Source organism: Shewanella sp. SG41-3, assembly GCF_014164545.1.
In the GTDB taxonomy this organism is placed as follows: domain Bacteria; phylum Pseudomonadota; class Gammaproteobacteria; order Enterobacterales; family Shewanellaceae; genus Shewanella; species Shewanella vesiculosa.
This window is the reverse complement of sequence record NZ_JACJFJ010000002.1, coordinates 576,714-622,897: the sequence shown is the minus strand read 5'-3', so window position 1 is coordinate 622,897 and position 46,184 is coordinate 576,714. Positions and strand designations below refer to the sequence as shown.

Here is a 46,184-nt window from a genome sequence, read left to right as displayed (position 1 = left end):
GTGGGTCTTGTTTCAATATTTTAATGATTTACATATTGTACTTCAGTCGTTAGTTCTATTTTTAAACAGTTTAACTCAAGGTGTTTTGTTCCTTTTCCTGTATGGTAAGTGGTCAACTAGAAAAGCAACATAACAAGAAATTCAACAGGACTAAAAACAGCGGGCTGTTCGCTACGCTACCATTTTAGCCCGCTATTTTTAGCCCGTTAATTAGGCGTTAACTTACTTAATCATGGAGGATTTATGAACATCAAAAAGTGGATGTGGGAGATAGCGACAATATCGGTTGTCTGTATATTGCTACTTAACCCAGAGTTAGTGTCTTTAGCTTTGTTTGTTGACGCTGTTGGGCTTGATATATTCTTATTACTTATTGAAGTACAGATAGTGGCTGTAAGTGGGTATTACTTTCATACTTGGTTTAAGCCCATATTGATGCCTTTCTATAAATGTTTACTTAAAGTTGACCCCTATTTTTTCATCCCAACGAAGGATTCTGTTGGCAAGTATCCGATGATTTTGTGCCATGCAGTCCCTTTTCTGATGTTACTAATTATCGGTGTCACTGTCGCTAAACCAGTTATTGATATGGCGTGACGTAAGTTAACAAGCCTCTGAATTAAGATTTTCCAATGCTTTCATGCCATTTGCAGAGCAAATCGCCCGCCAGCACTCGGTTCACTTATTAGAGGGGCGTTATGTTTTTTATCGAAAGGATTCGTGCATGAATAAATGGTTGTCTAATAAAAGAATCTTTATGCTAGGTTTCTTTCCTGTTCTAGGATTAATTATTACATTCCTTTTAAATTTTATCGCTAGGCCAGGTTATACAACCTCAGTAAATCAAGGTGCTCTTGCTATTTATTTTATGGGGTCTGTCATGTGGTCAGTGTTTGTTTTTTTTACAGGTATATTTATGTACTCCAAATGTAGATCAATGAATTACATAAAATTTATTCTTGGAGTTTTATCTGTCACTTTTGGTGCCGCCATGCCTTGGATGATCGGTATATCATAGTAATCAAAAACATAACAAAAACATCATGGTAGGAATTTCACTCGCTGAAAAAGCGCTCCTAAAATCCCCATATGTAAAGCGTTATACGTTTAGGAGGAAAAATGTCCAAATATTTAGTTTCAAACATTGCAGATAGACGTCATTCTAAGATATTTGGTGCGGGTTCTTTCTTTGACTTAGAGAGTTCTCAACATGGCTGGGATGAATTTAGTCAAGTTCAGGTTGGTGATAGTGTTTATGTGATAAATAAAAACAGAAACGTAGCCGTCGAATACAAAGTCACAGAAATCAAAGACAACTTGTTGCTAGATGGGGGGCATAAAGTTGTCGCAACGGAAGGTGGTAATACACGTGTACTGTATGGGAAGCCTTTAAATCGAGTCGACCAAGAATATTCCGCATTTGTTAAAATGAACCAAGTTATTAGCAGCAAAATTAACCAAGATACAGGCATGATGCTACAAGGCTTCAACTGCGCAGCCTTTGAGTAAACGTATAACAAACAATTCAAGCAGACTCTCAACGCTCAGCACTTTTGGTTTGCGTCGGGTTTGGTGTTGCAGAGCAATGCGGAAAGTGAACCAGTGCGTTTCGGGCTGCTTAATTGGGCATTATCAGTAAATGAATGTATGGAGTAAAAATGAAGTTTGATGCTATAAATTTTAAAGATAAGTTCTCGAAATTTACTGAACACTGGTCTCCTCGTGTTGTTGCAGAAATGAATGATTACCAATTCAAATTAGTGAAAGTTGAAGGCGAATTTATTTGGCATGATCACCCTGATACTGATGAAGTATTCATCGTTTTGGAAGGTATCCTTAATATAGAGTTCCGTGATGGTCTAGTAACTCTAAACTCCGGAGAAATGTTTGTAATCCCTAAAGGTGTAGAACATAAACCTGTTGCTAACAGTGAATGTAAAATAATGATTGTTGAACCTAAAGGTGTTGTTAACACTGGTGATTCAGGTAGTGAACTAACAGCCGAAAATGATGTATGGGTGTAAAGTTACAGCTAACAAGAATTTAAAGCATGACTCGTAACGTTTTGCTCGATACCGCTTTGCTGTACATTTTAGCAAACAATTATTAGTCCTTTAAATAGGCATTATCATTACAAGGATTTGATGAAAAGTTATGATTATAAAAACAAGAATACTATCTTTAGCTTTTATACTGTCTATGATTTGCTCTTGCTCAACGACTCCACCAATTGTCGTTCATAACGAATACGGTGAGATGTCAGCTGACAACGAACTGTTTCGAAAAGAAGCTAGTGAATGCGCGTTAGAAGCTAGGCAAGGCATTAGGAGTACAACATTAACTGAAAACTCAGAAGAGCCTGAAATAGCTTTTGCGAGTGTTCAACTTTTATCTTTTTTTAGCGCAAACGCTTCATGTATAAAATCAAAAGGTTGGCGTATTAAAGAGTAATGCTAACACATATGAGCCTGGCGTCAGCCAATCGGCGAGCCTAGCTTATTTGACTGCTTTTGCAGTCAAATTAAAACCAATCAACAAATTCATCTACTTCGTCTGTCAGTTAGCTGTCAAATCGTCGTGCTCTTAGAAATCAAAACATGCAATATGGTCACTTTGCTAAAAATAGGCGATACATCCTTGATAGGCATTGGCTATAGTAAAGTCGTTGATCCAGCCTTGTATGTATTGTCGCACTTTAAACAATAGCTGATCTCACACTCACGCCCCAATTTCGGTCCGTGAACGTTTTATCATTTGTTTGAAAATGTGCAGCGTTTAGCATGCCACAGTGAAAGCCCGACTTTGGACTTGGTGGCGCAAAAATAAAGCAGATATCGACGTTACTTACAAAAATGCTATGTTAACTGCGCTTATCGCTGGGGACTTTCGTTCAACTTATTCCACATATTTGGCGTTGTACCAAAGCTTTTCTTGAATTGGCGAGTAAAGTGGCTTTGATCTGAAAAAAAACACTCTTGCGCAACTTGCGCAATGGGTATTCCTTGCGACATAAGTGACTTGGCTTTTTCAAGACGTCTTAAGGTTAAGTATCGATAAGGGCTGGTGCCAAACAATGATCTGAAATCTCGAGTGATTTGCCATTTACTGTAGCCTGTAATCGTGGCTAACTGATCCAATGTTATGTCATTATCTAGCGAGTCATCGATATATTCCCTGGCCATCTGAATAGCCTGATAATTGGCTGTCGTATGCTTGTGATGTATTGTGGTTTCTTTTTGTAAGGCCATGGCAAAATCATAGATAAGGTCTTGGTATTCTAACGGCTCTAGTGGCCGTTGGAACTCAGTCAAGAATCTCTGTGCAATATCGACTAAACAGGGTTTGCCTGTCACGCCATTAGGTAAAAATGGCAAATGATGCCCTTGCAAAATATTTTGTACGTCGACAGGATCAATGTTAATGGCTCGATAACCGAAAGGAGCATCTGTTCCCGCTAACCCGTCATGTAATTCATCAGGATGTAAAACAACGACTTCACCGGGTAAAGAATAGCGCAGGCTTCCTCGGTAATTAAAGCACTGTACGCCAGTGGTTGTTAATGCCAGAGTATAAGTATCATGTCGATGCGGAGCAAATGTAAAGCCAACCAAATTCACCTCAATACGAGGTTTGTCGCCTACAGCAGTGTTGAACCATGTGCTCAATTTTGGGGTCGTCATAGTGTTAACGTACTTTAGTTCCGATGATTGAATATATCATGATGAGGGGGTGGCGATATTATTTTCTAGCAAATATTCAAAAGCGTCTTGAGTTATATCGCTTTCAGTCTCACCAGTATGCTTAAATGACTTTGATTCAATCAACAGCACTTGGGCCAATTCATTTGTAGTCACTTTGTGCTCTATCCCTTTCGCTACCATGTACAATTCTCCAGAGCAGAGATGCACTGACTCGGTTCGAGTGTGCACGACGATATTTCCTTTCATTACCCAAAGTAACTCGTCTTCGTTAGCGTGGCAGTGCCAAGGTATCTTATCGCCTATAATTTTGACCAGCATAATCCTAGAATCGTTAATATCTAAAAGTACTTTTGGGGTATAGGTATCTGAAAACATATCGAAGCAATCTGAGACATTTAATTTTCGATTCATAACGACTTCAATTTGTATTGGTTTAGTGTAGGCCAAGCATAGTCGATAAACCTGGAACTTATAGAACGATATTGCGATTTTACCGGCGTATTTATAGCCTCAATCGCCGCAATATCGTTCTATAAAATGCCCATGGCTTCTCGTAATATTTGATATCACAGTTGATATGTATTTATTAGAGAGTCGTCAAAATGAAATTTAAAGGTTCAAAGCGCATTGCAAAGCTATCCTTCTTACACTTGGTAATCATTTTACTCGCCGGTTGCGGTGTCACTGGGCTGATTAACTTGCAAAGCGGTAATCAATTTGCCAAGCAAGACTGGCATGGGGCAGATAGCAGTTTCACCGTACCATTTGAATGGCATGACGGTCACGTTATCATAAATATAGCCTTAAACGGCCAGCAGGATTTGCGCTTTGCGCTCGACTCAGGGGCCGCAGCGACGGTGTTGTTTGAAACTGAAAAAACCAAAGATCAGCCACTGTCATTTGAGATGCAAATAGATCTGCAAGGTCGGAAAGTTAATGTAGTTAACGATGCGGAGATTACTATCGGTCAGATAACGTTATCGGAAATGACAATTATTCAGGTCCCCATCGATCAATCTCCTTTATTTGGCTCTTATGATGAAGCTTACTTTGATGGTGCCATTGGGTTTGATATTCTCAATCGATACATGACTCGTATCAATTATGCAGACAAAACGGTTACCTTTATTAAAGATAGTTCGACCGCTTTAACATCAACTGAGTGGGTAAAGTTACCCATGGCTATTCATGGCCGAATCCCTTACATTTCTGGTGCAATACCCAACCAGCAAGGGCAGCCAGCCCATTATGATTTAGTTGTAGATACTGGCGCTCCCGATTATCTATACATTAATTCGTTACTTGCGACCGACTTTAATTTTCCATCTTCCTACTTTGAAAGTAATACCAAGAATTTTAATGGCGAACATACGGTAAAAACTAGCCGGATTAATTATTTTCAAATAGCAGGCACAAATTTTGAAAATATCGCAGTGCATGATCTACCTGACTTCGAAGACGACAATGGTATTGGCTTAATTGGTAGTGGTCTGCTGCGAAATTTTGATGTGGTTTTCAATTATGAAAATGGCTACTTAGCTCTGAAAAAGAATATACAGTTTACCCCTCAAACCTTTATTGACCGAAGTGGTTTGCAACTAGAGCCGCATAGAAATGGCGGATTAGTAAAGGGTTTAGGGGAGACCGCTGGCCTAAAGGCACTCAAGATTGCCCTAGGCGATGTGGTTACCAACATAAACGGTAATAAAATCAATGAAATTAACTTTGATGAAATTAGGGGCTTACTCAGCAGCGAAGCAGAGCATGTCGAAATCTGTTGGACGTCTAGCGGTGTTGATATGTGCGGCACCTTGGTTTTGCAGGATCGCTTTTAGGACGAAAAATTGCCACAATTAATCAGACCGGAGCTCATTATCAGGAGTACCGGTCCGGTCGCTGTATCGAAGAGTAACCATTTTCATTAGTCTGGCGATAATCATGCAGGTGGTTATATTTGAAGCCCAGACGGTTTATTCATACGGCTTTTTAGTCGATGAGGTCGTCATTTTTGTGAGCATACATTAGCTCACAATAATTGACGGCTTTACTCAGCGTGTTAAGTCGCAAATTACAGCGACGTTATATCGCGACGTTAGTTGTGCAAATCGGCTATGCACTTTATGGTTGAGCGAATAGAAAATTCTCACTTTGAAAAGGTTTTATTTAAGGAACTATTAATTAATGAACTTTAACCCCATAGCGATGAAGGCTTTGATAACACTGTTATTTACTTTTCTTGCAAATAATGTGCACGCTAGCTCTGATGAGCAAAGTAGTAATGACTTTTTCTCACTTGCTGAGATTAAAAATGCCCCTAAAAAATCATTACAGCCTATTAATTATGTACAGGCAAGTGATGATGTTTCCTTGGCCTATCGTGCTTATCTGCCAAAACAGCCCCAAGCAATGTTAATCTTTTATCATGGCGCAGGTGCTCATAGCGGGCTTAGCTACAATCACATCGGTACGGGTTTACGTGATAATTTTAATATCGCTGTATATATGCCAGACATACGAGGTCATGGAGGATCTGGCGGAAATCGGGGTGATACTCCACAGGTTGAACAAGTGTGGTTAGACATTAATACAATGGTTAACGTTGCTCGTGATAAATATCCAAATCTTCCTCTATTTGTTGGTGGTCACTCAAGTGGTGCTGGTTTAGCGCTAAATTATTCTAGTTGGGATCAAAGAGCTGAGATTGATGGCTATGTATTTCTAGCGCCATATTTTGGTTATCGTTCAGAAACTAATTACGATACTGGTGAGAATAAACGCTTCGAGTTTTCTACAGTAACAACCTCTGACTTTGTCATCAATACGATGAGCGGTGGTTTATTTTTCGGTCATTCAAAAGCAGTAAAATTCAATTTTCCAGATTCTGTGTTAAGAGATAACCCTGAAATTGTCCCGTTTAACACTGTTAATATGTCGAACGCTGTGACCCCTCATTCACCTGACTCTCAATTATCTGATATACACCAATTTGGCTTATGGATAGGAAGGCAAGATGAGGCGTTTGATCCATTAAAAGTCACTATGTTCGCAGAGAAATACAGTGGTAAAGACGCTAGCAAGAAAATTGAAATAGTGGATAAAGAAAATCATTTTTCAATTATGTTGAATGCTGCCAACTTTATTGGTCCATGGTTAAGAAATGCGATTAAGTAGTGGCAATTTTTGCATCATCTGACTCTTAGTACCGAAGAATTGGTTTGTTGGATGAAAAGTCAGCAAACCAACCCAAGACAAACTCTTATTTCAATCAAGCTTTGAGCTCATATAAAGATAAAAAATTGAAATAACACAATTGAAAGATGTTGTATTACAGTGAGATGCTAAGGTCAGCTAACCATCGTCATCAAAAACTCGCCCGTTTTCTGCGGGCGTTAAATCCAAGTTTACAAATTGGCTTATTAATATGAAGATTTTCATTAACTTGCTGAAATATACAATCCTATCGCTGTTATGTGTACTCGCGCTGATATTACTCGCCATCCCAATATCAATTTATGAAATGCCTAACGATTTGCACACCGTTGATAATACGGAAGATATTGTGATCGACAATGCAAATTACATTGATGTATTAACGGGTAAAATAATAAGAAATCAACGAATTTACCTTTCCAAAGGCCGGATCGTTTCTATTGGAGAAAGAGCATCTAGCCAAAGTCGAGATGCTCGGGTGATCGATTTGCACGGCGAATACGTCGTCCCCGGTCTGTTTGATATGCACGTTCATCTGCATGACAGAAAATACCTAGCCTTGTACCTCGCATATGGCGTTACCTCGGTGAGGAATATGAGAGGGTTACCCATGCACCTTAGATGGAAAAGTGAGTTAAACAGAGGTGATTGGCTTGGCAGCAATTTGTATACGTCATCCCCCGTTTTAGATGGTGAAAGATATGCACATGCTCTTCAGCAGGTAGTGATATCACCAGCAAAAGCACGTGAACTGGTTAGAAAATATAAAGATGATGGATATGATTTTATCAAAGCCTATGGCTACTTAGATAAGGAGGTTTTTGAAGCCATTACTGATGAAGCCAGCCGGTTGGATTTCCCCATAGCCAAGCATGGTCCTAACCCGATAGATGGGCTTGGATTGCAATCTAACAGTGGCTTGCAATCTCTGGAGCATGTAGAAGATATTTTTCAAGGCCCGCTTAATTTTTCATTTGATCAAAACAGCATGGCTATTTGGGTGAGCCAATTAAAGGCGATTAATCCGACTGTTACTCCGACGTTGGCGACATTCCATCACTTGACCAAATTAAGCCAAGACAAAGCCGCGTTCGTCGATAGCCTGCCGTTGAACACCTTAAATCCTCTTTATCGCATAATTAATACTGAGTTTGGCGTTAAAAGATGGCTAGGAGCATCACAGGAACAAGCGGACTGGAATAGCAAAGAGGAGCAGTTTCTTTTTGACATCGTTAGGGAGCTGGATAAACAAGAGGTGACATTATTGTTAGGCTCTGATGGCGGAACCTTATATATGCCATCAGGGTTATCAACCCACCTTGAAATTGAATTGATGGTGAAAGCGGGAATATCGCCAATAAAGGTCTTACGGGCTGCGACTATCAATGCGGCAACCGCATTGGGAGTTGACGATAAATACGGCTCAATAGAGATTGGCAAGGTAGCTGATTTGGTTGTGCTAAAAGAGAACCCTTTAGATGATTTGCAAGCACTCGCTGAACCCATTGGGGTTATTAAGGCCGGGCAATGGATCAACAGCAGTGAATTATCGGCATTAAGAATCTCCGCAGAGAAACCATCAAATCTATACATAAGTATGGGGAGGTTGCTTGAAGACATTATCTCACGAGCAATGCCCTAGCAATATTGGCAGTGATTATTTTAATTTAACAGGTGCGTCAATTAGGACGCTCGTAAACTCGCACCAATTACGTTGGCGTTATATGCTCAAGGATGATTATGCGAATCGTTGACAGCGATCGAAACGAGCACATATTAAGTCATTGCAAAGGACTAAAAATAGCTGACTATTGCTCGTGCTTCGCTTATTTTAGTCATCAATTTTGTGCTCATTATTAGGGCGTTAAATACAAGGATAGTTTTGTGGAAATAAAACAAGTCAGTTCGATATCGGGTTTAGTTGAGCAATTACATTCGTTACTTGCTGATTGTATCGTGAGTGGTGCATCTGTCGGTTTCTTAACACCAATCAATGACCAAGAAGTGAAATCATATTGGGAGTCTGTTGAAACAGAACTTGAGTCGGGTACTCGAAAGCTGTTTTTAGCCTATGACAATGATAATGTCATTGGCGCCGTTCAATTATCTCTTTGTGCTAAAGCTAATGGTGCACATAGAGGAGAAGTTGAAAAACTCATGGTTGATACGAGGGCTAGAGGTAAAGGCGTGAGTAAAAAGCTGATGTCGCTAATGGAAAGTGCTGCATCTGAAATGGGCTTGACACTACTTGTGTTAGATACTCGTTTAGGCGACGTAGCTTCTTCGTTATATCGTTCAATTGGTTACACCGAGGCAGGTCAAATCCCTCAATTTGCTCGTAGCTCTACAGGGGAGTTGGAAGCAACGGTCTACTTCTTCAAGTTATTGTAATTTAAAAAGCGTTCAAGACTGATTCCCCATGCTTGGTGGTTTCAGCTCAAGTTAAGTTTGGTGTTTAAGGTGCAATGTTTTAGTTTAGGTCGTCGCGTTGCTCACCACTTAACGCGGCGTTACGTGTGTTGCAATTGGAGGCCCAGTGAAAGCAGAAATACAGGCAAAATTTGCGACTTACCCCGCTGAAGCGCAAAGACTGCTTAACGCCATTCGTCATCTGATTCTTGCCGTTGCGGAAGAAAATGACTTGGGTGCTGTTGAAGAAACGCTTAAGTGGGGCGAGGCCAGCTATCTTGTAAAAGGCGGCACGACGATTCGAATGGACTGGAAGCCAAAAGATCCTGATTCTATAAAGGTATATTTCCATTGCCAGACTCGATTGATTGAAACCTTCAGGGAGATATATCGAGATGAATTCGCATATGAGGGTAAACGTGCGATTGTGGTTCCTCTGGATGCTGCTATCAAAGAAGGGCCTCTAGGCCATTGTCTCCAAATGGCATTGAAGTACCATAGTTTGAAACATCGACCTTTGCTTGGCGCTTGAGGGACATTGGAAAGGTGACGATTGCACTGAAGGTGCAATTATCCAAGATGCTGAGGTGTTATTTTGTAAAGAAGAAACGCCAGAGGCTGGAACCTTTATGGTTTATTCCATCAAATACAAAGGTAAAATAACGAACTCTAGAGGCTATTATAGTGCTGACACTGTAGATGTTCATTTGTATGCGCCAAAGGCAAAAACATTCATTAAGCTAACTCAGCAGCAAAAAGATTACTTCTATGTTGAAGAGTTACTGAATATTCTGATAAATACACGCTAATAGGCAATTCAAGTGGGGCTGTTGCAGTTTGCTTGGTTCACTTCGTACAGCATGTTAACAAACGATTAGCTGCCCATTATTGGGCGTTATATTACACTCGGAGCCATTGAATGCCTTCCAAAGAAATATCTACGTACTTCAAAGCAACAGAAAATCGGCAAACTAGAGATGATCTTAAGCGAGCGATAGAATTAGTTGGTGACCGTAAGATAGCGATTGATTGTGGCTGTGGTTCAGGAAGCGATATTGCGTTCCTTCGATCTAAGCAGTTTCAAGTGCATGCTTTTGATATAGAATCAGAAGCTATTGAACGTTGTAAAAGGCGGTTTGGTAGTGACAAAAACGTTTGGTTATCACAAAGTACGTTTGATGCTTTCACATACCCTTCAGCTTCACTCATAGTGGCTGACTCAAGTCTGTGTTTTTGTCCTGAAAATAAGTTCGATGAAGTATGGCACAAGATTACTCGCTCATTACTGCCTGGTGGGATATTCGTTGGTTCGTTTGTCGGGTGCGAAGATACAATGGCTGGCCCTAATTATAACAAGGAGGCCTATTGGCCGGATGTGCTCGTAGTATCAGAAAGTGAAATTATCAATTTGTTTCGAGGCTATAGAATAGAGTCTTATACTGAACACAAAAGTTTGGGTGTTGGTCCTGATGGAGAGCATCAGTCTTGGCATAGGTATGCCGTTATCGCACAAAAAATCTAACAAATTGCAAAAGTATTGTTCTTCTTAAGGCGTTGGCAGGCTTTATAGTGTGTGCTTTTAAACCCTATAACTTATCAGTGTTTGATTTAACATATTTTAAAAATCAAAGAGTCACTATTTTTCATTGAGTTTAATGCTAACTGCTATCGGTACAGTTTTCACTACACTTAAAATCGATTTTTATCTAGATATTATAGTGTTAAGTTAAGTTATCGGTGTAATGGGTTGTAGCAAAGGTAAAAAGTAAGTGCACTGCTAATAAGAATATTACATAACCTGAACTCGGTATCGCAAACGTCTCTTAAATAGTCTTTTGCCTTGTTAACTGCGTTGAATTAGCTTGCAATAGCCCGGTTATGGATGCAGTTATAACTAGTTCAGGTTACATATTCTAATTGTTTCAAATCCTGACATGTTTTCCAAAATAAGTTAACCGTTAATCAGGAACATCATTAAAGCCCACTCGAATAAACATTTAATCAAGTGCTTGCACATATCCTGAGGAGGCGATTGCTAAACATAAAAGTAAACTTTTAAGATCATCTTCAAACATCCCCGTTGTGAAATTTACCAGCAAGAAAAACGTGCTTATACCTTCCTCAAGTATGGTTTCACTGTTTCCAATATTCTTGAATATTCTATGGCGAACTGACATGTTCACAGCAAGCAACTGTGTTGCCTCATGCTTGAAGTAGTTGATCAAAATAACTTTAAGTTTGATATTCCCAATAGGCTGGTGTGCCATAAACATCAATAAAGTAATCAATCAGCACCCTAACGTTTAACGGTGGGCGACGCGCATTAGGATAAATAGCGGTAATATTCTGTGGTCCAGTTTTAATTGTCGGTTGATAGTCGTTGAGCAGTGACACCAGTGTGCCATTGTTTAAATGGTTGCCTATTAACCAATTAGGGAATAATACCAGCCCGCTATCATTTAACGCTGAGATAAGTAATGACTCGGCATTGTTCGATACCAGTGTCGGCGTTACGGCTTGGTGAAGCCAAGTGGTTGCGTTGCTTTTGAATAACCAGCGATTTTGCCCAGAATAACCGCTATACACTAGGCAGTGATGGCGAGTGAGATCGCTAGGTTTTTCGGGGGTGCCGTGCTTGATTAAATATGCCGGAGAGGCGACCAAATGGTAGCGCTGTACTCCAAGTACTCGGGCATGAAGTGTTGAGTCAGCAAGTGAGCCGATTCGAAAGATGACATCTGCGGCGTCAATATGCGGATTGATGAAATCGTCGGTTTGAATGAGCTCAACTTGCACCTTTGGATATTGAGTTAAAAAGCCTGCCAACCAAGGGGCTATGTGTTTCTGGCCGAAGAAAACGGGTGCATTAATTCTTATTAAACCTTTTGGCTCAGTCGCCCTATCTTGCAGCTCATTGCGAACTTCATTTAATTGCTCAGTCATCGAGCGGGCGTAATCGTTAAAAATCCTGCCTGCTTCAGTTGGGATAATTGCGCGGGTATTGCGGTAAAACAGCTGCTGTCCTAGTGACTCTTCAAGCTGCTGAATCACTCTTGATATCATAGACGGCGAGACACCTTCACGGCGTGCAACAATAGAGAAACTCTTACTTTCATAAACTTCGATAAAAAACTTTAACGCTCGGATATTGATTGAGCTTGCATCGTTCATCTGTGCAATTCCTGCAAAGGTGTTTGTTGGATTATCCCATTTTTCGCGTTAAAGCACTAGGTTATGATGCGCCCTTTATGATTAGGGGTTCAGTTATGCAGTTGATGTTGATTTTACTTGTGGTGCTCGGCGGGATGGGATTATCCGTTGAAGCAGGGTTATTAGGTCCGTTAGGTGCTGAAGTGGGTGAGCTATGGGCAACCTTTAGCATATTTGGGGTAGGTGCGGCGTTAACCTTTATTTTGATGCTTTTTTTCAGCCCAAGAAATAGTCCGTCATTTTTTTCCCAGCCTTCTTGGACACTGCTTGGCGGAATATTAGGGCCAATATACGTTGTGATTTTAACCATTACTGCGCCAGCAATCGGTATCGCCATGACTATGATAGGGATTTTAACCGGCCAAGTGTCGAAGAGTCTGATTATCGATCACTTTGGCTTATTTGCCAGTCAACCGCGGCCAATTGATCGAAAACGGCTTATCGCACTGGGATTTATCGTAGCAGCACTTATTTTAATGGCACAGGGTTAAGGGGGGAGTAATGACATTTATTATGATTATGTTGGCGGTCATCGGTGGCGCAACATTGAGTATTCAAGCGGCAATTAATGGACAACTTGGCAGTAAAGTCGGCGTATTTCGTTGTGCCTTTTTAACCTTTTCGTTAGGCGCCTTGGTGACGGGTCTGCTTATTTTTTATTTTGAACCTGCGCATTCGTTAACTTTGCTAGAGGTACCTAAATGGCAGTTGCTGGGCGCGATGTGCGGCGTACCATACATAGTTATCATGGTGTTTGCGGTGCAAAAAATTGGTACTGCGGTAGCAACCGTAGCCGTTATTTTTGGGCAACTGTTAATGAGCATGTTAATCGATAATTTCGGCTGGTTCGGCAATGACGCGATAGTGTTTTCGCCAAGTCGAATAGCGGCGGTTATCTGCTTAGCTATCGCGCTGTACTATATCCATGCCAGTAACCAAGCCAACGTCGAATAAAGCTGGATGACATTGCTGTTTATTGTTATTTGATCGGGTGTTAAAGCGTGTTTAAGTGACGTTGAGAGTCGTTTTGCGATACAAGCGACTCAAGTCGGACGGTTAACGCTTTGCGCTTTGGCGGCGTTATAAGTAAAAGAGAGCCAATCACTTATGAATAAATTAGATATATTCAGCAAATTGATCTATCCACCAGTTAATGACGTTAAATCGATACTTGGACTTGGACTTGGACTTGGACATGGAAATTGGTCATTGTTATTGAGCCGTTATAAAAAGTTCAAATGAAAAATTATCTGAACCCATAGAAAAATATCTAATAAAACAAAGGGTAACCGATGTGGTTGACTCAGGCGTTTATGATTTGTTATTCGAAATGCACCAAAGTGAGGAATTAAAAATATTGTCCCGCGGTGAAAATGTGGTTTAAATGGACAGATATCTTCGAAAGACGGTTGGTTTTAAAAAAACAGCCTCTATCAAGAATTAGGCATATAAGACGTTACTGCTACTCATACAAACCGTTGCTACCTTTTGTACTCCAGCGTATTGGCAAAAATTGCCAATTATTTTGTGCGGCAGAGCAATGTGTTAGGCGTTAGTCAGTCACACAGAGCGATAGTGGCTCCTTAAGTTAATGTCTACATGTGTTCAAGCGCATTTTAAGTGTATGGGAGAGCTATATGCCATTAGAAAAACAATGGTCCTTTGAAGATAGTGCGATATGGAAGCTAAAGTTAAGGCTTCAATTTAGTGGTTGGTTACAATATATTATCCATGCAATATGGATATTGGTATTGCTACTGATTGCTGGGGTTGGCTGGATTATTGGGCATTGGCAAGCTTTGTTGTTTTGGTTGCCGCTTAGTCTGGCGACATTGTTGAGTATCGCGCTGTTTGGCACCATTGTTATGGTTAAATATGGACTCCATCCTACCGAAAAGGTACCTGCCAATAAACACCATCTTGATGTATTTGATCTGATGCGATCTCGTAAATCATGCCGTTCATTTCAGTCTCGCAATTTAACGACGGAACATCATACTGAATTACTTAAGGCGGTTCAGTTTCATAGTCAACCAAGTCAATTACTTGGGCAAAAACCCATTCGGTTTGAATATATCAAAGCCGCATTAACGGTTTGGCCAGTGGTTGGTGCACACGAATTTTTAGTTGCCATTGCTCCACGCGAATATGATCGCTTATCAATAATAGATGTCGGTCGAAGTTTGCAAAAAATTGTTATTCAAGCAACACGTATGGGGATTGCAACTTGTTGGATAGGACCTGGCGCTGATAATAAAAGCATTCTGCAGCACCTCGGTAATAAGATCGACCCAACAAAAGATCATGTTATTTGTGTGTGTGCAATCGGCTATGATTCTATGTATAAGCCATTATTTATTCGTTTGTTTAATAAGTTAATGCATAAACGTTTACCGTTATCGGAACTGTTTTTTACCGATCCGTCATTCGAGACGCCGCTGGATACTAAATCCAATCCCTATTGTGATTATGGACGTTGCTATGAGGTTTGTCAGTGGTCACCGTCTTCATACAATGGACAGACTACCCGCTCTGCTGCCGTAACAGAGCAAATTAATGGTGAAGAAAAACTCATTCGCTTTGATTTCTGCACTTCTATCAGTTCACGGTATTACGCCGCTGTTGCTCTTGGCATTTGGTGTGCGAATTGGGAAACTGGTTGTGCGGCTCTGAATAGACGTGGCCATTTTGCAGTGCTTTCATCTAAAGAAAGAGCGTCTGAAGCTGTTCCTGAATTTCCACACTATGACATAAGCTGGATCGTAGATTGATATGAACTAAACCAATTTTTATTAAGCTTTGTAAGTATACCTATAGAATTTAAATAGTGAATATTGCTAACAAATGCATGCCACACAGTGTCGCAGATACGAGCGTTAATTTGAGGTGAGAAGGAGCGTAGTCGATGTTGAAGAAATTTATTTGTTCGCTAGTTATGATTGCATCGCTGACCGCTTGTAGTGCCACCGGCGCTAAATTTACTCAAACGCAAGCGCCCGAGGCAAATAAAGCTAAAGTATATTTCTATCGTCCTTGGGCCATGTTGGATGGCGCAGCAGCTCCGACAATACAGCTAAATGGTGTCGACAGTTTCAATATCAGTAACGGAGGCTACCATGTTTTGGATCTTAATCCTGGTAGGGTGATAATTGCAGTTAAAGAAGGAGGGATTATGTCCAATTGGCGTGCCGGTGGATTGCAAATATCTTTTGATGCTCAAGCCAATAAAACGTATTTTGTTCGCTTAACTGCTGAGCTTGCCAATGCAGCTTATGTGGGCGGCGTATCAAGTATTTCTGGTAATTACTCGCTTGGGCTTATTAATCAAGAAACGGCATTACAAGAGTTACTTGAGACTAAGACAAACTAACAAGGCGTAGCGTCGCTTTTACGACAGAGCTTTGCTTCCTAATCATTGATTATATTGGCCATTGTAATTGGCACATATGAGTCAACAGGCGAGCTATTTTATAATTAATCTACTTTGTATTTAGATTTCTTCTATGGTTTTGTCTTTTAACGATTCAGCTGTTTTATCCGTTAACGTTATCAATAAGCTCGTGAGTAAGCTCATGCTGTAACCGAGTACAGCGCCTATAACGAGCGGTGGAATAATGGCTGCGATATCTGCATTTAGGGCAAACGTAATACAACAGCCAATAAATGTGCCGGGAATAAAAGCAAAGTTTTTATTACTGGCTTGTAAGCACATAAGCGCAGTAACAATTCCCGTTAATGCATAGCTTATTACGGGCGACCCCAAAACACCGCTACCCGCAATAATTAACCATCCCCAGAATACGCCGGAAAGATTGGTCATCATCGCCATTAGCATGCCTTTAGCGCCCGATTCAGTTTGAGCGAAGAAAGTACTGCAACCGAGAAACCCGACCCAGGTTACCAGATGAAACACATCAGCAACTCCAGCCCAAATAGCCGCTAATAAACCCGCAGAAATTGCAATTTGCCAACGATGGGCCATAGCCGCCTCTTAAAAGATAAACTTAGAACTCTGAATTCTAAATTTAGCACAATAAGTGAGGTAGTTGCAGTTTTGTCTTATAAAACTCGATCCAGTTCGCAAATAATCGCAAAGGCTAATAAAACCAAACATTATTGGCTAGGTAAGTGGATGACTTATTTTGTAGCCAGGAAAGCTGATTCATTGCAGTCTTATTATATGATTAAGATTGGGTTGAGCGATCAGTAAAGTGATACAAATAAGATGCTTGTACTCATTGTTGGGGCAAATACTGCAAATATCTAGAGGGTAACAAACCCTAAGGTTCAACAGGTGTTAATTGTACGCATCGGGCTTGTGCTTAGCTTTAGAGATAAGCCTTTGGCATGAAGGGTGATTAAAATTGATACTAAGATCCTAATGCATTATGGATTCGTCTGGATCAGTGCTGTTGATGCTTATGATATTGATGAGAGTGCGATGAGGCTATTTGAAAGTGACTTTACCGCCTATCATTTTAAATGCTGGCGCGCCTCTTATTAAGGTATCACGGGCAAATATCTGGCCGCACTCTGGGCAAGTGCAGGGAACTTTAGTGCTATCTTCAACGATTCGTTCTTTGAAGCATTTGACTAAGGCACCTTTACCTCCCTTACGATATTTAAACAGTTGGGTTTTACATTTAGCGCAGAAGATATCAACGGTACGTGAAGGGCCTTTTTTATTCGGTTTTGCCATCTTTAGGTTACTTCAAAGTCGGTATTCGACCCATTGTAATGAAAACCGTAGGATTAGGCTAAAGTTGACTCCATGAAAAATGGTAAAACCGCTTAAATCGCATATGGGGTAACGCTTTTGGTGGTCGTAATGTAAATAGATCTATGATTGAAAATGAATAACGCTGCGGTTTCAATAGCGATTGGTTTGAAAGTGACTATATAAAGGGAGTACCGAAGTTTACCTCGTATATTCGCTGTGGAGTAGGAACTAAAATTCGCGGGTAAACCATAAAGTAGAAGCAACAATATATTAAGATTCGCAGCTGATTTTTTGATAAGCATCGTTGTTAACTCAAATGCTTATTAAGCAAAAATGACGCAGCCAACTCAATTGATGTCTAAATTGAGTTGGCTACGGCAACACTAAATGCTCTTAATTACACCATCATTATCACTCAGCATCGACTCAATAATTATCGCTGATTGATAAGGTTTAATATTATGCCTTAAACTGGTTAGTGAGTTGTTTTAAGTCCCGTGATGTCGACTCTAAATCTTCAGAGTTTTGATTCATTTCACTGAGCAGCGTAAGGTTGTCCTGACCAGATGAGACAATACGATTGATATTGTGGGTTAAGTCTTCTGCCACGGTACTTTGTTGCTCTACTGCTGTTGCGATATGCGTCGCCATATCGGTAATTTGTTCTGTGGACGTTAAGATTCTATTAATGGCTGTTCCCGAACTTTGGGCATTAACAACTGAAGCCTCACTTTTACTCTGACTATCAAGCATGACTTTAACGGCTGACTTAGCACCGGATTGCAACTTATTGATACCAGTTTGAATTTCGGCTGTACTTTGTTGGGTACGGCTAGCAAGGGCGCGTACTTCATCGGCCACAACCGCAAAGCCACGGCCTTGTTCCCCAGCTCTCGCGGCTTCAATCGCGGCGTTTAATGCCAGTAAGTTTGTTTGTTCTGCAATACTGCGGATAACATCTAAGATAGATACTATGTCTGTTACGTCCTTATCTAGCGAGTTGACCACAGCGGCGGCTTCGGTCAATTGGTTAGATAAATCATTAATAGAGTCGATAGAATGATTAATAATGTCAGATACTTGTTTAGCATCCATGTTGGCTTGAAGTGCAGAGTCGGCTGATAGTTGCACGCTGGTAGCGATTTCTTTGGCTGAGGCCGACATTTGTGTGATTGCTGCTGCGACTTGATCTGTTTCTAATTGCTGGTCGTGTACATGACCACGACTGCTTTCTGCACCTGTGTGTACATTTCTCGCGGCTCGAAATACATCATCAACCGAGACTTGAATTGACTGCACGAGTATTTGAATTTTATCTACAAATAGATTAAATGAACTGGATACCTTGCCAATTTCATCTTCACGACTGACATTGAGCCTGCGGGTTAAATTGCCTTCGCCACTGGCGATATCTTCTAAGGCATTAGCGACATGGGTGAGTGGCCGAGTGATCAACTTACTAAAAAGAATAGACAGTGCGGTGACGAGAAAAATATCCAGCAATAGGCCTTTTAAAATTATTTTAAAGGCGAGTTCTGCGAGCTCGTCTTTAATACTGGTATCGTCGATGTATAACTTGACTGAACCTATCTCAGTAGCTGTCTCATCTTCCACATATTGCAATTTTATGGTTCTAAAATTAGCACTCATTTCCCCCTTGGATTGGGCTATCTGATCACCTTTATCGTTATGATAAGTTAAAAAAGCAACATCATCAGACTGCTGTTCTGAATCAAGTATCCGAGCCATTTGAGGCTCATCGTAATTCCAAACTGCGCTAGGAAGGCTTAGCTGTAATCTTGAGGCGACTAAATCTAGTTGCACATCTTGTTTGTGTCGTAATTTTTCACTTTGAGCAAAATAGTCATACACCCCAAAGATCACTACTAAAAAGGTGACTGCGACTAAGGCTGCCATGATTAACTTAAAAGAAATTGATTTGAATAGCGTCATAAAATTACTCATTTTAACTTGAGTTCAATAACGCATCGTAATCTAGTTTATTACGATACTTTAAAATTATAGGTATCGATAACAGCGTCCGAATAAAGTCGGATCACATCGACACTTAATGTGCAGTACTGCTTCACTGTTACTTTAAATGCTCTGTCATGAGTGCATTAATATCAATTTTACTTAAACCTTGGTCATAGATATCTTGCCATTTCTTACCCTCAGCATCATTGCGAAATGCAATGTAAAGGTCTTTATTCATCAATAGCTTAGCGTTCATCTGAACCTGATCTTTATCCTTAGCGAGTTTGCTGCTATGGGTGAGCATGTAATTGAGAACGTTAGCGTCAATTACAGCTGCATCGATGCGGCCACCGAGGACTTTTTGTACGTTAATTTCATCTGATGTGACCACTTGAGGTTTGATCTCTTTACTGGCGATAAGTGCATCAAGTTCTTCTGTATTGACGTAATCTTGAACTACGCCCAGTTTATACTTGGAAAGATCGCTTACCTTAGCCCAGCTGATCGGTGACGATTTCTTTTCAACTAAACCTAGTGGACCTTGTCCCATGGGAGCAGAAAAAGTAAATTCGCTTGATTCATATAGATATTCTGGAAAATACCCCACATATTGAGAGCCTGATTCGGAGGCTAATTTCACCGCACGGCTCCAAGGAAAAAAATCGACCACAAGCTCATGGCCCATGGCTGTAAATGCAGCTTGGGCAACAACCACACTGGCACCTTGATTTTCTAAGGTTTTTCCTGAATACGGCGCCCAATCTAATGAGGTGAGGTGCACGGTTTCAGCGTTTGCTGTACTGCCACCGATAGCGAATAATAATCCTAATATGGCATAGTTAAACTTCATAAAATCTCCTAGAAATGAAAGATGTAAATCAGAGTCAATAACACGTTAGTACCTTGAGAGGTATCAAGCGTTTTTCTTGCTTACCTAAGGTAAAACCTCAATTTTTTTATTGTTAAATAAACTTATTATTTAGCAATAGTCTTGTTGTTATCATGTTTCCAATATCATCCATGAGCATTTAAATAAGTCGATTTACCTAACTTGTATGCCTGTGATTATTCATATGTTATGACACTTTATGGCATACAACGTCTGACCGAGACAATGACTCCTTTAGTATAGACTTAAATTTTAAAACAAGAGCAAGCAATCGAATTTAAACCATAAACCTCATTAATTGATGTTTATCGACTTTTGATTTTGAGTTAATTAAGTCGTTAATGTGATGTGGTTCAGCGTGATATGGGCTTTAAGTCTTTGTGGGAATGGGGCTGATATAAACGATTTCTTTTTATTTACAAATGTAGCACTGCGGCACAAGTTTTAGCTCAAGGGGATGACTTCTTTGTTGTGCGTTATCGGATGCTGATCAACGACAACCTGATGTTAACATTGCAACAGCTCCCTAGTATGGATGAGAGTTTTGAGTATCGATTTAAGTCATGGGATGTTATAAGTTGCGTTCAGTGACAATCTAACAAACGACAATAGAACCGTTTCATTCTCGTCAGTTGGCGCGATATTTAGATTCATGCGGTTAAAAAATAGGTTAACGATAAAATGATAAAAGTTGGTGTAATAGGCTACGGATATTCTGCGAAAACATTTCACATTCCATTGATTGAATCTTCAGCATCTTTTGAATTAGTTGCAATCAGTAGTTCTCAAACAGAATTACTTAGGATGAAATATTCTGCTATTTCACTTTATGATAATGCACCAGCGTTAATCGCGGGTGCCGACCTAGATTTAATCATTATTACCGCGCCCAATAATGTTCATTTTTCATTGGCAAAATTATGTTTAGAAAAAGGCATTAATGTTGTTATCGAAAAACCTATGGTGACCACAAGTTTACAAGCGATAGAGTTAATTCAGCTTGCTAAGGATCGCGGTTTATTATTGTCTGTTTTCCATAATCGGCGTTGGGACGGCGATTTTTTAACTGCTAAAAGTCTTTTGCAACAGAATCGATTTGGTAGTGTACGATTCTTTGAATCTCATTTTGATCGTTTTCGCCCCACCGTTCGACCAAGATGGCGAGAACAACCAGGCGAGGGAGCTGGTATTTGGTTTGATCTTGGTGCTCATATCGTTGATCAAGCTATCTGTCTTTTTGGTTTGCCAGAAGCTCTTACAGCAAGATGCTTACCGTTAAGAGAAGGATCGCAAACGACGGATTACTTTCATGTGATACTCCATTACGAAAATCTTGAAGTCGTGCTGCACGCGAGTTCATTTTCAGCAGCTCCCAATATGCGTTTTCGTATTGAGGGTACGCAGGGAACATATGTTAAATACGGTTTAGATCCTCAGGAAGAGCAATTAAAAACCGATATTACTCCAAATGATCCATTGTATGGTGTGGAAAAGGCCGCCAACTATGGCCGTTTTTACGGTGAAATTTCGGGCGATACTAGTGGCCAAATTAGGGAAACCACAGTCGAAACAGTCAATGGTTGTTATCAGCAATATTATGCCGAAATAGCACAAGCTATCACTTTAGGTGGTCCTAATCCTGTTGAACCAAATGATGTCGTCGAGGTGTTACGGATACTTGAGTTAGCGGAAATAAGCAGTATGAGTGGTAAAACAATGCTCATGCTTAAAGTTAATCGTTAATCTTTTGGATTCACTTGTGTCTATGATGAGCCTAATAGCTAGCTCTACCTCAAACCGAGGTTAACATCGATTTTGCCATCACAGTGTCAATGATCATCCACATTAAAAAGGGTGATTTTTGGTCATTGTTGATTGCTGTACTGCATTTTACATTGCTGCTGATACCACAGCATTAAGCCACCATAGCAACGATAATCACTGTTATGGTGACAAGTGTTTTTTGTCAGCCGTCAGCCTTTTGCTCATCATTCATTAACTAGGTTTGGCCCATTTAGGTGTGGATGGGGAGAAAGACGCTTACGGTTAATCCGCCTTGTTTTGCATGGCTAAAGTTGAGTTCGCCTTGATAGCTATCGACGATATCTTTACAGATGGACAGACCCAAGCCGTGGCCTTGGATACTCTCATCTAGCCTGACTCCACGATTAATAATCATAGATAATGCCGCATCTGAGACTCCCTCACCATCGTCGCTTACTTCTATGAGATAGCCAGCTTTAGGGATACTTTGCTGCTTGATCTGTATTTCAATATTTTTATTGGCATGTTTGCAGGCGTTATCAAGCAAATTACCCAGCAGTTCGAGTAAATCGTCGCGATCAAAGGGCATGACTAAACCGTTATCGTAGTGACTTTGAATGATCTGCTGGGGGTAGATGCGCAACATCACTTGGATAAGTGGCGCGAGATCATCATCTAGAACGGTAAAGCGGCCAGGCATAGAGAGGCCAACAATTTTAGTGCGCTTGAGCTCCCGCTCTATAATGTGGTGCAGGTTTGATAATACCTTGCTGCCTTGCGCTCTTTGTTCCGGTGGCAGACTTTCTAGATAGGACTGCAACCCTTGCAGAGGGCGTTTCATTTCATGAGCTAAGTTACCAAGGGCATTGCGGGATCGTTGTACTCGCTGCCCCAACTGATTAACTAAGCGATCTATCTCTTCAATCAGCGGGACTATCTCACTCGGCATGTTGGCAGGGTTGATTTCTTGTCCTTGGGTACGCATCTGCCTTATGGCTTCAGGCATCTGTTCTAGGGGTTTAAATCCGCGTTTGAGTAGCTGATTTTGTGCAAGTAATAGAATGATAATAGTGAGTAATACCGCCGCGCTGGCAAAGGCTAAAAAGTGTACTTGAGTTTGTTCAAGTGCGCTGATGTCTTCCGTTATCCAAAGGATAACTAATTGATCGTTCTTGATAATAGCTTGACTGAATATTAACCAATGTTCTTTGCCCACAAATTGGCTGGCTTGTTGTTGCTGACCTGCTTTTAGGGCGGGAATACTTATTTCATGGTCGAATAAGGAACGCGATCGCAGGGTTTGCGTGCCAATCTGAATGGCAAAGTAATGTCCTGAATTTACCCTATGGTAGACATTGGGTAAACGGTCTGAGGTGAGCGACCAAGTGGTATCAGGATGTTGTTCAAGTGCGGAGATCAGACTGTCGGCATCATGTTGCAGGCGCGAGGCGACAAAGTCTTGAGTTAATATTTGGATACCCTGATACAGGAAATACAGTAATAACACCATAGTAAAGGTAAGAGTGATCAGTAAGTTACGGGTAAGATATCCTTTGAGTGAATACACGCTTATTGCTCCTTAAGCCGATACCCTTGGCCACGACGAGTTTCAATATAATCTTTGCCTAAACGTTGACGTAAGCGATTAACATATACTTCAATAACATTACTGTCTTTGATGTGTTCCTCTTCATATATGCGCTCACTTAACTCTGTTTTAGAGACTATTTTGCTTGGATTGACCATCAAATAATGCAGCAGGCGATATTCAATTTTAGTCAGCTCTATCACTTCACCATCGCAATTAGTCACGGCTTGTTTGTCGACATCAAGAGAGACGCCTGCATGTTGTAATACATTATCGGCACGACCAAAATGACGGCGAATTAATACTTCGAGCCTTGCGAGTAATTCTTCGACATGAAAAGGTTTGCCTAGGTAGTCATCTGCTCCCGCTTTGAGACCATCAACACGCTCGTGCCAGGCATCACGCGCGGTGAGGATAAGTACTGGCATAGTTAAACCTTGTCGTCGCCATTGACTGAGAACCTCTAAACCTGGCTTGCCGGGTAAGCCGAGATCGAGGATCACGGCTTCGAAGTTTTCCTCCTCTCCAAGAAAAGCCCCATCGATACCATTATCTGCATGTTCGACTGCATATCCCGCCTTGTTAAGGGCGGGAATGAGGCGAGCGACTAGATCGGTATCATCTTCAATAAATAGCAAACGCATTAGTCGACCTTTTCTTTTAACCACTCGCCGGTTTTGGCGTCAATCTTGATCTCATACACTATGCCATCATCGCGTAAAATTTCGAGTTCGTAGATGATACGTCCATGTTTTTGCTCAACCTCTAGGTCGAGCAATCGGCCATTTAATCGTGATTCATAGCGTTGCATTATGCTGTCAAACGATAACACTTTGCCTTCTTTTACCCACTCTACTACTTTGCTTGAAAGATCATCATCGTGAGCATCACAGCTTGAGCTGCTAATCATCCCAACGGCCAAAACCAGGAATATTAACGGTATCTTCATTGAATACGCCCTTCTCTGCGAGGTTGTGGCAATTACTGCATTGACTGAATGAGCCGACTTTAGGGTTATCTTGTACCATGCGTTTAGGGATCTTATCGTGTTTACGAATAAAAAATGCCTGCTCGGTGATTTTTTGCGGCCCCATGCCTGCTATTAATGGCTTACTGTTTTTTAGCACTTTACCATTTTTAGCTGCATGTAGAAGCAGATACTCCTCAATTCTAGCCGTTGCTTGAGGGTCTAGGCTGGCGTTATCACCAAAATGATCCTCAAGATTAGCTGTGATGGCGCGCCATTTTTCTGCAGGTAATAAATTGGCAGGGTAGGCCATGTGGCAACTGCCACATTCGGCGCTATATTCCACATTTTGTGGAATTCCCCGCCCTCGGTTATGGTCATCGTCGGCATATCCTGTGCCTGTTAGAGTCAGGCTGATACCGATAATACCAATGGCTAATGCGGCTGCCGTAATCGATGAACCTGCGATCCAGCTTATCAGATGCGTTTGCTTTGTCATGAGATGTTCCTTTGTTCGCTGTTGTCTTTAATAAAAATAATGATGGTTTATCACTGGTTAATCTTTGTTATTGCTGGCTTAACCAGAGTAAAGCATCGCCTTTTTCTTGTGCTGTACAGTCGCGTTTGAAGGTCCAATTACAGTTACGAGTAAACCATTTTTCTATTTTTGCGGTGTCTGTTAGACGAGCTTGTGTGATAGATGGCGCCATAGGATCAATCATCTTACGGGTATTTTGGTGCATGCCCATTTCGCTGACTTTAGCCGTGTGGCAGCTAGTGCAGCTACGACCATCCATTTCCTTCATCCATAATGTTTGTCCCGCTGCCGCAGAGAATGGCCCTGCGCCTAGGGATTGATAGTTTTGCAGTTGTCTGCCAATGCGCTCGGCACTTAAGGGGAGGCTATCCACTTTACTGTTAGCGGCATTTACACCAAAGCTGGTGAAACTTATGCTTGTGATAGCAAGGCAAGCAAGGGTTAAACTTATATTGCTCAGCATCAAGGCCGATATCTTAACTAGATTAAGCTTTTGGCTAATGGTGGGTTGAGTCATTGTGTTCATAGGGCATTCCTTTTGGGTTAAAAATGTCAGGTTGACGATGAAAGCTCACTATATGAGTGCTTTCTATCTCAAAAATAGGTTGATTAAATCAGTGTTACTTTTCTAGTGGACGGTGCTTTTTGCCCGTAACCATGGCTCTGATTAAGTTTTCTTTGTGGAGCAAGCTGCTGACTAACACGCCGCCGACATGGATAACCACTAAGAACACGGTAAAGTTGGCAAAAAACTCATGGACTTCTTTTATTGCGCCTTCTGGCCAAGTGGCAAAAAAGCTGGTGGCTAATGGCCCGTACCCATCTATGGCGTATAGGGCCATTCCTGAAAATCCGGTGATGGCGATACTGATTATCAAGGTGATGATCATCAAGGCTCCAGCAGGGTTATGGCCGACATAATCTTTGGCTTTACCAGTGGCAAGTGCCTTGACATAAATTAAGGCGTTTTTAGGCCGAGTGACAAAGTTACTGAAGCGCGCATGATGAGTTCCAATTACACCCCATAACAAGCGAAACACCAGCAGGATTAAAATGCAGTAACCTGCGTAGCTGTGGATCGTCATCCATTCATCTTCGCCCTCTGTGAGGTACGCTAAGGTAAAAAAGCCAACGAGTGACCAATGGAATACGCGGATCAACACATCCCAGACTTTAATGGTTTGCAGTGTATTTGATGACATAATGTGACTCTCCTAATTGTGGTCTAGGAGTAGGTTACTGAACCCAAACTTAAACCTCGCTTAAATTTTCAGAAGGTCAAAGGAGTTGCTTTAAGCTGAAATGATATGAGCCCAGCGGGCTTTATGATTGATTAGCAAAAACGTTGCTGTTGATCTTTATGGTTTCGAACAACCAAATAGCAAGGATGTGCAAACACTTGTTGAGCGGGGATTGTCACTTTGAGGAATATAAATATTGAGCACCCTATTAATAGAGTAAGGCAGAATCATTATTGACTAACACAGCTTGTATTCATGTCGATGGCGATAGATTGTTATCACTGTTTATCGATTTAAAAGATGGTTTCTTCAAAGCAATAGCCTAGTTTTCGCCAACAAGGTTATTTCAGCAAAGCAGAACTGCTTACTGTCAATTAAGCAAATGAACCGTGGCAATGGCAATAATGGGAGCCACGCTATAAGATTCTGGCCCCATGGTTTTGTAGAATAGACTTAATGCTTTGTCAGATACTGGTTAAACATTTTCAACGGCAAAGGTTTACTAAATAAATATCCTTGGTAGTTTAAACAACCTTTGTTAGTCAGTAGTTCTTTCTGTTTTTCTGTTTCAACGCCTTCAGCGATCACCTCTAAATTTAAACTATTTGCCATGGCAATAATGGTCCGCACAATTGCCCTGTCATTGGGGTCATTTTCAATATCTTGAATAAATGATTGGTCAATTTTAAGCTGATCCAAGGGTAAGCGTTTCAGGTATTGCAAGGACGAATATCCGGTACCAAAATCGTCGATAGAAAATTTGATCCCCCGCGCCTTAAGAGCGGTCATTTTTGTAATTGTATCTTCCATATTTTCCAATAAAATACTTTCTGTAAGCTCTAGCTTAAGTTTCTCTGGGTTAATATTCGCCTGACTCACGATAGTTAATACATTCTCAACAAATGCTGGAATGCCCATTTGTCTTGCACTAATATTCACGGCCAAGGTCAAATGAGCTGATTTCGGTTCTAATGCCCAAGTTGCAAGTTGCTGACAGGCTGTTTCTAAAACCCAATCTCCCAAGGGCAAAATCAAACCTGATTCTTCCGCAATAGCAATAAACTCTAAAGGTGAAACAATACCTCGATCCGCAGTATTCCAACGAATTAGCGCTTCAGCTCCCGTTACAATACCTAATGAGTTAATTTGAGGTTGATAATAAAGTTCAAATTGTTTTCCCTTGCTAATGGCTTCGCGTAATTCGGTTTCAATACGAATACGCGAAATAAGATGGGCTTGCATGTCGGGGTCATAGAAAAATAGCGCACAGCCACCTGATTTTTTAGACTGATACATAGCAATATCAGCTTGCTTAAATACTTCATCAGCATTTTGATGGTCAGCACTTAATAATGTAACACCAATACTAGGGGTTATAAGATATTGATGAGAAGCAAGTTGGTAGGTTTCTGACAATGAGTGGAGAATTTTTTTGCCGACAACTTCCGCTTCTGACACCGCGACAATCGCCTGTTCACTGAGCCCTTTAAGCATGACCACGAACTCATCACCACCTAAACGAGACACGGTATCACTCTCTCTTACACAAGCTTTGATGCGACTTGCAACCTGTTGTAATAATAGGTCACCCATATCATGGCCTAATGAGTCATTGAGCGCCTTGAATTTATCTAAATCAATAAATAAAAGAGCGGCTTGCTTTTTACTGTGTACTCTTGCAGCGAGCTCCTGATTTAAACGGTCGAGTAATAGGCGCCTATTCGGAAGCAGGGTCAGTGAGTCAAAAAAAGCCAGATTATTAACTTCATCTTCTGCATACTTTCGTTCAATTGACACACTGGTTAAGCGAGCCGTTCTCTTAATGAGTTCGATATCATCTGCAGAAGGTGTCGCCACTTCACGGCAATACATTGCAAAAGTACCTAATGTTAAGCCTGTTGAAGAGATAATAGGCTGAGACCAGCATGAAGCTAAGTTTGCCTGTGTTGCCAGTGCTTTATAATTACTCCAAAAAGGATGTGTTTGAATGTCTTCAACAATGACCAGTTCTTTAGTGAACGCCGCAGTGCCACAAGAGCCAACACCTATGCCAATTTCAACCCCTTCAAGCGCTTCATTATAAAAGTCAGGTAAGTTAGGGGCGATCACTCTAATAAATTTTTTACCGCTTTTATCAATCAACAGAATGCTGCAAATAAATTTTTCTTTTAGCCCCTCGATCCCTAAGACGATCGATTCAAGAATATCATCTAAATTTTTATTTTGGGCCAATAACTCTAATGTATGTGTATGGAATTTATCATAAGCTTCAATTTTTTCTCGCTCGTGAATCTCGTGATTGAGTTGAGTATTTTGGTCATTAAGACTCGTTAAATGAGTCAAAATACCTTCTTGCATACTGACGATACTATTTGCCAGCAGCCCTAGTTCATCTTGCTTATAATTTGAGAGTCGAGTCACCTGATTTGTCTCACTAAACCGACGCACAACCGCGACCAAGTTCTTCAAGGGGCGCACAAATATTCTCGCCACTATGAGTGAAATAATAATACCGAGAAAACTCAATCCCAGAACAACCCGCAGGCCTGTTTCAGTCAAAATGTTCGTTTCAGATAAAGCAAAATCAATCGGCACAGTTAATCCGATAATCACGAAACGATTACCGGTAGATTGACTAAAAGGAATACTGGTAAATCCACCGATACTTTCAATATTATCAAAACCTAGCGTTTGGCGAATCGTGACGGCTTGTACGCCAGAATTAATAATTTGATCAACCGGCTCAAAGGTCTCTTGCACTAAAAATTGTCGTCCACGATCAAAACCAAAGGTTTCTAGTCTATTTGGATGAATAAGAAAATCACCTTTCTCATTAGTCAAATACAGTTGATACTCTTCAGACATATCTGACTTCAATATGCTAAACATTAAATTCAAGTCGACATTAATGACAATCACCCCAATGGCTTTGCCTTTATCATCAATAACAGGCGATGCAACCTGCAATGTCGGTTGGCCTAATCCAGCATGAGCCCCCCGTTCATGATTAATGAAAATTTTAGAAAAGAACACTTCGCCTTTATTCAGTTTTAAGGTTTTATAGACATAAGGATAATGTTGTTTTTCTTGTAGATGGGGTTGAGGGATCACAACTAATTGGCCATCATCCCGATCAACCCTAACCATCTCGCGCCCATACTCTTGCGCGCCAATTAATCTAACTTGAAAATATTCAGGGTAAACCGACAATAAACTTTTGAAATTATCTGACAAAGATTCTCGAGCAATAACTGAGGCATTATCATGACCAAATGAATCGTCTACTAACTTAGTATTTGCCAGAACTCTGGTTTGGTTAGCCGCCTCATTAGCCATCGAATAAAAACGTCGGCCGAGAAGTTTTGTGGCATCAATCATTCCTTGCGTCGCTTTATCCGATAAGATATCGCGGGTGGCATTAAAGGTGAAATAGCCTGTAGAAGCACTGGCTAAAATCCCAAACAGGGACAGCAAGATGGTAAGTTTAATCGCAATGCCAAATTTAACAGGCTGATTATTTGATGACACTGCAGCCATTAAAATTCTTCCGGCACTTCGCCAGAGATAATTCTATCCCATAGCAATTTACGTTTATCCATATTTTCGACCCGCTCCAACCAGATGAGTTTATCCGACGCTGTTAACCCTTCCGGTTCTTCAAGCGTATTTGCTAAGCCTTGTCTTTCTGATAGAGCATGACTCACCTTTTGTTCTAATAGGAAGTTAATCCAATTCTCCGCTAACGTTTTATTTTTAGCATCTCGAGTAACAGACCAACAGTCTAACCAAGCTAAAGCGCCTTCCTTGGGGATAACATAGCCAATATTAGCTTGAGTTTCTTTGAGCATTTTAACTTGTTGAGAACCATAATTGGCGAACATTAATGCAATATGGTTTTCGTTAAATAGCAGCGTCGCTTCTTCCGGTTTTTCATAGTAAGTCAAAATATTTCGACGTAAAGCAATAACTTGCTGGGTCACCAGGCCAAACTCTGAATTTGGAATTTGAAAAGGATTTTTTAAACCAAGCGATAACGCAGCAAACGAAAAGTTGTGCTCACTGCCCGCATACATCAATACTCGGCCTTGATAACGTTTATCCCACATTATCGAAAAAGAATCAGGAGGCTGACTAAACTCATTTCGATCATAAATAAGGCCCATTTCTGAATAGGTGTAGGGAATGGCATATACTTTGCCGTTTCGGATCAGACCCGGTATTGAAGAAAGGTCGCTAAAACGTGGCAATTGATTTTGACTATTGGGGATATTAGATAATGTTAAGGGGACGCTAATACCCTTATCAATATAACGTTGTAATTGGGCAGTATTGACAGCAAATACATCAAATTTATCCCCAATACCTGCATTTAACCGATTCCACATAGTGTCATCAGATTCAACCAAGGTGACATTAACCTTAACCTGATAACGCTGTTCAAAAATATTAACTAAATCTGGATCAGCATACCCAGGCCATGCCAATACACTTAATGTATCTTCAGAATAGGCAGCAAGGCTAAAACAAGCAGATGACAGGAATATAATAAAGCAACGCATTTGTTTATACGTATTAGACATCTAACTACCACCTGATGTTGAAGCATTTCAACATTAATAATACAAGGATTTGATGCACTTAGAGAAAGTATTTTTTGCTTAAATAATGCTATTGAATAAAAATTATATTCTATAGACCTAGGATAGTAGAAAAGTGGTAATTAGCAGCACGATATATAAAAATAACTTACCAGGATTATATCAAGTGTTTAGCAAACGGGTTTTTAGCATGTGAAGCGATGAAAACAATTTTTTCATTCTGCAACTAGATTGTTGATGAGATCGGTAAACCTAATGTTAAGTTAAAGCCAGTCTCTGCCCTGAGATATCAATGTTACTCATCATGGTATTGTGGATTGTGTCGATGAAGATGGAGTCGTTAATTTTATCCAGAGGCCGCTGCTGGCTGTTGTTTTTCGGCCAAAGGTACGACATTGATCTTGCCTAGCCTCAATACCATTGTTCTGAGGTTTTACTTATAGTGCTGATGATTATTTTATCGTAATGATCTGCACCATGGGACAGAGGCGCAGCACAATATTATGGTGGGGCTAAGCCATGTTGCTGGCGAATAAATCGCCTTGATGATTGAAATCGGCAGAACTAGGATAAAAGATCAAAGACATGGCAGTATGTTTGGCATGATTAAGTCAAAGCATGAGCATTGAAGCTTGAGGTATTATTGCCCCTTGGTCGCTTTGATGGTTAATCTTTCTTGATTCGATAAACGGATTTGAATCCCGTCAATAGTGGTAATCTTCTTTGCTTCAATATCTTTTTTATGGACTTTGTAACTTGCTGTCATCGCTTCTATGGGGGATGAAATTGTTACATCAACCACAGTGTTGTCGTCATACAAACTCCAGCCCCAATAACCTGCAGTTGCTAACATCGACATAGCAATCATTGCGTAAATAATTGCCCGACTAAAAAAGGGATATTTTTCTGCTTCAGCCATTGCAGCGCTGCGACTGACTTTATTACCTCGACCGCGACGTAAGTACACAATAGCGCCAATAATCACTAATAGTGTGACTAGAATTTTTGTCAGCACGTTATCTTCCTCTTATCATTAATTCACCGTGATTATACCGTGTTTTGATTGATTTACCGTTATCTAGCACACATCAATTGTGTGACCCATATAAACGCTAACAGTGCTGGTATATCGACACTATGGCATTTATGCATAACCATTGTTGAGTTGATTCTTTACTGCTTTCTTTTTTGTATATTAGATTGATGAAATGCCCAAACCGTGAGGATATATTATAGGGGTAATGAAGGATAGAGTTCGTCTCTAATACTACTCATACATATTTTATTATCAAAGAATATTTCAGCATGTTTAATCATCTAGCGAATAAATGTTTTTATAATAAAAGTTGATTCTAATCATGGTTTTTTGAGTAATTTTTACATGATTTAATATAATTACCTGTAAAAAATACAAAGTTAAATGTATTTAGGTATTTAAATTTAATGTGGTTGTAATAAAAAGCTATTTATATCATTCATATATAACTTTTATGGTTAATATTATGATTGTGGCATGTCATTCGCATCATAACTAATAACAATCGATACTTTATCGTTTTTAAATTGATATTGTATTGATTTACCTATTTTATGTTAGATAGTAATGTTTGGATGTAATCATTTATTATTGCTATTTATTCGTAATAATAGAACTCGAAAGATTATTTAAGGAGATTAAAATGGCTACAACAAAAGAAAAAAATCAAGACTCTCAAGAAAAAGTCAAAGATGCTTATCATTTGGCTGAAGAGGCAACATCAGAAGCCGTTAGTTCTTTAAAAGATCACGCCAAAGAATCTCTCAATGAAGGCTCTGCAAAAGTTAAGTCTGCAACCCATCAAGCTGGAAACATGATAAAGGAACATCCTTTACTCAGCGTTGGGTGTGCATTTTTAGCTGGTTGGGCAATTTCGAAAATTACAAAGTAAAAAGGTAACCGGAGAGATTTTATTATGGAAAACACCAAGACAGTGTCGAGTAACAATAAGATCTCTGACGGTACGCAAACCGATCCGTTATCTAATTCCGATGAGGTTAATGCTAATGTTGACGAAATAACTGATATTTTTAATAAGGTATCAAAAGTCGCGCAAGATATTGGGCAGTGGTCAGAATCTACTGTCCAACTTTTCTTTATGGAAGTCTCTAGAAATGTTGTTGTGGCGAAAAAATTTCTTGTTTGCCAACTTTTGTTTATTCCTTTATTGGTACTTTTTATTTTCAGTATATGTGTCAGTGTAGGAATTGTTTCATATAGCATTACTCACAACATGCTTATCGGAGTAGGTCTATTTCTATTCACAATGAGTATGGTTTTAGTCGGTCTAGTTTACTGGCAAAAATACCTAATGCAGTTTTTTGGCTTTAAAGACACTATCTCGCAATTAAAGGAGGGTATGGATGTCATCTCTAAAGCATCTCAATCACTCGATTAAGCTAAAGCGTATGCAAGGTAACGTATCAGCTAGGCAGAGTGAATTATCGATCAATTTATTACTTTACTCTATTAAAAAACAAACCCAAAAGCATCCTTTTGGGGTCACTATTGCTGTCACCATAGCCACTATTATCTTTGCTAAATATAGACGTAATATTAAATCACTTTATCCTATGGCATCTTTAGGTTTTAATTACTTTAAGTAAAATTAAAACCGAATAAATAATGATAATAGCCATTACCTTGCTCATCATATTATCAAGTTAATTGTTTGCATTTTAGTGAGTCTGAATAGTGGTTACTCCTATACCTAGGTTTCCGCTTGGTGCTATAGATGTCAAGGCGAATTGTTTTTGGCACTGTTGGTAATAAGCGTGTCACAGTATTTTAATATTGCTTGTTTCTTTGATATCAAATCTTCAAGAGTGATTCTACTCATTGGGATGATAGCTGTTATTTCGTCACTATTGATTGTCTTATGGTAGCGACTGGCCTCAAAAATCTATCTCTAGCGCCATAATCATTTATATGATTAATCAATACTTCTCAACGTAAACTTTGATGCCACATTGACTTTGGTTGTTATCAATGTGACTTATCGCATATATTTTAAAGATGTTAATTATTTACTGATTAAAGTCGTGAGTCATCACATACAAGTAATACTGATTGTTTAATAATCGGCTCACTTATTTACTTAATGACGTTTAATATATCAACATGACCATAAAAGATATCATCGATGAAGAAGTCACTTATCCGTCGGATTATATGATTCTTTCGACAACCGATTTAGACAGTATTATTACTCATGTTAACGATGACTTTATGACTGTCAGTGGTTATAAAGAAGATGAACTTATCAATCATCCCCACTGTACAGTTCGTCATCCTGATATGCCTAAAGCTGCATTTAGTGACCTATGGGACACTATTAAGCAGGGAAAAAGCTGGATGGGATTGGTGAAGAATCGCTGTAAAAATGGTCAATATTATTGGGTTAATGCTTATGTCACCCCGATTAAACGTAACGGGACTATTTGCGAGTACCAGTCGGTAAGAACTCAGCCTGAAGCAGAGCTGACTGAACGCGCCCAAGCCTGTTACGATGCCATTAATGCTGGAAAAGCCGCTAAGCCAAAGTTTGGCGCCAGTATTATTACCAAACTCTTATTGGCTTGGTTGTTATCAGTCGGGTTATTGATGTCCTTACCTTACTCCAATGGTTTTTTCACGGTACTCGCATTTATTGTGGCCATTATCTGTTTTTGTCGGCCGCTTTATGTTCTTAAGCAGCGTTTTAGCCAAATCCTGATGTTGAGTGAAAAAATACACGATAATCCGCTAAATCAATTTGTTTACACTGGTTATACCGATGAGCTTTCCCACATCGAGTTAAGTCTACGGATGCAAAAAGCTGAAACGCTGGCGGTGGTTGGACGTATAAAAGACAGTGGCGAGGAGTTGCAGCAGGGTTTAGAAGAGCATCAACAACAAAATCAAGCAAATCAAAACCAGTTGGTGACGCAGTCGCAAAACCTGGAACAAGTTGTCACAGCCATCGGCCAAATGAGCTCTTCGGTTACCGATATCGCTAAAAATACCACAAATTCAACAACAGAAATTCATCACTTAGTTAACCAAATACAGTCAACTAAGGCGGCATTAGCTAGCAGCCAAATCGCGACTACGGAAATTAATAACTTATTGGAGGAGTCTCGTCTTGCTATTTCTTCATTGGATCAGCAATGTCAAAACGTAAACCAAGTGGTCGATGTGATCGAGAGTATTGCGCAGCAAACAAACTTACTTTCACTCAATGCTGCTATTGAAGCTGCGAGAGCTGGAGAGTCGGGCAGAGGATTTGCGGTGGTCGCAGACGAGGTACGTAACTTGGCCAGTCGCTCGGCAACTTCTGCACATGAAATACACGCTATTATCAATACACTGAGTCAGACAACCGCAAAGGCGGTTGCGCAAATGGAACGAAGTGATATCTTGACCAATAGGAGTATCGATTCCAGTAAAATGCTCGAGCAAAGCCTGATTTCGGTGAGCGAAGTGATGGGGGTTATCGAAAGTAATGGCGAGCAAATTTCAGTTGCTGCAGAAGAGCAAGCTGCTGTTGTTAATCAAATTTATACTAATGCTATGATATTACAAGATGGCATTAATCAAATCGAACATAATTGTCATCATGCAGCAATACATAGTCAAGAAATTAGCGGTCAGGGAAACCGTCAAACTGAGTTGGTAAATCAATTTAATTAGATTGTACTATTTACGGATTTTGTTCTGATGACTTAGCTAAGGCTGAGATCATTTTACTTTGCTTATCCTGTTGTTAATCGCTTCTGTTAGCTGCTTTTTAGATTCATCTTCGCCACAATATTCTGCGAAACCTAATCCCCAACCATGGGGGTTAACCTGGGTAGCGAGATCGACTACTCGGTAGCAATAATCTCCTTGTTTTACAATTCTATTAGGGTCTAATCGGTGATTTAAGGTGTTGGGCTGGCTTGTATCGACTTTGGGGGTTAACTCAATGAAATCTAATTGAGGATCCATTTCGCTCATGGTGCCAACGTTTTTTTTGGGTAATGCGGTCTGTGAACTGATGAGTAGCTCTAGTTCATTAATGTTATCTCGTTGAATATACTGGCTTGATGCTTGATGCTTGCTGTATTGATGTTAATGAAGGCTCGGACTTGTTTAAGTTAGTGGTAGTCTCTGGTTTTATTTGACTTGGCAAAGCATTAGGTATTTTTGCACTCGAAATCGATTGTATAGTGTTGCGTTTGTTGTTTGATGGCACCACTTCATCTAATGAGGCTTGCGTATCTGTTGTTATGGACGTCGATTGGCTAACATCAATAATGGATGGGTTACGATTTACGTATTCGATATCTCTTTGCTCATTAAGCTTTGATGGTAAATTTGTGTGGATCATTGATTGGTATTGCGTTGAAGTCATGAGATAGCTTTTTATTACGGTTGTCGAAGGTTTAACCATTAAAGTAGACGTTCGTTGCGTTGTGTCTTGATACCAAAACGCAATCAGCATATAAATCAATAAAACATGGATGATTAATGCCGTTAGAACAGGCTTAAGTCAATATATTTTATGCGCGTGTGTTGAAGATAGAGAGTGTTGTGGCTCCCTGCCAACCGTTATTACTTCCATTTATATCAATCACTTTATCGCAGTATTATCAGTTTTTTGATTGTTAATAGGGCGTAAAGTTCATTAATGTGTTTGGGTATATTTATCTTGTTTGAGCAAAAGACATAAGTCCTTTTATTAGTCGATTTTTTCGAAAGGAAACGACACTATTATGCAATATTTATTCAGTTAGATGGCTGCTATGATTGAGAGATTATTTTTTAGTCGCCGAGGTTTTCATGAAAGTATTACAGCGTATTAGCGCCTTGCCCGCAATGGACGGTGATGGTGTGAACATCAATCGTGTTGCTGACTTTGATAAGCTTCGTTTCGATCCATATTTAATGATCGATGAGATTAAGTCTGATGATGAACAAGATTTTATTGGTGGTTTTCCGCCGCATCCACATAGAGGTGTAGAAACCTTTACTTATATTCGTAAAGGTGGCTTTGAACATCGCGATCAAATGGGCAATGTTAAACCTATTCGTGCTGGTGACGTACAGTGGATGAGTACTGGCAGTGGCGTGGTGCATTCTGAAATGCCATTAGCCGATGCCAAAGAAGGGCTGCATGGGTTTCAAATTTGGATCAATATGCCAGCAAAACACAAAATGCGCCCGCCGATTTATCAAGACACCAGCCAACAGGCTAACCCACGTTTAGATAACGAACACGGTGCATCACTTGTTGCCTTGGCCGGGAGTTGGGGATTTATTAATCAACCACATAAGATTACGTCAGCTATTCAGGGGTTAGCTGGTCAAGGGGCCATTGCCGATTTAACCTTAACTGCATATGGTCATGGCACCTTGAGTCTTGCTGAGCACCAAACCGTATGCGTTTATGTGTATGCAGGTGAACTTAACTATATTGATTCACAAGGTCTACGTGAAACCGCAGGAGCAGGGCAGTTGTTAGTGTTGGACGCACAAGAAGTGTGCTGTTTTCAAACTGAGGCGACCGGTGCTGGGCTGTTAATATTAGCGGGCAAGCCTATTAATGAAAAAATTGTCCAGATGGGCCCGTTCGTGATGAATACCCGAGCTGAGATAGAGCAAGCCGTTCGCGATTATCAGCAAGGTCATTTTGGCCAAATTGTGTAGTCTTAGGTGCACCATAAGTAGAGCTTTCGGTAAATATTTGTCTGCGAACTAGCAATAAAATTGCTACAATAGCTGACATCTGGCTCGGGTTTGTTTTAATACCTGTGCTAACACCAATCTTATTTATTATCTGTTCCTTCTGGCAAGATAAATCGTTCAAAAATAGCAGTAAGCATTTTTTCATATACATCATTGTATAGGTTCATTTTGTTTCGCTATTAACGGATTTTTTGCATGATAATGGCTCATTTATGTAATGGTATTGGTATATTTTTTTGCAGCTTTTGTCTGCTTTTTACCTTTCGATATCAGAGGATATTTGCCTTGAGTCAGTCTACAGAACAAGTCGTTAACCCGGCTTTCGCATCACTTAATTTAAAACCTGAATTGCTTGAAAACCTCCAAACTATGGGTTTTGAATCGATGACTCAGATCCAAGCCGAGAGCTTACCGCCGATTTTGGCTGGTGAAGATGTTATTGGTCAAGCGATGACTGGCTCGGGTAAAACTGCCGCTTTTGGTTTAGGGCTTTTGAATAAGTTGGATGTAAAACGCTTTCGTATCCAAACTATGGTGTTGTGTCCAACACGCGAATTAGCCGATCAAGTCGCTAAAGAAATCCGTACCTTAGCTCGTGGTATTCATAACGTAAAAGTGCTTACGCTTTGTGGTGGTGTTCCAATGGGGCCGCAAGTGGGTTCACTAGAACATGGCGCGCATATTATTGTCGGCACGCCGGGGCGGATTGTCGATCATTTAGATCGTAACCGTTTAGATTTAAGCAACATGGATACGCTGATTTTAGATGAAGCTGATCGCATGCTAGAAATGGGGTTTCAACAGCATATTGATCAAATTATTGCTGCCGCGCCGCGTGAGCGTCAAACGTTATTGTTTAGCGCGACTTTCCCTGATCAAATTAAGTCGATTGCCGATCAAATTATGTATAACCCAGTAATGGTTAAAGTTGAGGCTAAGCACGACAACTTAACGATTGATCAGCATTTCTACCGTATTGAAGATAGCCAAGGTCGTCTTGAAGCATTGCGTTTATTGTTACTGGATAAGCAGCCAGAAAGCTCTGTGGTGTTTTGTAATACCAAGCGTGAAACCCAACAAGTGGCTGACTCATTGCATGAGTTTGGCTTTAGTGTATTAGCATTGCATGGCGACTTAGAGCAACGGGATCGTGATCAAATGTTACTCCAATTTGCTAATCGTAGTGCGCGCATTTTAGTGGCCACTGACGTCGCGGCACGTGGTTTGGACATTGATGAATTAGATGCGGTATTTAATTATCATATTGCCTACGATACCGAAGTGCATATTCACCGTATTGGCCGTACTGGCCGTGCAGGCAGTTCGGGCAGCGCTTATACTTTCTTTGGTGAAGAAGATGGTTACAAAATGGCGATGATTGAAGAAGCCATGAATAAAGACGTGGTCAGCGAGCCTTTACCGCCAATGAGTGCGTTAAACAAGCAACCGCTTGCTGCTGAAATGGTTACAATTCAAATTGAAGCTGGTAAAAAGCAAAAAATTCGTCCAGGTGACATTGTTGGTGCATTAACCGGTGGTAATGGGTTAGATTTTAACGATATCGGTAAAATTAAAGTGACTGACATTCGTGCGTACTTTGCTGTAAAAAGTAATGTGTCTAAGCAAGCATTAAACATTATCAGTAAAGGTAAGTTAAAAGGCCGTAGCTACCGAGCTTGGTTTATGTAACGGCTGCACTTACAACGAATCGCTTAAAACGTACAACTGATAACCCAATTTTGTCTAATTGCTATCCGTGAGACTCAATTGGGTTATCAATGAATAATAAAAAACCGGTGAACAATGTTCACCGGTTTTTTTATGTTTATCGCAAGTTAGCGGTTAACGAATTAGCTTTTTACTTTAGCGTTGGCATAAGGATTACTGCTTGCAGATGTGACTGGTGCAGTACCGCTGCGACGTGGTGGACGATTACGCTGTGGTGGCTTATTACCATTGGCTCTTGCTGCAGCTTTAGGATCTACAGGCTTATCTTGTCCACGAGATTGCTGGCGAGAATCGTGGTTACGTGCAGGTTTTTCAGCTTGAGTGCCGTCATTGGCATGTTGTTGAGCATGCTTACTGCGGTTCGGGTTGGGCTTTTTGGCTCCACTGCCGCCAGATCTGCTACCTGCTTCTGGGATAGTAAATGGTGCTTCAAAACCAGCAAGTTGCTTACGCTCAATGACACGATTAATTAATCGTTCGATATCATGCAGTAGCTTAACTTCTTCAAGACCGACTAATGATACTGCTTGACCTGTTGAACCTGCACGGCCAGTACGGCCAATACGATGCACATAATCTTCAGGTACGTTTGGTAAGTCAAAGTTAACCACAAATGGCAGTTGATCGATATCTATACCACGGGCAGCAATATCGGTCGCGACCATCACTTGCACCGCGCCGGCTTTAAAATCAGCCAAGGCTTTAGTGCGTGCTGTTTGGCTTTTATTACCATGTATGGCAGCGGCTTTAATGCCCGCAGCGTCCAGGCTTTTGGCTAAACGGTTAGCACCGTGTTTGGTACGAGAAAACACTAACACTTGTTTCCAATCATTGGTTTTAATCAGTTCAATTAGTGCCAATGATTTACGCGTTTTATCTACTGGATACACACATTGAGTCACAGTGTTTGCCGTGGCATTACGCGGCGTGACTGAAATTTCGACTGGATTGTTAACGAGACCTTTCGCCAACTCACGAATTTCATTCGAAAATGTAGCTGAAAACATTAAGTTTTGGCGTTTGGCAGGTAATAGTGCCAATACCTTTTTGATATCGCGAATAAAGCCCATGTCGAGCATGCGGTCTGCTTCGTCTAAAACCAAAATTTCTAATTTGCTGAAGCTAATGGCTTTTTGCTGGCATAAGTCGAGTAAACGACCTGGCGTTGCCACTAAAATGTCAACTCCGTTTCTGAGCGCAGCTAATTGTGGCACGATAGACACACCACCAAATACTACCGCCGATTTGAGCGGTAAGTTGATGCCGTAAGTCGCGACGCTTTCTTGTACTTGTGCGGCAAGCTCGCGGGTAGGTGTTAACACTAATGCACGGACTTGACCACGTTGCGCGCGTTCACCTTTAGATAATAGTTCTAAAATTGGCAGGGTAAAACCAGCTGTTTTTCCTGTCCCTGTTTGTGCTGCTGCCATAACATCTTGGCCGGCTAAAACTGCTGGTATTGCTTGTGCTTGAATTGGAGAGGGGGTGTCGTAACCTTGTTTTTCAACCGCTTTTAAAATAGCAGCATTCAGACCAAGTGAGGAAAAACTCATAGAAAAATCTCTTTGGGCAACGCATTGTTGCTTTGAATAAAAGGTAGCCATTAACGGCGGCCGTGAAGCTTACCTGAAAACCGTTATAAGTGCTATCAAATCCCTGCGTGGCCAGCGATATATCCCCTCATAAAGTGACTCATAATGGGCTATTTAATCGTTAAAACGCGTCGATTTTGATGTCGAAATACAGCGATTTAATGAAATCGTGTTAATCTTCACACTTGGATCAGTGCTAAAAGTCGACTTATTACATACAATAAAATCATCACTCGTTTTGTATTAAATATATTCAGCGACTTAGCTGAGCTGGTTTACCATAAGGTGTCTTTTACTGATGAAATTAACGGCTCAAACCCACATAGAGAAAATGGCATATGAGCTGCGAGATCATGCTCATGCCGTGATCAAAAATGTGCTGTTAATGTCTAATATTTCAACCTTATCACTCCAGCTAGCTATGCGTGAGCTGGCGCAACATAGTCGAGTCTCATTGCATTTTCATCCCGATCAAATAGATAACCGAGGTCTCACTGTCGTTGATGGTTTATTACGTGATGGCGTGTATAAAAGCCAGTTTGAAACCCACGTGTCTAATGGTCATTTATCACCCGAGTTAGGTGGGTCTCGTGACCATTGGGAAAACCAATTATTTGGGCACTGCTATTCTGGTATTAAGAATCGACCTAAATATGGTGCGTTAGATTTTGGTTTATGTCCGCTAGGCCCAGCACCTCGCTTTGGCAGCTGCTATTTAGTCACTCATCCTCAAGTCTTATCACGATGTACTTTTAGTTACATGGACTCTTATCGATTGCCTAAAGAAAAGGGCACCATAAAGTGCTTTGACGCGATTCTAGCGGCATTACTCAGCGAAAGTTTTGAGCGTCAATATGCCTTGGGGATTTCAGGGCTTAAGCCGAGTAAGCTGATTGACTATTTTAGTCAGCATTTGACTGATGACATGAGCCACCGTTTTGACAAGGTGCCAAGTGGGAATTTAGACCATTATATTGAAGCTCAAATTCACGGCACTGTATCGCTGGATCAAGATATTGCTATGCTAGTGGCGGATCCCTCCTTTAAAGGAACGGCTATTGGTGATTCATTGATTGCTTTGTGCCATGAATGCGAAATTGAATTGTATTGGCATCAAGGGCGGCAAATCAATGTTGCGCAAGTACCCGATGATTTCCGTGGTGCTGCTATGCCTATTTTGGCTCAAAGCATTGCTGAAGATGAGTTAATTAATGCAGAAATTATTGGTCGCGCGGCCTATCAATTGCAAAAAAAACCAGCTTCTTGGAGTGAGCGTGGAGCACATTCAAAAAAGCGACAAGACCTAAAGTTACTTTGGCACGTATTAGTAAAATATGGCCAGAGTCGTGATCAATAGTCGTGCTCAATAAAGGGGGTTACCCACAGTAACTTACCTTCACCATTTAGTCTTTCTGTTTGCTCGTAAGCCGTGTCATGTTATTGCTCATGCTTGTGATGAGCATAGTCATGTTGACTTGCAATCCATCGGACTCTTTTTAAACGATATACTTTATTGAATGGAATACGTTTTAGCCACAATGTCGCTAAATTTAATCTTTACATAAGCCTTTATTAGCAAAATGTGAATCAGATAACATTTACACTGCTTTAAGTGTTAACTCAACGCCAGTACTGCGATACTGCGTGCTTAAAGTGGTCATCGATAACGCTACCGGAGTTTCATGGACAAGTCGTTAGAAAAGTCATTAGCCAAATGGCTCAAAAGTCAGCAATCCTCTTGTGGTATTTTCCTCAAATTATCTGTGTTGTGTGGCGTGCTAAATGGCATCGCAATAGTGGGGCAAGCCTTGTTTATTGCGCAAATTTTGCAGGGGGTGATTATTGATATGGCCGCTCCCGCAGCACTGAGTCGCGAGTTCTTTGCGCTTACCGCTTTGTTATTGATACGCGCATTGTTAGCACAAGTACGTGAACGGATAAGCTTTGAGGCCGGTAAACGTTTACGTGAAGATATACGCCAAGCCGTACTTAATAAGTTAGTTGCCTTAGGGCCAGTATTTATTAAAGGAAAACCTGCTGGTGCTTGGGCAACCTTAGTGTTTGAACAGGTTGAAGATTTACATGACTTTTATGCTAAATATCTACCGCAGATGATGTTAGCCGGGTTTATTCCTTTATTGATATTAGTGTGCGTGTTTCCGCTAAATTGGGCCGCGGGGATCATTTTGTTGGCTACCGCACCATTAATTCCGCTGTTTATGATTTTAGTTGGCATGGGGGCGGCTGATGCCAATCGTAAAAATATGCAGGCGTTGTCGCGTTTAAGTGGCTACTTTATGGATCGATTAAAAGGGCTGCAAACCTTAAAGCTGTTTAATCGTGGTGAGGCTGAGTTAGTTAATATTGAACACGCCTCGGAAGATTTTCGAGCTAGAACTATGTCGGTATTACGCTTGGCTTTTCTTAGTTCAGCGGTTTTAGAGTTCTTTGCTGCGGTGTCGATTGCGGTATTGGCGGTGTATTTTGGCTTTAGTTATTTAGACCATTTAGATTTTGGTCATTATGGCGTACCCATTAGTTTATTTACCGGTATGTTTGTGCTCATTTTAGCGCCAGAGTTTTATCAACCACTGCGTGATTTAGGCACTCATTATCATGCCAAAGCTCAAGCCATAGGTGCTGCTGAAGCGCTGGTCGAGTTGCTTGATTATCAAGTCAGTACACCTACTAATGTCGAACCTACCTCAGAAACTATGGCTTTTTCTGCTAGCAGTATCAGTATTCAAGCTATTGGCGTTGAAGTGTTTAGCCTAGATGGCCAGCGTTTAGCTGGGCCGATATCCTTTACGTTACCAGCTGGTGAGCAGTGGGCGATAGTTGGCCCCAGTGGCGCAGGCAAAACCAGTTTGCTTAATGCCTTACTAGGCTTTTTACCTTATCAAGGCTCATTACTGATTAATGGTCATGAGTTATCACAGCTTAATGTGGCGCAATGGCGTCAACATCTGGCTTGGTTAGGCCAAGACCCGCAATTATTTCATGGCACTGTGAGAGAAAACGTTGCTTTGGCCAACCCACAATTGAACGATGAACAGATTATGGCGTTGCTTGAACAGGCCAATATCAGCGAGTTTGTTATCCAACATCCATTAGGGCTCGATTTAGTTATTAGTGATCAAAGTGCTGGCGTATCGGTAGGCCAAGCGCAGCGTTTTGCTTTAGCTCGGGCGTTAGCGCAACCAGCAAAGTTATTTTTATTAGATGAACCCACAGCCAGTTTAGATACTCAAAGTGAGCAATCGGTGCTGGCCGCCTTAAATACCGCGATGCAGTCGGTAACGGCATTAACTGTGACCCATAAATTAGACGATTTACACAGTATGAATTGTGTTTTGGTGATGGAGAAAGGATGCGTTGTGCAACAAGGCCATGTTAATGATTTACAACAGGTTGACGGCTTATTGTCGCAAATGATTAATCAACAACAGGAGGTGTGCTAATGTCGCAACCCGTTGACGCCACCCCGCGCAGTATTATCCAAGTATTACGCCCTTTTGTTGCTTTGTTTCGCCGCCAGTGGTTGATGATGTTAGTCGGACTGTTACTCACATTTATCACTTTACTGACAGGGATTGGTTTATTGTCATTATCTGGCTGGTTTTTATCTGCCAGTGCTGTAGCGGGATTGACGGTAGTAACCGCGCAAACGTTTAACTTTTTTACTCCTGCCGGAGGGGTGCGATTTTTCTCTATCGCCCGCACGGCAAGCCGTTATGGTGAGCGCTTAGCCACACATGAAGCAACCTTTAAATTGTTGACCCAATTGCGTGTTTGGGCATGGAATAAATTGTTGCCTTTGAGTGCGGCTAACTTACAAGGTTTACGCCGCGGAGATTTACTCAATCGTTTAGTGGCGGATATTGATACCTTAGATCACCTCTATTTACGCCTGCTCACTCCAATGGCCGCGTCCTTGATGATGATTGGCACTTTGTTGGTATTTCTTGGATGGTTTGATAGCCATTTAGCCTTAAGTTTATGTGCCTTATTACTGGCCGCTTGGCTTATCTTACCACTGGTATTTTATTATTTAGGTAAGGCACCAGGACAAGTACTAATGCAGGCACAAAGGCAATATCGAATAGAGTTGCTTGATGTTATTCAGGGGCAAGCTGAGCTAAGTATATTTGGCGCTAATCAGCGCTATTTGGCTAAGCTTGAGCAAGCACAGCACAGTTTATTTAGCCAGCAAACGACGATGGCCAATATCACTGGCTTAAGCCAAGCGTTATTGATATTAATCAATGGCACTGCCGTTGTGCTTATGTTGTATTTTGCTGGTCAAGGTGTGGGTGAGCTCTCGCCTCCAGGACCTTTGATGGCGCTTATGGTATTTGCCACTATGGCCAGCCTTGAAATGATGATGCCGATAGCGGGTGCATTTCAACATTTATCAAGCACAGTACTTGCCGCGCGAAGGGTGACTGAAATTACCGAGCAAACACCGAGTGTAGTATTTAATCTTAATAGTGATTTGCAAGCCTATCATGGGGCCTTGCAGATCACTGATATTCACTTTGGTTATCATAGCCATTCTCCGGTGTTGCAAGGCTTAGATTTGAGCATTCATGCCGGTGAGAAAGTTGCTATTTTGGGGCCTACAGGGTGTGGTAAATCAAGTTTATTGGGATTGATTACCCGTGATTGGGCGGCGCAGCAGGGAGCGATTACGCTTGATGGTCAACCAATAAGTGACTATAGCGATATTAATTTACGGGCAGCAATGACTGTTGTAAGCCAACGTATTTATCTGTTTTCCGGTACGTTACGTGACAATTTAGCTTTGGCGTTGCCGTACTTACAAGGCGAAGCCAAAAAAGCCCATGATCAACGTTTTATTGAAGTATTAGATAAAGTGGGCCTGCAAACCTTATTGCAAGGTGATACACCATTAGATTGCTGGATAGGTGAAGGCGGCCGGCAATTATCCGGTGGCGAACAGCGCAGAATTGGCGTAGCTCGAGCACTATTACGTGATGCTCCTTTGTTACTGCTAGATGAGCCGACAGAAGGACTTGATAAACGAACTGAGCGTGAGATTCTTAAAGTGTTACTCGATTTTGCTCAGCACAAAACGCTATTAATGATCAGCCACCGTTTAACGGCTTTAGAGCAAATGGATGCCGTGTACCTGTTAGAACAAGGCCGATTGATACGGCAATCTAACTGATTCATGTAAGGTTATTGTTGGGCTTAAATGTTATCCGGCATTCACTATACTCTTTCATTTTACTGGTGTTTTGCGCGGATATGTTAAGGGGAATACCTTAATTGACTATAGATTTA

Annotated in this window: 46 protein-coding genes; 26 read left to right on the top strand and 20 right to left on the bottom strand. The window is 40.8% G+C overall.

Annotated features, from left to right (window positions below):
• The first annotated feature begins 243 nt into the window (after window positions 1-243).
• The 5 genes from H5164_RS05995 to H5164_RS05975 all read left to right on the top strand — a co-directional run bounded on the left by H5164_RS05995 (window position 244) and on the right by H5164_RS05975 (window position 2,451).
• Complete coding sequence (locus H5164_RS05995) at window positions 244-597, top strand: hypothetical protein (RefSeq protein ID WP_182755229.1); 354 nt, start codon at window positions 244-246, stop codon at window positions 595-597.
• Window positions 598-724: 127 nt separating this feature from the next.
• The gene (locus H5164_RS05990) at window positions 725-1,018 is read left to right on the top strand and encodes a hypothetical protein (RefSeq protein ID WP_182755227.1); all 294 of its coding nucleotides are present in this window, start codon (window positions 725-727) and stop codon (window positions 1,016-1,018) included.
• A 101-nt stretch (window positions 1,019-1,119) separates the two neighbouring features.
• Window positions 1,120-1,509, top strand: a complete 390-nt coding sequence (locus H5164_RS05985) for a hypothetical protein (protein ID WP_182755225.1) — start codon at window positions 1,120-1,122, stop codon at window positions 1,507-1,509.
• A 149-nt stretch (window positions 1,510-1,658) separates the two neighbouring features.
• Complete coding sequence (locus H5164_RS05980; protein ID WP_182697627.1) at window positions 1,659-2,024, top strand: cupin domain-containing protein; 366 nt, start codon at window positions 1,659-1,661, stop codon at window positions 2,022-2,024.
• A 130-nt stretch (window positions 2,025-2,154) separates the two neighbouring features.
• Window positions 2,155-2,451, top strand: a complete 297-nt coding sequence (locus H5164_RS05975; protein ID WP_124015373.1) for a hypothetical protein — start codon at window positions 2,155-2,157, stop codon at window positions 2,449-2,451.
• A gap of 419 nt (window positions 2,452-2,870) precedes the next feature.
• On the opposite strand, the gene H5164_RS05970 is transcribed toward H5164_RS05975, so the two are convergent.
• Window positions 2,871-3,680, bottom strand: a complete 810-nt coding sequence (locus H5164_RS05970) for an AraC family transcriptional regulator (protein ID WP_124015374.1) — start codon at window positions 3,678-3,680, stop codon at window positions 2,871-2,873.
• Window positions 3,681-3,716: 36 nt separating this feature from the next.
• Window positions 3,717-4,019, bottom strand: coding sequence for a cupin domain-containing protein (locus tag H5164_RS05965; RefSeq protein ID WP_182755223.1), 303 nt, complete (start codon window positions 4,017-4,019; stop codon window positions 3,717-3,719).
• Window positions 4,020-4,303: 284 nt separating this feature from the next.
• Between H5164_RS05965 and H5164_RS05960 the strand changes: the two genes are divergently transcribed.
• The 7 genes from H5164_RS05960 to H5164_RS05930 all read left to right on the top strand — a co-directional run bounded on the left by H5164_RS05960 (window position 4,304) and on the right by H5164_RS05930 (window position 10,842).
• Window positions 4,304-5,536 carry a hypothetical protein gene (locus H5164_RS05960; protein WP_182755221.1) on the top strand — a complete coding sequence of 411 codons (1,233 nt, stop codon included), beginning with the start codon at window positions 4,304-4,306 and terminating at the stop codon, window positions 5,534-5,536.
• 346 nt (window positions 5,537-5,882) lie between these two features.
• Window positions 5,883-6,872, top strand: a complete 990-nt coding sequence (locus tag H5164_RS05955; RefSeq protein ID WP_259396744.1) for an alpha/beta hydrolase — start codon at window positions 5,883-5,885, stop codon at window positions 6,870-6,872.
• A 250-nt stretch (window positions 6,873-7,122) separates the two neighbouring features.
• Window positions 7,123-8,553 (top strand): amidohydrolase family protein, encoded by a 1,431-nt coding sequence (locus H5164_RS05950; protein WP_182755219.1) that lies wholly within the window; start codon window positions 7,123-7,125, stop codon window positions 8,551-8,553.
• 242 nt (window positions 8,554-8,795) lie between these two features.
• Window positions 8,796-9,302 (top strand): GNAT family N-acetyltransferase, encoded by a 507-nt coding sequence (locus tag H5164_RS05945; RefSeq protein WP_182755217.1) that lies wholly within the window; start codon window positions 8,796-8,798, stop codon window positions 9,300-9,302.
• A 145-nt stretch (window positions 9,303-9,447) separates the two neighbouring features.
• Window positions 9,448-9,852 carry a DUF1801 domain-containing protein gene (locus tag H5164_RS05940; RefSeq protein ID WP_124015380.1) on the top strand — a complete coding sequence of 135 codons (405 nt, stop codon included), beginning with the start codon at window positions 9,448-9,450 and terminating at the stop codon, window positions 9,850-9,852.
• Window positions 9,842-10,129, top strand: a complete 288-nt coding sequence (locus tag H5164_RS05935; RefSeq protein WP_182755215.1) for a hypothetical protein — start codon at window positions 9,842-9,844, stop codon at window positions 10,127-10,129. Before H5164_RS05940 ends, H5164_RS05935 begins: the two co-directional genes overlap by 11 nt.
• Window positions 10,130-10,239: 110 nt before the next feature.
• A complete protein-coding gene (locus tag H5164_RS05930; RefSeq protein ID WP_124015381.1) occupies window positions 10,240-10,842 on the top strand; it encodes a class I SAM-dependent methyltransferase in 603 nt (200 codons plus the stop codon).
• Between the two features lie 475 nt (window positions 10,843-11,317).
• Here H5164_RS05930 and H5164_RS05925 read toward each other — a convergent pair whose 3' ends face one another.
• Together H5164_RS05925 and H5164_RS05920 are read right to left on the bottom strand one after the other, a co-directional pair.
• Window positions 11,318-11,587 (bottom strand): hypothetical protein, encoded by a 270-nt coding sequence (locus tag H5164_RS05925; RefSeq protein WP_182755213.1) that lies wholly within the window; start codon window positions 11,585-11,587, stop codon window positions 11,318-11,320.
• The gene (locus H5164_RS05920; protein WP_182755211.1) at window positions 11,553-12,491 is read right to left on the bottom strand and encodes a LysR family transcriptional regulator; all 939 of its coding nucleotides are present in this window, start codon (window positions 12,489-12,491) and stop codon (window positions 11,553-11,555) included. Before H5164_RS05920 ends, H5164_RS05925 begins: the two co-directional genes overlap by 35 nt.
• A 95-nt stretch (window positions 12,492-12,586) precedes the next feature.
• On the opposite strand from H5164_RS05920, the gene H5164_RS05915 reads away from it, so the two are divergent.
• The 4 genes from H5164_RS05915 (at window position 12,587) to H5164_RS05900 (ending at window position 15,900) form a co-directional block, all read left to right on the top strand.
• Window positions 12,587-13,021 (top strand): DMT family transporter, encoded by a 435-nt coding sequence (locus H5164_RS05915; protein WP_182697620.1) that lies wholly within the window; start codon window positions 12,587-12,589, stop codon window positions 13,019-13,021.
• Between the two features lie 10 nt (window positions 13,022-13,031).
• Window positions 13,032-13,484 (top strand): DMT family transporter, encoded by a 453-nt coding sequence (locus tag H5164_RS05910; protein ID WP_124015385.1) that lies wholly within the window; start codon window positions 13,032-13,034, stop codon window positions 13,482-13,484.
• 683 nt (window positions 13,485-14,167) lie between these two features.
• Entirely contained in the window at window positions 14,168-15,301 is a 1,134-nt protein-coding gene (locus H5164_RS05905) for a nitroreductase family protein (RefSeq protein WP_182755209.1), read from the top strand.
• Between the two features lie 134 nt (window positions 15,302-15,435).
• Window positions 15,436-15,900, top strand: coding sequence for a DUF2846 domain-containing protein (locus H5164_RS05900; RefSeq protein ID WP_182697618.1), 465 nt, complete (start codon window positions 15,436-15,438; stop codon window positions 15,898-15,900).
• 120 nt (window positions 15,901-16,020) lie between these two features.
• Here H5164_RS05900 and H5164_RS05895 read toward each other — a convergent pair whose 3' ends face one another.
• From H5164_RS05895 to H5164_RS05880, 4 genes are all read right to left on the bottom strand, one after another.
• Entirely contained in the window at window positions 16,021-16,512 is a 492-nt protein-coding gene (locus tag H5164_RS05895) for a DUF1097 domain-containing protein (protein ID WP_182755207.1), read from the bottom strand.
• 465 nt (window positions 16,513-16,977) lie between these two features.
• Window positions 16,978-17,229: a hypothetical protein gene (locus tag H5164_RS05890; RefSeq protein ID WP_124015389.1), complete on the bottom strand. Its 252-nt coding sequence runs from the start codon at window positions 17,227-17,229 to the stop codon at window positions 16,978-16,980.
• Between the two features lie 480 nt (window positions 17,230-17,709).
• Window positions 17,710-19,203, bottom strand: coding sequence for a methyl-accepting chemotaxis protein (locus H5164_RS05885; protein WP_165870052.1), 1,494 nt, complete (start codon window positions 19,201-19,203; stop codon window positions 17,710-17,712).
• Between the two features lie 139 nt (window positions 19,204-19,342).
• Window positions 19,343-20,077 carry an ABC transporter substrate-binding protein gene (locus H5164_RS05880; protein WP_124015391.1) on the bottom strand — a complete coding sequence of 245 codons (735 nt, stop codon included), beginning with the start codon at window positions 20,075-20,077 and terminating at the stop codon, window positions 19,343-19,345.
• Between the two features lie 720 nt (window positions 20,078-20,797).
• Between H5164_RS05880 and H5164_RS05875 the strand changes: the two genes are divergently transcribed.
• Entirely contained in the window at window positions 20,798-21,859 is a 1,062-nt protein-coding gene (locus tag H5164_RS05875; RefSeq protein WP_182755204.1) for an oxidoreductase, read from the top strand.
• Between the two features lie 271 nt (window positions 21,860-22,130).
• On the opposite strand, the gene H5164_RS05870 is transcribed toward H5164_RS05875, so the two are convergent.
• The 9 genes from H5164_RS05870 to H5164_RS05830 form a co-directional block, all read right to left on the bottom strand.
• A complete protein-coding gene (locus H5164_RS05870) occupies window positions 22,131-23,447 on the bottom strand; it encodes a sensor histidine kinase (protein ID WP_182755202.1) in 1,317 nt (438 codons plus the stop codon).
• 2 nt (window positions 23,448-23,449) lie between these two features.
• The gene (locus tag H5164_RS05865) at window positions 23,450-24,112 is read right to left on the bottom strand and encodes a response regulator transcription factor (RefSeq protein ID WP_124015394.1); all 663 of its coding nucleotides are present in this window, start codon (window positions 24,110-24,112) and stop codon (window positions 23,450-23,452) included.
• Window positions 24,112-24,378, bottom strand: a complete 267-nt coding sequence (locus tag H5164_RS05860) for a PepSY domain-containing protein (RefSeq protein WP_124015687.1) — start codon at window positions 24,376-24,378, stop codon at window positions 24,112-24,114. Before H5164_RS05860 ends, H5164_RS05865 begins: the two co-directional genes overlap by 1 nt.
• A complete protein-coding gene (locus tag H5164_RS05855; protein ID WP_182722594.1) occupies window positions 24,371-24,934 on the bottom strand; it encodes a diheme cytochrome c in 564 nt (187 codons plus the stop codon). Before H5164_RS05855 ends, H5164_RS05860 begins: the two co-directional genes overlap by 8 nt.
• A 67-nt stretch (window positions 24,935-25,001) precedes the next feature.
• On the bottom strand, window positions 25,002-25,499 hold the full coding sequence (locus H5164_RS05850) for a DUF1924 domain-containing protein (RefSeq protein ID WP_182722595.1): 498 nt from the start codon (window positions 25,497-25,499) through the stop codon (window positions 25,002-25,004).
• Window positions 25,500-25,593: 94 nt separating this feature from the next.
• Window positions 25,594-26,175 (bottom strand): cytochrome b/b6 domain-containing protein, encoded by a 582-nt coding sequence (locus tag H5164_RS05845; protein ID WP_182722596.1) that lies wholly within the window; start codon window positions 26,173-26,175, stop codon window positions 25,594-25,596.
• A 492-nt stretch (window positions 26,176-26,667) separates the two neighbouring features.
• Window positions 26,668-29,751, bottom strand: a complete 3,084-nt coding sequence (locus tag H5164_RS05840) for an EAL domain-containing protein (protein ID WP_182755200.1) — start codon at window positions 29,749-29,751, stop codon at window positions 26,668-26,670.
• Window positions 29,751-30,794, bottom strand: coding sequence for an extracellular solute-binding protein (locus tag H5164_RS05835; protein WP_259395608.1), 1,044 nt, complete (start codon window positions 30,792-30,794; stop codon window positions 29,751-29,753). Before H5164_RS05835 ends, H5164_RS05840 begins: the two co-directional genes overlap by 1 nt.
• A gap of 658 nt (window positions 30,795-31,452) precedes the next feature.
• Complete coding sequence (locus H5164_RS05830) at window positions 31,453-31,827, bottom strand: hypothetical protein (RefSeq protein WP_182697611.1); 375 nt, start codon at window positions 31,825-31,827, stop codon at window positions 31,453-31,455.
• 664 nt (window positions 31,828-32,491) lie between these two features.
• Between H5164_RS05830 and H5164_RS05825 the strand changes: the two genes are divergently transcribed.
• From H5164_RS05825 to H5164_RS05810, 4 genes are all read left to right on the top strand, one after another.
• The gene (locus H5164_RS05825) at window positions 32,492-32,740 is read left to right on the top strand and encodes a hypothetical protein (protein ID WP_182697610.1); all 249 of its coding nucleotides are present in this window, start codon (window positions 32,492-32,494) and stop codon (window positions 32,738-32,740) included.
• 24 nt (window positions 32,741-32,764) lie between these two features.
• A complete protein-coding gene (locus H5164_RS05820) occupies window positions 32,765-33,247 on the top strand; it encodes a hypothetical protein (RefSeq protein WP_182697609.1) in 483 nt (160 codons plus the stop codon).
• Window positions 33,213-33,455, top strand: coding sequence for a hypothetical protein (locus H5164_RS05815; RefSeq protein WP_182755198.1), 243 nt, complete (start codon window positions 33,213-33,215; stop codon window positions 33,453-33,455). Before H5164_RS05820 ends, H5164_RS05815 begins: the two co-directional genes overlap by 35 nt.
• A gap of 514 nt (window positions 33,456-33,969) precedes the next feature.
• Window positions 33,970-35,520, top strand: a complete 1,551-nt coding sequence (locus H5164_RS05810) for a PAS domain-containing methyl-accepting chemotaxis protein (protein WP_182755197.1) — start codon at window positions 33,970-33,972, stop codon at window positions 35,518-35,520.
• A 48-nt stretch (window positions 35,521-35,568) separates the two neighbouring features.
• Here the strand turns inward: H5164_RS05810 and H5164_RS05805 are convergent, their stop codons facing one another.
• Both H5164_RS05805 and H5164_RS05800 read right to left on the bottom strand, forming a co-directional pair.
• Window positions 35,569-35,826: a hypothetical protein gene (locus tag H5164_RS05805; protein ID WP_182755195.1), complete on the bottom strand. Its 258-nt coding sequence runs from the start codon at window positions 35,824-35,826 to the stop codon at window positions 35,569-35,571.
• Between the two features lie 64 nt (window positions 35,827-35,890).
• A complete protein-coding gene (locus H5164_RS05800) occupies window positions 35,891-36,223 on the bottom strand; it encodes a hypothetical protein (RefSeq protein WP_182755193.1) in 333 nt (110 codons plus the stop codon).
• A gap of 428 nt (window positions 36,224-36,651) precedes the next feature.
• Between H5164_RS05800 and H5164_RS05795 the strand changes: the two genes are divergently transcribed.
• Both H5164_RS05795 and dbpA read left to right on the top strand, forming a co-directional pair.
• Complete coding sequence (locus tag H5164_RS05795; protein WP_124015405.1) at window positions 36,652-37,518, top strand: pirin family protein; 867 nt, start codon at window positions 36,652-36,654, stop codon at window positions 37,516-37,518.
• A 324-nt stretch (window positions 37,519-37,842) separates the two neighbouring features.
• Window positions 37,843-39,246, top strand: coding sequence for an ATP-dependent RNA helicase DbpA (gene dbpA / locus H5164_RS05790; protein WP_182697604.1), 1,404 nt, complete (start codon window positions 37,843-37,845; stop codon window positions 39,244-39,246).
• Window positions 39,247-39,407: 161 nt separating this feature from the next.
• Here dbpA and H5164_RS05785 read toward each other — a convergent pair whose 3' ends face one another.
• Window positions 39,408-40,838, bottom strand: coding sequence for a DEAD/DEAH box helicase (locus H5164_RS05785; protein ID WP_124015407.1), 1,431 nt, complete (start codon window positions 40,836-40,838; stop codon window positions 39,408-39,410).
• A gap of 337 nt (window positions 40,839-41,175) precedes the next feature.
• Between H5164_RS05785 and H5164_RS05780 the strand changes: the two genes are divergently transcribed.
• The 3 genes from H5164_RS05780 (at window position 41,176) to H5164_RS05770 (ending at window position 46,068) form a co-directional block, all read left to right on the top strand.
• Window positions 41,176-42,234: a DUF3626 domain-containing protein gene (locus H5164_RS05780; RefSeq protein ID WP_182755191.1), complete on the top strand. Its 1,059-nt coding sequence runs from the start codon at window positions 41,176-41,178 to the stop codon at window positions 42,232-42,234.
• Window positions 42,235-42,559: 325 nt separating this feature from the next.
• On the top strand, window positions 42,560-44,338 hold the full coding sequence (locus H5164_RS05775; protein ID WP_182755189.1) for a heme ABC transporter permease/ATP-binding protein CydD: 1,779 nt from the start codon (window positions 42,560-42,562) through the stop codon (window positions 44,336-44,338).
• A 35-nt stretch (window positions 44,339-44,373) separates the two neighbouring features.
• The gene (locus H5164_RS05770; protein ID WP_182741118.1) at window positions 44,374-46,068 is read left to right on the top strand and encodes a heme ABC transporter ATP-binding protein/permease CydC; all 1,695 of its coding nucleotides are present in this window, start codon (window positions 44,374-44,376) and stop codon (window positions 46,066-46,068) included.
• Window positions 46,069-46,184 lie beyond the last annotated feature (116 nt).

Bases quoted from the DNA above. Each gene is read 5' to 3' on its own strand.
- H5164_RS05995 (WP_182755229.1), top strand. From the start codon at position 244: ATGAACATCAAAAAGTGGATGTGGGAGATAGCGACAATATCGGTTGTC.
- H5164_RS05990 (WP_182755227.1), top strand. From the start codon at position 725: ATGAATAAATGGTTGTCTAATAAAAGAATCTTTATGCTAGGTTTCTTT.
- H5164_RS05985 (WP_182755225.1), top strand. From the start codon at position 1,120: ATGTCCAAATATTTAGTTTCAAACATTGCAGATAGACGTCATTCTAAG.
- H5164_RS05980 (WP_182697627.1), top strand. From the start codon at position 1,659: ATGAAGTTTGATGCTATAAATTTTAAAGATAAGTTCTCGAAATTTACT.
- H5164_RS05975 (WP_124015373.1), top strand. From the start codon at position 2,155: ATGATTATAAAAACAAGAATACTATCTTTAGCTTTTATACTGTCTATG.
- H5164_RS05970 (WP_124015374.1), bottom strand. From the start codon at position 3,680: ATGACGACCCCAAAATTGAGCACATGGTTCAACACTGCTGTAGGCGAC.
- H5164_RS05965 (WP_182755223.1), bottom strand. From the start codon at position 4,019: ATGCTGGTCAAAATTATAGGCGATAAGATACCTTGGCACTGCCACGCT.
- H5164_RS05960 (WP_182755221.1), top strand. From the start codon at position 4,304: ATGAAATTTAAAGGTTCAAAGCGCATTGCAAAGCTATCCTTCTTACAC.
- H5164_RS05955 (WP_259396744.1), top strand. From the start codon at position 5,883: ATGAACTTTAACCCCATAGCGATGAAGGCTTTGATAACACTGTTATTT.
- H5164_RS05950 (WP_182755219.1), top strand. From the start codon at position 7,123: ATGAAGATTTTCATTAACTTGCTGAAATATACAATCCTATCGCTGTTA.
- H5164_RS05930 (WP_124015381.1), top strand. From the start codon at position 10,240: ATGCCTTCCAAAGAAATATCTACGTACTTCAAAGCAACAGAAAATCGG.
- H5164_RS05925 (WP_182755213.1), bottom strand. From the start codon at position 11,587: ATGGCACACCAGCCTATTGGGAATATCAAACTTAAAGTTATTTTGATC.
- H5164_RS05920 (WP_182755211.1), bottom strand. From the start codon at position 12,491: ATGAACGATGCAAGCTCAATCAATATCCGAGCGTTAAAGTTTTTTATC.
- H5164_RS05915 (WP_182697620.1), top strand. From the start codon at position 12,587: ATGCAGTTGATGTTGATTTTACTTGTGGTGCTCGGCGGGATGGGATTA.
- H5164_RS05910 (WP_124015385.1), top strand. From the start codon at position 13,032: ATGACATTTATTATGATTATGTTGGCGGTCATCGGTGGCGCAACATTG.
- H5164_RS05905 (WP_182755209.1), top strand. From the start codon at position 14,168: ATGCCATTAGAAAAACAATGGTCCTTTGAAGATAGTGCGATATGGAAG.
- H5164_RS05900 (WP_182697618.1), top strand. From the start codon at position 15,436: ATGTTGAAGAAATTTATTTGTTCGCTAGTTATGATTGCATCGCTGACC.
- H5164_RS05895 (WP_182755207.1), bottom strand. From the start codon at position 16,512: ATGGCCCATCGTTGGCAAATTGCAATTTCTGCGGGTTTATTAGCGGCT.
- H5164_RS05890 (WP_124015389.1), bottom strand. From the start codon at position 17,229: ATGGCAAAACCGAATAAAAAAGGCCCTTCACGTACCGTTGATATCTTC.
- H5164_RS05885 (WP_165870052.1), bottom strand. From the start codon at position 19,203: ATGACGCTATTCAAATCAATTTCTTTTAAGTTAATCATGGCAGCCTTA.
- H5164_RS05880 (WP_124015391.1), bottom strand. From the start codon at position 20,077: ATGAAGTTTAACTATGCCATATTAGGATTATTATTCGCTATCGGTGGC.
- H5164_RS05875 (WP_182755204.1), top strand. From the start codon at position 20,798: ATGATAAAAGTTGGTGTAATAGGCTACGGATATTCTGCGAAAACATTT.
- H5164_RS05865 (WP_124015394.1), bottom strand. From the start codon at position 24,112: ATGCGTTTGCTATTTATTGAAGATGATACCGATCTAGTCGCTCGCCTC.
- H5164_RS05860 (WP_124015687.1), bottom strand. From the start codon at position 24,378: ATGATTAGCAGCTCAAGCTGTGATGCTCACGATGATGATCTTTCAAGC.
- H5164_RS05855 (WP_182722594.1), bottom strand. From the start codon at position 24,934: ATGACAAAGCAAACGCATCTGATAAGCTGGATCGCAGGTTCATCGATT.
- H5164_RS05850 (WP_182722595.1), bottom strand. From the start codon at position 25,499: ATGAACACAATGACTCAACCCACCATTAGCCAAAAGCTTAATCTAGTT.
- H5164_RS05845 (WP_182722596.1), bottom strand. From the start codon at position 26,175: ATGTCATCAAATACACTGCAAACCATTAAAGTCTGGGATGTGTTGATC.
- H5164_RS05840 (WP_182755200.1), bottom strand. From the start codon at position 29,751: ATGGCTGCAGTGTCATCAAATAATCAGCCTGTTAAATTTGGCATTGCG.
- H5164_RS05835 (WP_259395608.1), bottom strand. From the start codon at position 30,794: ATGTCTAATACGTATAAACAAATGCGTTGCTTTATTATATTCCTGTCA.
- H5164_RS05825 (WP_182697610.1), top strand. From the start codon at position 32,492: ATGGCTACAACAAAAGAAAAAAATCAAGACTCTCAAGAAAAAGTCAAA.
- H5164_RS05820 (WP_182697609.1), top strand. From the start codon at position 32,765: ATGGAAAACACCAAGACAGTGTCGAGTAACAATAAGATCTCTGACGGT.
- H5164_RS05815 (WP_182755198.1), top strand. From the start codon at position 33,213: ATGTCATCTCTAAAGCATCTCAATCACTCGATTAAGCTAAAGCGTATG.
- H5164_RS05810 (WP_182755197.1), top strand. From the start codon at position 33,970: ATGACCATAAAAGATATCATCGATGAAGAAGTCACTTATCCGTCGGAT.
- H5164_RS05805 (WP_182755195.1), bottom strand. From the start codon at position 35,826: ATGAGCGAAATGGATCCTCAATTAGATTTCATTGAGTTAACCCCCAAA.
- H5164_RS05800 (WP_182755193.1), bottom strand. From the start codon at position 36,223: ATGACTTCAACGCAATACCAATCAATGATCCACACAAATTTACCATCA.
- H5164_RS05795 (WP_124015405.1), top strand. From the start codon at position 36,652: ATGAAAGTATTACAGCGTATTAGCGCCTTGCCCGCAATGGACGGTGAT.
- H5164_RS05785 (WP_124015407.1), bottom strand. From the start codon at position 40,838: ATGAGTTTTTCCTCACTTGGTCTGAATGCTGCTATTTTAAAAGCGGTT.
- H5164_RS05780 (WP_182755191.1), top strand. From the start codon at position 41,176: ATGAAATTAACGGCTCAAACCCACATAGAGAAAATGGCATATGAGCTG.
- H5164_RS05775 (WP_182755189.1), top strand. From the start codon at position 42,560: ATGGACAAGTCGTTAGAAAAGTCATTAGCCAAATGGCTCAAAAGTCAG.